Annotated in this window: 20 protein-coding genes; all 20 read left to right on the forward strand. The window is 47.1% G+C overall.

Going from position 1 to position 42,090, the window contains the following annotated elements; all coding sequences use genetic code 11:
• Positions 1 to 2,419, forward strand: a 2,419-nt coding sequence (locus VLX91_04730) for a prolyl oligopeptidase family serine peptidase (protein ID HUI29501.1), incomplete at its 5' end; no start/stop codon positions are given.
• An 80-nt stretch (positions 2,420 to 2,499) separates the two neighbouring features.
• The gene (locus VLX91_04735) at positions 2,500 to 3,621 is read left to right on the forward strand and encodes a carbohydrate-binding family 9-like protein (GenBank protein HUI29502.1); all 1,122 of its coding nucleotides are present in this window, start codon (positions 2,500 to 2,502) and stop codon (positions 3,619 to 3,621) included.
• Positions 3,618 to 5,855 (forward strand): family 20 glycosylhydrolase, encoded by a 2,238-nt coding sequence (locus tag VLX91_04740; GenBank protein ID HUI29503.1) that lies wholly within the window; start codon positions 3,618 to 3,620, stop codon positions 5,853 to 5,855. The genes VLX91_04735 and VLX91_04740 overlap by 4 nt, the downstream gene beginning before the upstream one ends.
• Before the next feature lie 41 nt (positions 5,856 to 5,896).
• Positions 5,897 to 7,366, forward strand: coding sequence for an alpha-L-fucosidase (locus VLX91_04745; protein ID HUI29504.1), 1,470 nt, complete (start codon positions 5,897 to 5,899; stop codon positions 7,364 to 7,366).
• A gap of 29 nt (positions 7,367 to 7,395) precedes the next feature.
• Positions 7,396 to 9,213, forward strand: coding sequence for a beta-galactosidase family protein (locus tag VLX91_04750; protein HUI29505.1), 1,818 nt, complete (start codon positions 7,396 to 7,398; stop codon positions 9,211 to 9,213).
• 215 nt (positions 9,214 to 9,428) lie between these two features.
• On the forward strand, positions 9,429 to 10,448 hold the full coding sequence (locus VLX91_04755) for a LacI family DNA-binding transcriptional regulator (protein HUI29506.1): 1,020 nt from the start codon (positions 9,429 to 9,431) through the stop codon (positions 10,446 to 10,448).
• Between the two features lie 193 nt (positions 10,449 to 10,641).
• Positions 10,642 to 11,847 carry an ROK family protein gene (locus tag VLX91_04760; protein HUI29507.1) on the forward strand — a complete coding sequence of 402 codons (1,206 nt, stop codon included), beginning with the start codon at positions 10,642 to 10,644 and terminating at the stop codon, positions 11,845 to 11,847.
• Between the two features lie 288 nt (positions 11,848 to 12,135).
• A complete protein-coding gene (locus VLX91_04765) occupies positions 12,136 to 15,096 on the forward strand; it encodes a TonB-dependent receptor (GenBank protein ID HUI29508.1) in 2,961 nt (986 codons plus the stop codon).
• A 202-nt stretch (positions 15,097 to 15,298) separates the two neighbouring features.
• Complete coding sequence (locus tag VLX91_04770) at positions 15,299 to 17,050, forward strand: T9SS type A sorting domain-containing protein (GenBank protein HUI29509.1); 1,752 nt, start codon at positions 15,299 to 15,301, stop codon at positions 17,048 to 17,050.
• Between the two features lie 115 nt (positions 17,051 to 17,165).
• On the forward strand, positions 17,166 to 18,557 hold the full coding sequence (locus VLX91_04775; protein ID HUI29510.1) for a glycosyl hydrolase family 18 protein: 1,392 nt from the start codon (positions 17,166 to 17,168) through the stop codon (positions 18,555 to 18,557).
• 73 nt (positions 18,558 to 18,630) lie between these two features.
• On the forward strand, positions 18,631 to 19,935 hold the full coding sequence (locus VLX91_04780; protein ID HUI29511.1) for an MFS transporter: 1,305 nt from the start codon (positions 18,631 to 18,633) through the stop codon (positions 19,933 to 19,935).
• 53 nt (positions 19,936 to 19,988) lie between these two features.
• Entirely contained in the window at positions 19,989 to 22,445 is a 2,457-nt protein-coding gene (locus VLX91_04785; protein ID HUI29512.1) for a hypothetical protein, read from the forward strand.
• A complete protein-coding gene (locus VLX91_04790) occupies positions 22,442 to 24,037 on the forward strand; it encodes a glycosyl hydrolase family 18 protein (GenBank protein HUI29513.1) in 1,596 nt (531 codons plus the stop codon). The genes VLX91_04785 and VLX91_04790 overlap by 4 nt, the downstream gene beginning before the upstream one ends.
• A 75-nt stretch (positions 24,038 to 24,112) precedes the next feature.
• On the forward strand, positions 24,113 to 26,455 hold the full coding sequence (locus tag VLX91_04795; protein ID HUI29514.1) for a hypothetical protein: 2,343 nt from the start codon (positions 24,113 to 24,115) through the stop codon (positions 26,453 to 26,455).
• Positions 26,456 to 26,885: 430 nt separating this feature from the next.
• Complete coding sequence (locus VLX91_04800; protein ID HUI29515.1) at positions 26,886 to 29,924, forward strand: TonB-dependent receptor; 3,039 nt, start codon at positions 26,886 to 26,888, stop codon at positions 29,922 to 29,924.
• Between the two features lie 151 nt (positions 29,925 to 30,075).
• Positions 30,076 to 31,908: a T9SS type A sorting domain-containing protein gene (locus tag VLX91_04805; protein HUI29516.1), complete on the forward strand. Its 1,833-nt coding sequence runs from the start codon at positions 30,076 to 30,078 to the stop codon at positions 31,906 to 31,908.
• A gap of 102 nt (positions 31,909 to 32,010) precedes the next feature.
• On the forward strand, positions 32,011 to 34,980 hold the full coding sequence (locus VLX91_04810; GenBank protein HUI29517.1) for a TonB-dependent receptor: 2,970 nt from the start codon (positions 32,011 to 32,013) through the stop codon (positions 34,978 to 34,980).
• Positions 34,981 to 35,169: 189 nt separating this feature from the next.
• Positions 35,170 to 36,837 carry a T9SS type A sorting domain-containing protein gene (locus VLX91_04815; GenBank protein ID HUI29518.1) on the forward strand — a complete coding sequence of 556 codons (1,668 nt, stop codon included), beginning with the start codon at positions 35,170 to 35,172 and terminating at the stop codon, positions 36,835 to 36,837.
• Positions 36,838 to 37,037: 200 nt separating this feature from the next.
• Positions 37,038 to 39,515 carry a hypothetical protein gene (locus VLX91_04820; protein HUI29519.1) on the forward strand — a complete coding sequence of 826 codons (2,478 nt, stop codon included), beginning with the start codon at positions 37,038 to 37,040 and terminating at the stop codon, positions 39,513 to 39,515.
• 286 nt (positions 39,516 to 39,801) lie between these two features.
• On the forward strand, positions 39,802 to 42,090 hold a 2,289-nt coding region (locus tag VLX91_04825; GenBank protein HUI29520.1), incomplete at its 3' end, for a hypothetical protein.

The following is a 42,090-nucleotide window of genomic DNA, read 5'->3' on the forward strand; positions in this document are numbered from 1 at the left end:
GGAAAAAATTCAGGCGACTCCCGGAGAGATAGTAACTTCTCCGTCCGGACAAGCCGAAGCATGGGCTTCTCACACTGCGGATTCGGCGGGGTGGTTCCGGGGCGATTACCTTCATAATGGTTATGGCTTGTTTGATGTTGCCTCAAAACAGGATAGGACAGTGTTGCTGGAGGCCATGGGAAATTATCTCGTGTATGTAAATGGGGTGCCGAGAGAGGGGAACATGTATGGCTACAAGGACACATGGGATCCATGGGAGCCGGCATTCGATTACTCCATGATTCCAGTTCAACTCAGGAAAGGAGACAACCAGCTCCTTTTTTTCTGCGTTCGTGGAATGTTGAAGGTCAAGATCGAAGACGTTAAACCAGGTGTGTTGTTCAATGCGAAGGATGTTACTCTACCAAATTTTCTTGTTGGGGAAAAAGTAAACTATTATGCCGCTGTAACAGTGATAAACGCAACAGACCGACCGCTTCAGAGTGCTTACTTAGAAGCATATAACGACAGCGGATATTCGTCGGAGACGGAAGTGCCAATCATACAACCGATGAGTATCAGGAAAGTTGGATTCAAACTTGTCGGTCCTGCACCTTCATCGGCCGGAACGATGTCAGTCAACCTGAGAATTTTGGACGGCATAACTGCGGATGCACAAGAACTTGCCAGGACCGAAGTTTCCGTAAAAATCGTTCCGCCAACATCTACTCATAATGTGACCTTCATAAGCGATATTGACCACAGCGTTCAGTATTACAGCATCGTTCCGCCGCGAAATCTGGATTCGACGAACAACAGTAAACTAAAAGCGTTGTTCCTGTCGCTTCATGGCGCCGACGTCATCACGACCAACATGGCGAATTCATATTCACCAAAGACATGGGGGTACATCGTTTGTCCAACCAACGGCGGTCCGTATGGCTACGACTGGGAAGATTGGGGCAGATTGGATGCACTTCAAGTTCTTGGAATTGCAGAATCGACGCTCAACATCGATCCCGATCGCATTTACCTGACGGGCCATTCAATGGGAGGCCATGGAACGTGGATCATCGGGGCACAGTATCCCGATCAGTTCGCCGCAATCGGGCCGAGCTCAGGCTGGGTGAGCTGGTGGACTTATGTCTTTCATCATGATTCTGTAGCGACGGCGATGGACAAGATGCTGAGGAGATCGACGACACCCTCCAATACCTATCTCCTTGATCAGAATTACAAGCAGCTCGGGCTGTATATCCTTCATGGAAGCAAAGACGACAACGTGCCGGTGACTGAATCGGTTGACATGGCGGACACCCTGAGCAAATTCGATAAAGATTTTACATTTCATGAAGAAATGGGAGCGGGACATTGGTGGGGACTGAACGATCAGGCAAGTACCGACTGCGTAGATTGGCCGCCGATGTTCGATTTCTTTGCGAGACATGCAAGACCGGGTGAAGAAAGGGTTGAGGACATTGATTTTACCACAGCAAGTCCGGGCGTATCTGCAAAAGACTACTGGCTCACAATTTATGCTCAGGAGAAGCAATTAGAGATGAGCAGAGTAATTGTCAAATTTGTTCCTTTCCCGAAGGGGCAGGCAAGCAACCTTTTTGTGGGGACGACCAGCAATGTAAAGATCATGTCTTTCGATTTGAGCATGACGGATAGGAGCAAGCCGCTTGATGTCAGCCTCGATAGCACGAGGGTTGATGGAATCTCAGTACCGTCTAATGCGGACAGACTTTGGCTGGAGAATGAATCCGGGGAATGGAAGGTAACATCGGAGCCTTCGCCTAACGAAAAAGGGCCCTCAAGATACGGAACGCTCAAGGATGCATTTCGGCATGATGTCATTTTTGTATATGGCACACACGGGACTGAAGAAGAGAACAAATGGGCGTTTGACAAGGCGAGAGCCGATGCGGAATCTTTTTGGTATCATAGAGGGGGCTCCGTCGATATAGTGTCTGACAGAGAGTTCAAAGCCGACGTAGATCCCGACAGAAATGTAATTTTGTACGGGAACGAGTCGACCAATTCCGCGTGGGATGAAGTGTTGAGCAGCTCGCCAGTTAACGTTTCAGACGGGAAGCTGACTTTTGGCCACAAGGTAATGGATGGTAGAGATTATGCATGCTTCATGGTGAGGCCGAGAAAAGGAAGCGCGAGTGCTAGTGTCGGTGTCGTGGCTGGAACCGGCATAGTTGGTATGAGACTAACCTTCATTGTCCCATATCTTCAACCATGGTTTTCACTCCCCGACCTCACGATTCTGAATTCGAGTATTTTCTCGCGAGAGAAAATGAGTGCCGCCTTCACAGGTCAGAAAAATGGAGGCGGAATCGGTTTCGGTGGAGAGAGAGGAATAAAAGTTGCCGGTTTCTTCGGCCTCGACTGGTCGGTGGCATCAGGAGAATTTGTTGTTGAGAAATAAAATTTTTTCAGCGAGAACCTGAAAAGTTAAAAGAATCGATTCGTCTTATGACCGAATCAAAATGGATTCGGAGAAGATTTATGAAAAAATTTACGAACATCGTTGTCATACTTATGGTGAGCGGTACAGCTTACCCTCAAATCCCGCAGGGGCAAAAAATATTTCCGGTTCCGCAGATTCCATTTTCGCCGAAGGAATACGTTTGTTATCATACCGCCGGATCAATCGACGTGGACGGAAAACTTGATGAGGAATCCTGGAAGAACGCCGCATGGACCGAGTATTTTGTTGACATCCAAGGAAGTTCGAAGCCTGCTCCACTTTACCAAACCAGGCTGAAGATGCTATGGGACGACAGGTATCTCTATATTGGTGCAGAAATTCAAGAACCGAACCTGTGGGCTACGTTGAGGCAGAGAGACACGGTGATCTTTCGCGACAACGATTTCGAAGTGTTCATTGATCCCAACGGAGCAACACAGCCTTATTATGAGACGGAAGTGAACGCCCTGGGAACTGTTTGGGATTTGCTTCTTCGCGAACCTTATCGGGACGTTGACAGGGCGGCGGTAAATGCATGGGACATAAAAGGCTTGAAGATCGGCGTTGTTTTCCACGGCACTCTGAACAACCCATCCGACGTAGACACCGGGTGGACCGTCGAGCTGGCATTCCCGTGGTCTGTGCTCGGCGAGTGTGCGATAGGAAGTGCTCCGCCGAAAGAAGGATCGCAGTGGCGGATAAATTTCTCGCGTGTCGAATGGCGAAGCGAAGTCGAGAACGGTGCATATGTGAAGGAGACCGATCCAGTTTCCGGGGAGACCTTGCCCGAATATAATTGGGTCTGGTCGCCACAGGGATTAATAAATATGCATTATCCTGAGATGTGGGGCTTCGTCCAATTTTCTACCCAGACTGCCGGCCAGGGTATTGAACAATTCAAATGGAATCCGGTTGAAGATGCAAAGTGGGCGTTGAGAAAAATATATTATGCTGAAAAGGAATACTTCCTGAACCATGGAGTCTTTGCCGACGAGATCTCAAACTTAAATGTCAAAGTCGATTCCCTAAAAGGATACTCGTCGCAGATGAAAATTTTCACAACGCCGAGTTTGTTTGAGGCAATCTTGACAAGCGATGATGGGAACATGCTTGTCCATATCAACCAAGATGGAAAAACCTGGGAAACTAAAGCTAGATGAGATGGCACTTCGCAGTCATTTGCCCGATAATTTTCTTTTCCATTTCTGTTTCCGATGCTCAGACGATGGTTAATGTCGTTCCTAAGCCGGATTCGGTTACGATGGAGATTGGGTCGTTTTCGCTCTCTCGTTCTACCGGTGTAGCTTTTTCGGACAGTCTCGATAGTCTCGGTTCTTACTTACTTCAACAGTTGAAAGAGTTTACTTATCTCGATCTTTCTCGTGTTCGCTCAAAAGACCGTAATGTCATTTCTATCAAGATCGATTCAAACTTTGCAGGCTCTGATTTAGAATCATATCAACTCGACGTCTCTTCAAACAAGATCGTCTTGAAAAGCAGCTCGGAGGTTGGCTTATTCAGGGGAATACAGACTCTGCTGCAGTTGATACCACTCCCGAGCTCAAGGAGCACGAAGAGTTATCGTATTGCGTGCTGCCGCATTGAAGATCATCCAAGATTTGGTTGGCGCGGACTGAATCTTGATTGCGTACGCCATTTCATGACTAAGGATTTTATCAAGAGGTACATCGATCTCCTGGCTTATTACAAGTTCAACGTGTTTCACTGGCATCTGACCGATGATCAGGGATGGAGAATCGAGATCAAGAAATATCCGAGGCTGACTCGAATCGGTGCATGGCGGAAAGAACCTGACGGCGCAATATACGGAGGGTATTATACGCAGGATGACATAAAGGAGATCGTTGCGTACGCGAAAAGCCGGTTCATAACAGTCGTTCCCGAGATCGAGATGCCCGGACACTGTGAAGCTTCGCTCGCATCCTACCCCGAGAACGCTTGTGTTGCCGGCCCGTTCGAGGTTGGCATCCGTTGGGGAGTGTACGAAGACATTTATTGCCCGGGGAAAGAATCGACCTTCACTTTTCTAGAGGATGTTCTAAAAGAGGTTATGGATCTGTTCCCGTCCCATTATATCCATATAGGCGGTGATGAAGTACCGAAGAACGAGTGGAAAGAAAATGATTCCTGCCAGGAGTTGATGAAGCATGAAGTGCTGAAGAATGAAGACGAGCTTCAGAGCTATTTCATAAGGAAGATCCAGAATTTTCTGGAGTCAAACGGGAGAGAAATTATCGGATGGGATGAGATACTTGAGGGGAACGGCCCCGACAGTGGCGCAGTCGTTGAATCCTGGCGCGGAGTTGACGGTGCCATCATGGCGACAAATGAAGGACTTGAGACGATAGTGTCGCCCGGGGATTATACATATCTGAGTCAGGGCCCCGAGGGCTTGAGCCTCGACTCTGTCTATTCGTTCGATCCGATCCCTGGTGCATTGAACCCGGGCGAGCGAAAACTAGTGTTGGGAACGGAGGCGAGCATGTGGACAGAACGAGCACCGCAGGAGACGGTGGACAGCAAAATGTTTCCAAGGCTCCTGGCGATATCCGAAGATGGGTGGACGCTTCCCGCAAACAAAGATCTTGCTGACTTCCACAAACGATTGAAAATTCAGTACGATCGTCTCGCATTTATCGGTGTCGATTACGGGTTGGAGAAAAAAGCCATAACCTTTCAGACACGATTTGACAAACGAATGAACCGGTTTTTTGTAACATTGAAGCGAGCGCAGAAAAATATCCGGATTCGATATACAATTGGCGATACGCTCACTCTGTCTAATTCAAAAATTTATAACAGTCCAGTGAAAATCAAAGGAAGTTCGACGTTCATTGCTCAGGCCGAAATGAAGGAAAGTCTCGTGGGAAATCCGGAGATATTGTCTTTTATCGTTGACAAAGCGTTGAGCTCTGCAGTGACGGTGAAACAAACTTGTGCCCCGCAATATTCCGCCGGCGGGATGAATTCTCTTGTAGATGGCGTCCGTGGCACGATGAATTTCAGGGATGGCTTATGGCAAGGTTATCAGGGGGTGGATATCGATGCGACGATCGATCTCGGGATGGTGAAGAGTATTTCTGAGATAGGTGCAGGATTTTACCAGGACTCCGGTTCGTGGATTTTTATGCCCGACACGGTTGAATATTATGTCTCCAAAGATGGAAAGAATTTTGAAAAGATCGGTATTGTCAAGAATAGTATAACTCAAAAGGATCCGGATCCGATCAAAACAGATTTCGCGCTAAAGTTTGAAGAGAGAAACGCTCGCTATTTTAGAATCGTCGCGAGGAACATAGGTGTCTGTCCGCCGTGGCATCCGGGTGCCGGAGGGAAAGCGTGGCTGTTTATAGATGAAATTTTTGCTGACTAAAGTATGAAGACAGTTCTGGCCTTAAGTATCGAGAGATTAAAATGAGAAAGTCAATTTTGTTCCTTCTTTTGTTTACGGCCACTCCCATTTTCGCCAAGGAGTATTCGCAGCAATATTATCCTGAAACAGACACCATGGTGCTCGACAAGCTGCACAAATGGCATGACGATAAGTTCGGGCTTTTGATGCACTGGGGGACCTATAGTCAATGGGGGGTGGTTGAATCGTGGTCGATCTGCTCTGAGGATGAAGGTTGGGAGCGAAGACAGGATTCTAACTACACAGACTACAAACAGAAATATGAAAACCTGATCAAGACTTTTAATCCTGTTAAGTTCGATCCCGATAGGTGGGCCGCCGCCGCAAAAGAGGCTGGGATGAGATACGTGGTCTTCACAACGAAACATCATGATGGTTTCTGCATGTTCGACACAAAGACGACCGATTACAAAATAACCGGCCCGGAATGTCCGTTTCACACTGATCCGCACGCAAACACTGCCAAGTTCATCTTCGATTCGTTCAGGAAGGACGGATTCATGATCGGTGCATACTTTTCCAAGCCCGACTGGCATTGCCCGTATTACTGGTGGCCAAACTTCGCGACTCCGGACCGCAATCCGAACTATAGCATCAAACGTTATCCTGAAAGATGGAACCGGTTTGTCAAATATACTCAGACCCAAATCGATGAGTTGATGACTGACTATGGCAGGATCGATATCCTCTGGCTCGATGGAGGTTGGGTTCGTAAGAAAACAGATCAGGAGATAATCCGTGAGAAGCTGAGTGCCGACTATGCGACATTTCCGCAAAACCAGGATATCGACATGCCGTTGATTGCCGAGAATGCCCGCAAGAAACAGCCGGGACTGATCGTGGTGGATCGCGCTGTGCCAGGCCCCTACCAGGATTACCTTACTCCGGAAAATACTGTGCCCGACAAACCTCTTTCGTATCCGTGGGAGACTTGCATGCCGATGGCCACGAGCTGGTCTTACGTCCCGCATGACCACTATAAATCCGTCGGCGAGCTCATCCATTTACTTGTTGATATTGTGTCCAAGGGAGGAAACTTCCTTCTGAATATCGGGCCTAACCCGCAGGGCGATTGGTCGCCGACCGCGTATGAACGTCTCAAAGGAATCGGCGACTGGATGAAAGTGAACGGCGAAGCGATTTACAGCACTCACCCAGTTGCTCCATACAAACGAGGAAAAGTCTGCCTGACACAACTGGACGATGGCACGACCTTCGCGATCTATCTTGCCGATGAAGGGGAAAGCATTCCTCCATCAAAAATCCGGATGGATAATATTTGCCCCGCGAAAGATGCAAAGGTGACACTCCTCGGATTCGGTGATACGGCGATCAAGTGGAGTAAAGTCGGTGAAGGATTCGAAGCTGATATACCGAAAGAATTTCAGGATCATCCCCCGTGCGAGCACGCCTGGGTATTGAAGCTCTCGCAGGCCGTCGGGTCTCCTCAAGCGGAGGGCCTGGAAAGGTGAAGAGCTGAAATGTGAAGACGGAACGGTCGATGAAGAACCTCGCGCTTTCTTTTCTATTGGCTGTGGGCGTTATTGTGCCTTGCGCCGATGGACACACATTCAATTTGTCAGGAAATCAATTCCTCCTGGACGACAAGCCTTTTCAAATAATCAGCGGAGAGATGCACTTTGCGAGGATACCGGAAGAATATTGGCGGGCCAGGCTGAAGATGGCGAAAGCGATGGGATTGAACACTGTTTGCACCTATGTTTTTTGGAACATCGAGGAGCCGGAAAAGGGAAAATTCAACTTCAAAGGAAATGCCGACGTTGCGGAGTTTGTTCGAGTTGCTCAGCAGGAGGGCCTTTGGGTTCTCATACGACCAAGCGCTTATGCGTGTGCCGAATGGGAATTCGGCGGATATCCATACTGGCTGCTGAAGGAGAGAAATCTAAAGGTGAGAAGCCGTGACCCTCAATTTCTGAAAATGATGAAAGTGTACTACGAACAACTTGGCAAGCAGCTTGCGCCACTTCAGGTAACCCATGGTGGTCCCATATTGATGGTGCAGATTGAGAATGAATATGGCTCCTACGGGGATGACAAAGATTATCTTAAGACTAATGAACGGATGATGAGAGAGGCAGGATTTGATGTCCCATTTTACACACTGGATGGAATTGATATGGTTTCCAGAGGCTGCGTGGATGGTGCCCTTCCTGCAGTTGACGGGTCAATAAACATCGAGCAGATTAAGGACGTGGTTGAAAGGAATGATCACGGACATGGACCGTTTTTTATTGGAGAGTGGTACCCGGGTTGGTTCGATGACTGGGGAAAACCATTCAGAACAGTTCCGGCGAAAGTCTGCGCGGAACAGCTCGATACAATACTCGCACACGGCCTCTCGGTGAACATGTACATGGCACATGGCGGCACGACGCGCGGGTTCATGAATGGCGCCAATTATTCGGACAATAATCCATACTCTCCACAGATCAGCAGCTACGATTATGATGCACCTATAGATGAGGCCGGTAATCCCACACCAAAATTTTACGCATTGCGGGAGGTCATAAACAAATTTCTTCCGGAAGGTGTTGTGATCCCGAGCGTTCCACCAAAAGAGTCAACTATTGCTATCCCGAAATTAAACTTACAATACGCAGCGGACATAACGCATCTTTTGCCGAAGCCTGTTCACTCGATTGATCCGCTCACATTTGAGGATATTAACCAGCCCTATGGGTACATATTATACAGGGCAAAGGTCAAAGGACCGACGAATGGAACACTTGACATAGTCCATGTGCGGGACTACGCTATCGTTTTCATCAACGGCAAGCGAACGGCCGTGCTGGATAGGAGGCTTAACCAGGAAACGTGTGAAGCGGATATGCCTGATTCTGAAAATACACTTGATATTTTTGTTGAGAACCTTGGACGCATCAACTACGGTAAATTCATAAATGACAATCACAAAGGAATTACCAAGAGTGTCCTTCTGGACGGTCACAGGATTTTGGGATGGCTTGTCTATGGATTTCCTTTTGAAAAGCAACCGGATGTTACTACGCGTCCAGCATATGGAGGACAATATCCTGTAATAAAAGAGGGAAGCTTTGAGTTATCTGAAGTCGGTGACACATATCTTGACATGAGAGAGTGGGGAAAGGGGCACGTCTGGATCAACGGGCACAATCTCGGAAGGTACTGGTATATCGGACCACAGCAGACAATTTACGTTCCGTCGCCATGGCTGATGAGGGGATTGAACACGATCGTAGTCTTCGAAGAATTGAAGACGGAACAAGATGAGGTTGGAGCGATTGAAACGGCGATTCTTAATGATGTACGGAATAGATAGTACGCCGGACATTTCTTTTATAAGGGGGCGCATTTTATATTTTACCAAATTAATAAGTAAGAGATTCAATCGCTGTTGTATCGTTATCGTCGAGTGGATATGTTTTCTCTGAAAAGTTTTACACAAAACACTTTTTGGCAGGCGACGATTGATTTTAGTGAATTCGATTCATTTTGCCAGGACTGTTTTAAAACCTTGATTCTGAGTGCACGCTGATGACAAAGATGGATGGAACGCCGACGATTCACGACGTGGCTCGAGAGGCGAATGTTTCTGTTATGACGGTCTCGAGGTCGCTTAACGAGCCGGAAAAAGTTGCCTCGAAAACTCTCAAGAGAATCAAACAAGTAATAGATGAACTCGGTTACCAACCGAGCCATGTGGCACGTTCGCTCGTCAAGAGGAAAACCAATACCATCGGCATAGTCATGCCGGACATAAGGAATACTTTTTTTAACAGTTGGTTCCGTTCAGTCGAGGATTATGCGAACAAGCTGGGCTATGCCACAATTCTTTTATGCAACACCGACGAAAATTCAGATAGCGAGATTAAGTTTATCAAGTCGTTCCAATCTCACAGGGTGGATGGAATTATAATTGTACCTCACTCAGATGAGTCTATCAGATATCTGGCCGGTAGCGGAATGAATTTCGTCCTCGTTGACAGGATGTGCCCTGAGATCGAATCGGATTTCGTGGTAACCGACCATTATGATGGGGCTTTTAGATTGACGAACTATCTTATCAGACTCGGCCACAAAAGAATCGGAGTACTAAGAGGAGCGGGGGTTCTCTTTCCCGACATGGAAAGGTACGCCGGATTTTACGACGCCATGAGAGCGAACAAGATTGCAGTTCCTCGCGATCTCATTCGCAATTGTGAATTCCATGAAGCAGAAGCTTATGATGTCGTTTTGGAAATGCTGGGCAGGAAGCATCGTCCGACTGCTCTTTTTTCATTCAACTGTCTGATGACTTCGGGTGCGATCAGAGCCATACAAAAAATGAAGATAACAATCCCTGATGATATTTCATTGGCGGGTTATGACGAGATTTCAGGGTACGATATTTTTGAACCGAAAATCACTCACGTTTTGCAGCCGATTGAGAAATTAGGACAGATCGCCGTAAAAGTGCTCGTAAGTAGGATCGAGTTCCCGGATCACGATAGAAAATGCAAGACATTTTTGAAACCGAAATTAATCATAGGTAACTCATGCGGGAGAATAGTGTAGATCTCCATGACACATGTTAGGTTTCTCAATCCGAATCGGGGGAATTGAATCATGATCCGAATTTTTTTGTTGAAACTATACTTATTCCCGGTTATTATTGTTTGAGCAAATATGCGTTATAATGAATATTCCTTCAAACGGTTCAATTTGGAAATCATATTCGTCATCATAATTCAGGTAGCAGGGGGGAAAAATGCAGACTGGTGATCATAGGCTGCTCAAAAGCATAAACGTGCGTCTCGTTCTTAATCTGGTAAGATTGAATAAGGTTATATCGAGTTCAGACCTCGCCCGCATTACAGGCATGCAGCCTTCCACGATATTCAATATCTTGAGAGAGCTAACGGCAAATTCCCACGTGCTGAATCTAGGAAAAGGAGATTCGACAGACAGGGGAGGGAAAAGGCCCTACCTATGGAGCTTAAATAAAGAAGCGGCCTATGCAATCGGTATCGATATCGAAATCGGGCAGCTTACCACAGTCGTACTTGACTTTAGCTCGGAAATTGTTCACAAGAAGGTCAAGAAAATCGAAACTTCGGAGACCCTCACTGAGCTGGTGCGTCAGATAGTCGAAGCAGTCGATGAGATCATTGTGGAGTCGCACATCGATTCGCACAAAATTCTTGGAGTGGGCGTTGCAGTTGCCGGCATAGTGGACAGCGATGCCGGTGTAGTTGTTATGACCGACGTGCTGCCGGAAGTAAATGTCCCCATGCTTGAGGCTATGAAGGAAGTCTTCAAATTCCCTGTGTTCGTCGAAAACAACGCGAATGCTTCGGTAGTAGGTGAAAAGTGGATTGGTGTTGCGAGAGATAGCAAGAATTGCCTGAATGTATTAGTAGAATTTGATAAAGGTGTCAGCGGTCTCGGCATTGGACTTTTACTGAATGAGGAATTGTATCGTGGCTCATCATACTCTGCGGGCGAGATAAATATTGCGATGCCGGATTTGCATGAGGTTCTCCTGAACGTGAGGCCCCATCTTGCTGAGGGACAGGTGTTGAAGAAGTATGACGCTTCTCCGCAGGAACTTGAAATAAGTACGATGATCGATGCTGCAAAACGAGACGATGAAGTTGCGATTTCTTTTTTTCAAAGGCTTGGCTACCAGATAGGAAAGAACATTAGCCGGGTAGTGGCCGCATTCAACCCCGATATGCTTATCCTATCGGGTGACGTAGCTGAAGTGGGGGATCTGATGATTGCTCCAGTGAAAAGCGTCATAGATATGGATTTACTCTCAGTATCGAGCGAAGCATTAAAGACAGTCACGAGTTCGCAGGGGCATTACTCGGTTGCTATTGGAGCCGCGTCTTTAGTCTTAAGCGATTACTTTAAGGTTCCCAATGTCCGTCTGGTAAACGGCCGGGAAGACCTGGATGAAGTAGGCTCTTAGGTATATTCTGATTTTTTTCTTTGTCATTCACCCCTGAATTAACCCAGCCTTCATTTGGAATAAAGATGGTATATTTTTGTTCCGAAAAAAGTCACGCCTGTTACCGCTAACATGCGCCGTGTCGTTGGGCCATGCCTCGTGTTGGCATCAAAATGCGCGTTTTTTTGCGGGGTAATACCGGAAGAATATTTTGGCGATAGTATATTTTTCTTGACAATAAACAAACTACGCATTAACTTGCATGAGTGATTACGACAGCAGGCAATCATAAGTAGGAGGTTCCATCTCATGACAATGATACAGCATCTAAGGTTGTTTCTCACTGTTCTCTTGAACGTTGTCTTAGTCTCATCTGCGATTTGTCAGACGGCAGGCAAGATTACTGGCAAAGTTCAAGACGCCGCCTCTGGTGATCCGCTGCCAGGTGCTAATGTCCTCCTTTTAGGAACGAGCATGGGGGCGTCAACAGATCTGAACGGAAATTATCAGATACGTAATATTCCAGCGGGATCTTACTCCGTACGTGTGACATATATAGGCTACGACCCATTGAATATTACCGTACAGATGGAGGGTGGATTGGACCTAGCTCAAAACTTCAAGCTGCAGGCAGTGGCGCTTAAAGGCCAAGAGGTCGTAGTCACGGCTCAGGCGAGCGGACAAAACGCAGCAATCAATCAGCAACTGTCCTCAATGCAGATTACGAACGTGGTTTCTGCTGCTCGGATTCAGGAACTCCCGGACGCCAACGCCGCCGAGTCAGTCGCAAGGCTCCCGGGTGTATCTGTCCTTAGAACAGGCGGAGAAGCGGATCAGGTGGTCATACGCGGGCTCGCGCCGAAGTATAATCAGATTACAATTAATGGTGTCCAGATGGCTGGCTCAGACCCTAATGATAGAAGCGTGGATTTGAGCATGATATCTTCCTCGTCTCTTAACGGGGAAGAGGTAACCAAAACAATTACGCCCGATGTGGACGCAAATGTCCTTGGAGGTGTCGTGAACTTTGACCTGCGGGAGGCTAGCACCGATAATCAAGGAATTCCAAAGTTTGGGCTCACCCTGCAGGGAGGTTATAATGGATTATCAGACGTGTATAACAGGCTGAACAATTACGTGTATGTTGGATCTGCGGACGACAGATTTCTTGACGGCCGGCTGGGTGTCTTCGCACAAGCATCGTATGAGAGAAGGAACCTCTCCGACAACGAATTGGGAGCAGCATATGGCAAGGGCGGCACAGACCCCAATCCTTATCTGGATACCGATATCTTTATGACACAGAGTGTGACCATCGATGATGTTACTAGAGACAGGCGTCGGGGAAACGGCGTCCTGACTGTCGACTACGATCTCCCTGAAGGGAAGATAATTCTCTCCAACTTCGTCAGCAGTGGCGTCACAGTTACGGATAATCGTCAACAATTTTATAATGTGGAAGTCGGGCCCGTCCAGGATTTCAATGCTATTAGAACGAATAGTACTTTGAATACAGTCACCAATCTTCTCACCGTCGAACATCAGGCAGGGCTTTTCCACGTGAAGGCTACTCTCTCTCACGCTTATTCAGAAACGCGAGATCCTGGTGATTGGCAGGTCAACTTCATTAATGGTACTGATGGCACGCCCAGTTCACTTCTGCTTGGAACTAACGTCGATCCAAAAGACATAGTAAAATCTGCCAACAACGCTCTTGGAGGCGATACCACTAGATTGTACACCGTCCAAACTCAATACACTTTTACACGGGAGCGGAACTACACGGCCGCTCTAGATCTAGACACGCATGTGAGGTTCTCTGACGATATCACGTCGGTTTTTAAGGTCGGCGGCAAGTTCCAGTATCAGGCGCGCTCTTACAACACTGATTACATCGACGGGGAGTCATTCACTTACGCGAGCGGAGCGGGTATAGTGGATTCCCTGAAATCATCGTTCCCCTCACTGCAAACAACTTCCGACGGCAACTCCATTCGGATGGCGGGGCCTGTCTTAGATCCAAATTACAATTACGGGACGTTCCTTGGCGGCGATTACCAGATGGTTCACTCCCTCAACTTCAACTTCCTGCAATCTATGGTTAATTACTTGAACGGCCATCTGAAACAAATCGGCCAAAACATCAATTACAACTATGATATCGGTAATTCTGAACAAAGTGATTATTCAGGACAGGAGGAGATAAGTGCAGCCTACGCAATGGCAACCGTGAACCTAGGGCCAACCCTTTCTGTCATACCAGGCGTTCGATGGCAGCAACTCAGAACAGATTACGTGGCGCTACAGGGAGCAAGAGGCCCGAATCCCTATAGCCAGTACACCAGCAGGCCGGACACTGTTATCGCTTACCACCCTTATTGGCTCCCCGATGCGCTTCTTCGATATAGGCCGTTCGATTGGCTGGATGTGCGCCTTGCTTACACAAACACCGTGTCATACCCGGACTATGCAGCCCTTGCTCCCATCATAGTTGTTAACCAGACGGCAAACACTATCCAATGGAACGGATTTAATCTTAATCCCCAGCGATCCACGAATTACGATGTCGAACTTTCCTTGTATAATAATACAATCGGACTATTTACTGCGGGAGGATTCCTGAAGCAGATAACAGACTTGATCTATCAGTACCAATTTAAACCTAATACAGTGGCCATGCTGGCCCAGTATTACCCCGCGTGGCTTCCCCGTCCGACAGCAATAGGTCCCACCGTTTCGGAGTACGTGAACAACCCATACAGGGTCAACGATTACGGGATGGAGCTTGAGTGGCAAACGCATTTCTGGTATTTGCCCGGCCCCCTTACGGGACTTGTGTTGAATGTAAATTTCACTCACATCTTCTCAAAAGCCTCATATCCGGCATCCTATACCACAAACATCCGGACCGGAGCTTTTGTGGATACGTCATACTATGCACCTCTTCTCTATCAGCCCGATGATATTCTCAACCTGACGATTGGGTACGACTTCATGGGATTCTCCATCCGTGTATCTTCTATCTATTCATCCAAAATTTTTACTCAACCTGAACTTGAACCGGTCCTGAGGGCGTACACTTCTGCGTACAGCCGGTGGGATATCGCAGCGAAGCAGGATTTGCCTTTTCCGGGACTGCAAATGTATTGCAGTCTAGATAATGTCAATGGTGCGAACGATGTCAGTGAGATTTCTTCCCCGATAGCTGTGCCACAAAGTGAACAAAGCTACGGCTACAGGGCGGAACTGGGACTTCGCTACAAATTTTAAACAAGATGCGAAAGCAGATCTATGTTTTTATTTGGAGTGTTCAATGTAAGCTTAGTGGGATCACAAAATCACCGTTCGGCGATCGAAAGGAGGCGGTACGAGGCACGAATGATTTTTTTCCGAAGTATTACCATTTTCGAAAATGGCATGAACGAAAATGGGAACTTAACAATAAAACCTAATCCATTAAAGGAGAAACAGGATGAAACGATTTACCTACTTAGCACTCTTCTTGGTGCTGGGAGTTCTATTTACCTTGCGGGGTCAGTCCTTCGCGCAGGGTAATGATACGCTCGTCATTTATGCGACGCCGATAACAATCTCACTTGACAGTGTCATCAACCATGATCAAGCTCAGGCCACCCATCATCACGTGTATGTTCTGGCCTCAGCGGACACTCCGTACGCATTTGTAAGCGGCGTAGTTGTGAATGATAACGTCACAATTGTCGGCAAGTTGGGAACAAACGGAAGGCCTCCATGTGTTGAACCTGATCCGTCGACGTCCCTCCCCACTGCGCACGACCATCTGTTTACCTTCACCAAGAACGGATCGGTAGTGATCCTCAAGAACCTTTACCTTCTCGGCATCGCCACCGACGGCTCGATCAATGAGGGCGACGGTTTTGGAGTTACTGTGAATGGAGATAGCATACACCTTATCGTGAACAACGTTGTGTTTGAACAGTGGAGCCAGTTTGCAATCAACTACTCCGGAAACTGGGATAAGCTCACCATCACCAATACTGAATTCAGAAATCTGGTCAATCCCGGGAGCGATTACACCGGCGAGGCGATCAGGTTTAGAAATGACCTCAACCGCGACCCGCAAGACTCTGTCGTCATTAAAGACTGCACCTTCTTGGGGATCAACGGATATGTGGCTTGCGTCGGAGTCACCGGGTACATCCGCCTTATCGACTTCGAACATAACACTGTCGTCGGTGTTTATAAGAACCCGTTCTTTTCGATGAACGCCACAAACTGGATCAACCAGCACAATATATACTATGCTGCTTATGCTGGTGGCATGGCAAATGGCGAATATCCCTGGTGGGATCGCATTTGGGCACCTGGCGCAGGCGCGGTCATAGATCTCGATACACTGAACAAACCGATAGCGGGCGCATTTGGAATAGACACCTCGGCCTCAAATTGGGTCTCAGTTGCCGAGGCGGCCAGAAACATCCAGATTAGTGACAATATCTACTTCATGCCGGCATCTATTACCAGCTACGTTACGGCGTGGGATGACACTGCTCATGGATTGGACAGCATCTACACCTGCGGATGGATTAATGCCTACACAGAAGCGATGTTTGCCAACCACTCTAATTTCCATGCAAATGGGAACCTCGTCGGAACCGACCCGGGTTATGGCGCGGGAATCATCGCGATGATAGGCGCGACCGGAACGACGGTTCCATCAGGTGATGGCATCGGATTACTGCCGTGGCTGATGGAGTCGAGAACTAGCGGCGATGTGGCAACCCAATTCTGGGGATACCAGCAGGCGATACCGGACTTCTCTAGCGGAAATTGGGAACCGACATGGCCCTTGCCCGAGGCAACCTCGAATGATCTGAAGTACTCCGCCTCGCTTACGGCAACCGACGGGCAGTACTATGGTGATACGAGATGGTTTGGTGTACCGCTTGGAGTTAAGCCGCTGCCACAATCTGTCCCTGCCGAGTTCCAATTGAGCAATAACTATCCGAACCCGTTCAACCCATCTACGAACATCAGCTTCACAGTTGACAATAATGGGCCGGCCAGTCTGAAGATTTACAATCTGCTTGGTCAGCTGGTGATGACGGTGTACGAGGGGAATGCTCAAGTGCATCAAGCATACAGTTTCAATGTAAACATGGATCGCTTTGCGAGCGGAGTGTATTTCTACACGCTACAGCAGGCAAGCAATTCAATCACTAAGAAGTTGCTTCTCCTTAAGTGATAAATCATTTGGGGACTGCATTTCCGATCTTATCGGGATGCAGTCTCCAAAGAGTTTTACATTTTATCATACGCTGAATGACAGAACTTTTAATTTGAAAACTATTCTTGTGCCGATGAGACAATTTTTGCAGAAAATCATCACTTGCTCATCAGTTTACGCCGCCATAACCGTTTGCATTTTTGGAAGTGCAACGTACGCCAGCGTAAAGGTTGTCGGATATTACACATCATGGAACGCTTCTACTCTACCATTTGACAAAATTGAATATTCAAATCTTACACACATTATAATTGCTTTTGGAACTCCCAATGCGGATGGTTCCATCAGCTTAGACACCGGGATACCATTTCCGCAATTAGTTAGCGCTGCTCATTCAGCCGGCACAAAAGTTCTTATCTCTCTCGGGGGCGCGGGCAGCGGGACGAGTTTTTCTTCAGCCACCAAGGATTCGGCCTTGCGGGCATCTCTTATCAAGAATGTCGTGAGTTTTCTGCAAGAAAATAATTATGACGGTGTAGACATCGATTGGGAAACTCCATCGGATTCAGCCGAAACCGCGCAACTAACTTCACTTATCAAGGAAATGCGGGCTGAGTTTACCCAGGTAGATTCTTCCTGGTTGATCACAATGGCAATCCCCGCCGGAAGTTACGGCGGCCAGTATATCGACATCAGAGGCCTTGTTGGTCTAGTCGATTGGTTCAACGTAATGTGCTATGACTTTGTAGGATCATGGTCGACATACGCCGGACATAACTCGCCCCTTTACCAAGCGCAAAATGATCCAAACCAGGCTGGCTCTGATTCAACCGCTGTGGTGTACTGGGTTTCAAGAGGATCGAGACAAATAAGTATACCGAGAAATAAATTGATACTAGGAATTCCTTTCTACTCTGTTCAGTTCAATGCCGCTGATTTGTATCAAAAGTTGACGAACACGACGACTTCAAATCCGTACTACGCGGATGTAATGAATGATCTCATCTCAGGATGGACTTACCATTGGGATAACATTTGCCAGGTACCCTATTTGACTAATATCGGTTCTGGTCAGTTTATTACCTTCGAAGATACGAATTCAGTTAAGCTGAAAGTTGAATATGCGCTGAGGCAGCAACTGGGTGGAATAATGATTTGGGAGCTTAGTCAAGATTTATATAATGGCAGCCAGTCTTTGCTTGAGACGATCGGCGGCACCGTAAGAGAGCTCACTTCGATTTCGCCAAGATCAACAGTCGCTTCCGATTACAGATTGTATGAAAACTATCCGAATCCCTTCAACCCAACGACGTCAATTATCTATCAGCTTTCCTCAAGCAGCTCCGTGACGCTGAAAGTCTACGATGTTCTTGGACGGGAAGTTAAAATTTTGGTAAATGAGGTTGAAGAGCCCGGAAGATATCGAGTTGAGTTTGATGCGAGCAATCTTTCCGGCGGGACATACTTTTATCGTTTGATGGCGGGAGATTTTTCGCAAACAAAAAAAATGTTACTGCTTAAGTAGTATTAAAAAATAGTTGGAGAAAAAATGCCAGGAGAACAAAATATTATGACCTTCGATTTCTTTGGCGCATATCATGGCTGATACCCGTGCAAACAAAATCACCCCTGCCTTTTGGGTGCCGACATTGTATTTTGCCGAAGGTCTTCCGTTTGTCACCATCAACGTGGTATCGGTCTTGATGTACAAGTCGATGAAAGTGCCCGATGCACAGATTGCCTTTTTCACGACGCTGGTAATTTTACCATGGACACTCAAGCCTTTCTGGGGACCGCTCCTCGAGATGTTTAAGACAAAAAAATATTTTGTTCTGGCAACGCAATTCATAGGAGGGGTCGGATTCGGATTACTCGCTCTTACTCTGAGACTTCCAAATTTTTTTCAATGGTCTCTTGTGCTCCTTGCCATAATTGCATTCAACGGATCGACCCATGATATTGCTGCAGACGGAGTGTATATAAATTCCCTCACTGAAAAAGAACAGGCCAAATACGTCGGTTGGCAGGGGGCGTTTTATAATGTGGCTAAAGTATTGTCTCAAGGCGCATTCGTGTATATCGCGGGAAGACTTGAAATTACCATCGGGGTTGTTCAGGCATGGATGCTTGTCATGGCTGTTTTCGGAGGAATCCTGATTTTGCTAAGTCTATATCACTCAAGGATGCTTCCTATTGGAGGAGAGGCGGGACAAGTCAAGACCGCACGGGAGACATTCGCAACCTTCTGGGATGTCGTGAAGACATTTTTTGGAAAAAGATACATCGCGTGGGGGATCGCATTCATTATTCTTTACCGGTTTGCCGAAGGACAGGCGATGAAAATTGTCCCGCTTTTCATGAGAGCAGATCGTGTCGCAGGCGGGCTCGGACTCTCAACTTCACAGATCGGAATCATCTATGGTTTTTTCCCGCCGGCGGCATTCATTCTCGGTTCGATGCTGGCAGGTTATTTTATATCAAAGAGAGGATTGAAGAAGTCGCTCGTTGTTCTGTGCACGTTCTTCAATATTCCGTTTGTTGTTTACTGTTTTTTATCCTTTATGCAGCCGACAGATCTGTTTACGGTCGGGACGGCTGTCGTGTTTGAATATTTTGGATACGGATTTGGCTTCGTCGGGCTTACACTTTATATGATGCAGCAAATTGCACCGGGAAAATACAAGATGGCACATTATGCTTTTGCAACAGGTGTGATGAATTTAGGTCTAATGATTCCTTCTGCTCTGAGCGGTTTTATCAGCGATTTTTTGGGTTATAAAAATTTTTTCTTATGGGTCATGGTTGCAACGATTCCATCTTTTCTCGTAGCGTGGCGCGTACCGTTCAGGGAGGTAGGGGCTGAAGCGTCAGCGGAGATTGCGACGGAACAGGTTTGCAGTTGAATTGAAAACTAAAATTGAGGACACAAGCTTTTGTGTCATTTCAGGAACTCTAAATGCGTTACGGCTATTTTGACGATAAAAATAGAGAATATGTCATCGAACGTCCGGATGTCCCCGTCTCATGGACGAATTATCTCGGCGTTAAAGATTACTGCACTGTAATTTCTCACAATGCCGGCGGTTATTCTTTTTATAAATCCACCGAGCATCATCGGATAACACGGTTTAGACAGAACGGGATCCCTCTAGACAGGCCGGGGCATTATGTTTATCTGCGTGATGATGAGACCGGAGAATACTGGTCGCTTTCATGGCAGCCCGTCGGCAAGGATCTAACCAAGGCGAAATATGTTTGCCGTCATGGATTATCGTACTCGAAATTCCAATGCGAATATCGGGATATTGAAGCGCACCAGCTTCTTTTTATTCCGCTGAAGGATGACGTGGAAATTTGGGATGTTAAAATAAGAAACATTGGCAAGAAACCGCGCAAGCTTAGTGTGTTTTCGTATCTTGAGTTCTCGTTCCATCATGTCGAGTTAGACAATCAAAATCTACAGATGAGTCTCTATGCGGCCGGCTCAAATTGCAGAGACGGTATTATCGAGTACGATTTCTTCTACGAACCATGGACTTATCATTTTTTCGCTTCGAATTTTGATCCCGATAGTTATGACTGCGTCAGAGATAAATTCATCGGCGATTACAGGACTGAAACAAATCCTCTTGCAGTCGAACGTGGTTCATGCGGGAATAGCAGCGAGCTTGGGGGGAACCACTGTGGATCACTTCATAAGAGATTGATCCTGGAACCCGGAGAAGACGCGCGATTAATATTTATGCTGGGTGTCGGATCGCGCGAAGAAAAAGGCCGGGAAATAAAAAGGAAATATTCTGATTTACAAAATGTCGACGCTGCTTTTGATGACCTGAAAAAATATTGGGATAAGAAAACTAAAGTTTTCCAGTGTAAAACACCGAATCAAGGCCTGAGCACGATGATCAACACCTGGACATTATATCAGGCGGAGACCTGCGTCGTATGGTCACGCTTCGCGTCGTTCATCGAAGTCGGTGGAAGAGTCGGGCTTGGTTATAGAGATACTTCACAGGATGTCATGGCTGTTCCACATACAAATCCTGATGAAGTCAAAAAGCGCATTATTGAACTTCTCTACGGTCAGGTGAGTTTAGGATATGGTCTGCACCTTTTCGACCCTGACGTCTTCAAACCGCAGGAAGATAAATTGCCCGGTGTCAAGCTGCCAACGGTGGTTCCGACTCCGAGCCCGGCATCGATCATACACGGAATGGAAGATGTTTGTTCCGATGATGCATTGTGGATCATAGCTTCTGTCTGCGAATATGTCATGGAGACCGGAGATATTGGATTCTTTGACAAAGTGATTCCATTTGCCGACAACGAGGAAGCAACCGTATATGAGCATCTTAAGCGCTCCTTGGATTTTACGGCGCAGCACACCGCACCGAATGGAATTTGTCTCGGCTTGCGTGCTGATTGGAACGATTGCCTGAATCTTGGCGGAGGTCAGAGCGCCATGGTGTCGTTTATGCATTTTTGGGCGATTAAATATTTTGTGGATGCTGCCAAATACCTTGGACGGGAAGATGACGTCAAGAAATATTCTAAGATGGCTGAGAATGTGCGTACGGCGATTGAACGTGAACTCTGGGATGGTGAATGGTACGCTCGCGGCGTCACAAAGGCAGGAATCAAGATCGGTGTGAAAGAAAATAAAGAGGGGAAAATCTTTCTCGAGAGCAATAGCTGGGCTGGACTATCGGGGGCCGCATCACCAGACCGTGCTCAAAGTGCCATGGATGCGGTCCATAAGTATCTTGCATCTCCGTATGGCATTCATCTTAATTGGCCCGTCTTCACGAAGCCGGATGATGATATCGGTTATATAACCCGCGTTTACCCGGGTATAAAAGAGAACGGATCCATTTTCAGTCATCCCAATCCATGGGCGATAATAGCCGAATGCAAATTAGGACGCGGCAATCTTGCAATGAGGTTATATGATGCATTGTTACCGTATAACCAGAACGATATCATAGAGATTCGAGAATCCGAGCCATATTCTTATTGCCAATTTGTGATTGGAAAGGATCACACGGCATACGGTAGAGCTCGCCATCCCTGGCTGACAGGAAGCGGCGGATGGAACTATACCGCCGTTACAAAATACATACTCGGGATTCGCCCTTCGTATGACGGGCTGATTGTCGATCCATGTGTTCCGTCAGATTGGAAAGAATTTGAAGTGCATCGTCAATGGCGCGGCGCCACCTACAATGTCAGAGTAAAAAATCCGGACGGGGTTCAAAAAGGGGTAAAGTCGTTAGAGTTAAATGGAAAAATTGTCAGCGGGCCGGTCCCTCAACAAAAAGCAGGTTCGGTAAATAAAGTGGAAGTTGTGATGGGGAAAGCAGCTCAAGTGAAGCCGCTGAAAAAAGATCTTGCATTTTCCGAAAAGAAACTGTGATAAGAACGGGAACGGGAATTATCATCGGACTCGTGGCGATGTTCTACGCCGCGAATGCTCAGACAAAAGAAATCGTTGCATATTATCCCGAATGGGGAGCGAAATATAACCGGTATTATGCGAAGGATATTGAAAAGAGAGGAGCCGCAAATAAGCTCACGGTTTTGATATACGCTTTCGCTGAGCCTGGTCCTGATTCCGCAGGAATCATAATCCCTCAATTCATGAACCCTTTTGAAGCGTACCAACGAACTTATTCTGCCGGCATGAGTATCGATGGTGAGGCTGATGACTCGACGCAACAGCTCCGGGGTCAATTTAACCAATTGAAAAAATTGAAAACTCGGCATCCGAATCTAAAGGTATTGATTTCCATTGGCGGCTGGGATGGATCTAAATATTTTTCAGATGCCATGGTAACTTCAAAGTCACGAGACGAATTTGCTGACGCGATAATTGATAGATACATTGTCGGAAATCTCCCGGTCGTGAACACTGCAGGTGGAAAAGGTGCGGCTTCAAATATTTTCGACGGCGTCGATATTGACTGGGAATATCCAATTGACGGAGGACTTCCTGACAACCATTGTAATCCTAATGACAAAGACAATCTTACCGCGTTCTATGCGTTGCTGCGGAAGAAATTTGATTCGATCGATCCCCATCTCATTATTACCGGCGCAGTTCCGTCATCGGAGAAATACGCCAGGCATTACAACATTAAAGATGACCAAAAGTACCTTAACTGGTACAACCTTATGACTTACGACTACGCCGGCGAATGGACGCAGACGACAAATCATCACGCTAATCTGCTTACCTCCATAAGAGATTATTCAGCAATTCCATCATCGATGGATAAGTCTGTTCACTTGTTTATTGATTCATTCGACGTGAATAGTCGAAAGATTGTCCCTGGTGCTGCTTTTTACGGTCATGGATGGAAGAATGTTGATCCGGCAAACGACGGCTTATATCAACATGGAGAAGGAATTACGCTGAGTGACAGCGAAGCCAACTCGCGAGACTATTCATACCGGCGTTCGTCGTTTCTCAGAGGGTTCGAATATCAATGGGACACGCTTGCAATGGCGCCATGGGTTTACAGTAAGAAAGACCGTGTGTTCTGGACTTTTGATGACGCGAAATCGATCGCGTTGAAATCCCGGTACGTTGATGCGTACCACCTTGGTGGAATCATGTGCTGGGAAATTAGCGGCGATGACTCCTCTGGTACTCTTATCGATGCGATGTATTCTGGTGAGATGGCCGACGTTAATATCGAGCACACCCACCTCTGCAAAGGTTTTCCATCAGTTGAATTATACTTAATGTCGAAGCACGATCAGTTTACCGAAGGTGCCAATATCGTCTTGAATACAAAAGTGATAGATCGGAAGGCACCGGTAGTTAAGGTGGAATTTTTCGTCGACGATAAATCTATCGGGTACGATGATGAAGCTCCATTTGATTGGGTCTGGTTTAAAGCCGGCCGTGGAAGACACAAAATCAAAGCTGTCGCAACGGATACTGCCGGGAACGAGCAGATGTCTAATGAAATTACTGTTATGATTAAGGATACTCAACGTTAAGATCGATGCTCGAACGATAACAACGGGTAAAAGACGTTTTGAGATGTTCCACAATTTAAATTTCGAAAAAGGATAATGAATAAAACTGTCTCCGAAGTCGAACAAAAAGCGTTAACCTTGTCGGGCGAAAAACTCTGCTATTCTCCAACCGAGAAAGTAGGGGTGATAGTTGTCGAAAATTTTCCGATGCTCGGCAAACTTACCGCCCTTAGGTTCATAGAATGGGTTCAACATAATCCGGGCGGCGTCGTTTCTCTTCCGACCGGGAAGACCCCAGAGCATTTCATAAAATGGGTGACGCAGTTTTTGGAGAATTGGACTGATCGCAAAGCCACAAAAGGACTTGAAGAAAATGGAATTGATCCCACACTTAAGCCGGATATTTCTTCCCTTCACTTTGTTCAGATAGACGAGTTTTACCCGATCAATCCTGAACAAGAAAACAGTTTTTTCCATTATGTGAACAAATTTTATATAAAAGGGTTCGGCTTTGATGAGAAAAAGGCGATGCTAATTGATTGCCGGGAAATTGGTTTGTTCAATGGAAAAAGGATGGAAGACGTTTGGCCCGATGACAAGGTAGATCTTACTTTGAGGTTTAGGCAGGCAAAAACAGGGCAGGAACGTGTTCAGCAAAAGGTGCTTGGAAACATCGATCAATGGTGCGCCGAGTATGAGGAAAAAATCCGCGGTCTTGGAGGCGTTGGATTTTTTTTGGGGGGAATTGGTCCGGACGGCCACATCGGCTTCAACATTCGCGGCTCAGACCTGAACTCAACGACACGGTTAACTCCGACAAATTATGAAACTCAAGCGGCGGCCGCGACCGACCTTGGAGGAATCGAAACCTCACGGAGCAGGCATGTCATTACAATCGGACTGAGTACGATAACATATAACCGTGAATGCACTGCGATAGTGATGGCGGCAGGCGAAGCTAAGGCACAGGTGGTAGCGGACGCGGTTCAGCACAGTAAACATGTCCGATATCCCGCAACTATTCTTCAATCTCTCCCGAATGCGAGGTTCTATTTGACGAGAGGCGCTGCGAAGTTACTACTTGAACGCCGGTATGAAAGAATCAGGTCGAAGGCGACACTATCAGACCAAGAACTTGAAGAAATCGTCATAGACCTCGCTGTCGAGAAAAGGAAACGCATTCATGACTTGAACAAGGACGACTTCGACGGGAACAGATTCGCGGCCGAGGCATTGCGGAGAAGATCCGAGGGAGTCGAAGCGATCGTCAATACCGTCGAGAGAAAGCTCGTACAAAGAATCGAGAGCGGAAGCAAATCTGAACTTAACACAGTATTCCTTCACACTGAGCCGCACCATGATGATATAATGCTAGGATACCTTGCTTATGTAGTCCGCCGTGCGCGAGACGCTTCTAATAAGCATACCTTTCTGACTTTAACAAGTGGATTTAATTCAGTCACGAATCATCACATGTTGGATCAGTTGAAGAATTTGAAGCACTTCCTCGATCATGGAACATTCGACAGACTTATCGAAGATAACTACTTTGAACCGGATGGTGATCACAAGAGGAACCGTGACGTGTGGCAGTACTTGGATGGCGTCGCCGAGGGCAGCTCGAGAACAAAACGGGAGGGCGAGGCAAGACGTCTTCTTAGGAACCTTGTTTCTCTGTTTGAAAACGAAAGTCTCAACAAAGTGATAAGCAGGATAGATGAGCTGATTAATTATTTCGCAGATCAATATCCAGGAGCAAAAGATCCTCCAAATATTCAGCAGCTAAAAGGAATGACACGCGAATGGGAGGCGGAATGTCTTTGGGGATATTTCGGTTTCAATTCTCCATCGATTTTACATGCGAGACTAGGTTTTTACAAAGGGGAAATGTTTACGGAGGAGCCTAAGATTGAAAGGGATGTGCTCCCGGTTTTGGAGATACTGCGGCAGGTGAAACCCGACATCGTAGGAGTCGCTTTAGACCCGGAGGCAAGCGGTCCCGACACACATTACAAGGTGCTTCAAATCCTGGCAGAAGCTCTTAAGATGCATGAAAAGGAATCCGGAAGAGATGATATAAAAGTGATCGGATATAGAAACATATGGTACAAGTTCCATCCCGCGGAGGCAAACGTTTACGTTCCTGTATCATTGAATATGTTTGCCGTGATGAGCAACTCGTTCATGAACGCCTTCGCATCTCAACGCGATGCATCGTTTCCAAGCTACGAGCTTGATGGCCCTTTCTCCGAACTCGCCCAGAAGATACAAGTTGAGCAGTATCAAAAGTTGAAGGTCTGTCTCGGTCGAGAATTCTTCAATGAGCATCCGAGTCCATTGATCAGGGCGACCCGCGGGTTCGTGTTCGTACGTTCCATGACCCTCCATGAATTTTATCAGACATGCATGGAATTGAGGAAGACGACGGAAAATCTCTAGTGAAATTATATGTTAATGTTTGTTCTCTGCAATTGATCGATGATTCATGAAAAATAATGTTATTCGTCAACCTATTCAATTTTACGCACCCCACTATCCTCAAGAGGTTTTCAGATACTGAATTCGAGTCTTTTCGGGTATGCTGATCCAAAATTCAATTCAAATCTGACAGGCTGAGGGCTCCTTAAGGCTTAAGAAACACAAATCTCGTCACCCACATATATTTCCACTTAACAAAAACATTCTAAATAACTCCGCAAACTTCTCATAATTAAAAGTGCTCTCCAGCCGGCGTTGGCCAATTTGGGCGAATTTCGTTGGGTAAAGAGAAAAAATTTTGACTTGCTTTTATCGAAACTTTTTGTTAAAAACAAACACCTGCGTGGAGAGGCTAAATGGGGCACATAGATGTTGAGAATTCGGGAGGAGTATGAGAGAATTAGTGATACTGGTTAGGTCAAGAACTCTGGAGGGGTTTCTTTCTTTTGTAGTTCTTTTGTTCGTTGCCTCTCCATTGTATTCTCAGACGACAAGCAAGATTTCCGGCAAAATCACCGACGCCGTGACTGGCGAACCCCTGCCTGGCGCCAACATACTTTTGGTGGGTACTAGTCTTGGGGCAGCAACGGATCTAGGCGGCAACTTCACAATCCAAGGAGTACCCGTTGGTTCTTACACGATCCGGACCACCTACATCGGATACAATCCCAGGGAAACTCAGATCCAATTGGATAGTGGTACACCTCTAAACATTACCATTAGATTGCAGCCAGTAGCGGTTCAGGGAAAAGAAGTCGTAGTAACCGCGCAAGCAAGCGGGCAGAACGCCGCGATTAATCAGCAATTGTCATCTATGCAGATTACAAATGTTGTCTCGGCAGCCAAGATTCAGGAGCTGCCTGACGCAAATGCCGCGGAATCGGTCGGGAGATTGCCTGGCGTTTCGCTGATCAGAGAGGGTGGTGAAGGTTCGCAGGTCGTGATTCGCGGCCTCTCTCCTCAGTACAATCAAGTGACCATCGATGGTGTGGAAATGGCAAGTGATGTCGCATCCAATAATAATATAGTTTCCACCGATCCAAGTCAGCAGGATGCGACAGAATCCATCATGGGTGATAGAGGGATCGACTTAAGCATGATCTCATCGAATAGCCTTGGAGGAATTGAGGTAATAAAAGCTATCACCCCCGACATGGATGCTGCAGTACTGGGAGGGGTTGTGAATTTTGACATGAGGAAGGCTTCCTTGAGTTCACATGATCTGCTGCCGAATTTCAACGTCCTTGCGCAAGGTGCTTACGACCAGTTAAAGGATACGCGGAACGACTACAAGTTTGTTGCTTCGGCCGAGAATCGTTATCTCGATAACAGCTTTGGTATTTTCCTCGAGGGATCTGCTGAGAGACGCAACCTCAGTGACAATGAACTGGGTACGAGCTATCAATTGTTAGATAAGAGTCATGGAGATGCGGGAATACCGGAGCTGACCACATTGACGCTCCAGGATGCATTCAGGATCCGCAATCGCTATAACGGTACTCTGGTTATGGATTACCAGAGCGGCGGCACGAGCATAGGGCTGATGAACTTCCTCAGCTCAAGTGATACCAAGGCCACTTACCGAAGTGAGTCAGCGTACCCTCTCGCTGCATCTGGGGTGGGACAACTCTACTATGGTCTGGAGGAGACTGATACGAAGTTGAACGTTATGACCAATCTGCTCAGTGTGAAGACATCAATCCCGTTCTTCCAAATGGACCTGAGATTGTCTCATTCATATTCGCAAACGGAGGATCCCAATGATGCGACCTTTAGTTTTTATCAGGATCAGGCCGGGTTCTCGGGAGGAGTTGGGCAAGCCATATCTAAGAATCCCCCTGATGTGATTGCGTCCTACATCCAACCTAACGACACCACTGCGATACTGGACAATATTAACAACGGTTACTCGCTAACAAAAGAACGCGTTTATCAGGCAAAACTCGACTTAGATCATGATTTCAATCTCTCTGACTTCGTTTCTGCCAAGCTGAAATTCGGCGGTATGTACCAATACAGGATCCGCTCGTACGATTACAATCAAAGAAACGGGTCGACCAGATTCGATGGTGGGCAGGCTGTGCTCACTGATTTCACGAGGAAGTATCCCAGTCTGTCTATGAATGGAGGTCTGAACCTGAGCAATTTTGTTTATAATGGATATAGCTACGGGAATTTTCTGAACGGTCAGTACACCTTGGCGTACCCCCTAAACGACCAGCTGATGTCAGACCTGGTTTCCATCGCAATGATCAGCGAGCACCCCGGCACCGTGTACCAGGGCGGCTACATGGAGAACAAACTGGAGTCAATGATAAATGATTATTCAGGTAACGAAAAAAGAAGTGCGGCATACGGAATGCTAACTATAAATCTCGGTGACCAGATCACAGTTCTGCCAGGTGTTCGGTATCAGAATCTCTCGACGGACTATACGGCACCACAAGCGCTGTTCAGCAGTAGCGACCCGGGATACACGATCGCGAAAGGTCGCACTGCTATTGATACTGCCGTGACCGAATCTCACGGCTATGTTCTTCCTATGGGGCATCTCATTTATAAGCCGCTTGACTGGCTACAGGTCCATTTTGCATACACTAACACCATTAACTACCCCGATTATAGCACGATCACTCCTCGATTTTATGTCGGGACGAATTTCATCTCCTATAATAATTCTCGTCTTAGCCCGGCCACTTCCGAGAACTTCGACCTTGTTCTGTCTGTATTCAACAACGATATCGGACTGTTGTCTGTGGACGGATTCACAAAGCGTATCCAGGATTTGATTTTCTACTTGCACGGATACGTCAAGTACGCTGATCTAAATAACTTCCCTGATGTTCAGCGAAGCGCCAACCCGAGTGTCGTTTACGAATTTACTACTTACACAAATAGTCCTATCCCCGTCAACGTGAAGGGAATCGAGACCGACTGGCAGACACATTTCTGGTATCTGCCCGGACCGCTGTCGGGACTTATTCTCAGCGTGAACTATACGCATATATTCTCCAACGCTACTTATCCCAAAGACACGTTGGCAGTCGTTTACGATGAGAATGGACTAGCCCAGAAGACTGTAGTCAATACTCCTTACACTGCACGTCTTCTCAACCAGCCCGACGATATCCTCAATCTAGCAGTTGGTTATGATTACAGAGGGTTCTCGGCGAGAGTATCCGTGATTTATCAAAACAACGTTTTCAAGCAGCCTGCCTTCTGGCTCCAGGAGAGGGTGATTTCAGCCGCATTCACGCGCTGGGACGTTTCGTTAAAACAGGACCTTCCATGGTCTGGACTCCAACTCTACTTGAATCTCAACAACGTTACAAGTGCCAACGACGTCAGCATTAATGAAAAGACAAGTTACCCGGCGTCGGAGCAACGATACGGCTCCGAAGCAGAGCTGGGGTTTCGTCTTAAGTTGTAGATAGAGAGTAAATCGATGATCGAATTTGGATCCCAATCTCGTCGAGGAGGTGATGGAAAGATATCAGACTCTGCTTTGCTGCGCACAGCAATTGTGCATATGGATTTTTCCAAAGAATTCGTTTTTATCTAATAACCTAAAGGAGAAACACATGAAGAGACTGTCATGGTTTGTTATTTCAGTAGTTATGGCATTCATTGCCGTAGCGACACAGGTGTATGCCCAGACGCCAGACACCCTTGTCATCGCGCCGCTTCCCCCTGGAAATATCAACACTGTAATCAACAGTGACACTCTTGCCGGAGGAGTGAGAGCACATCCGAAGCGCGTTTACGTGCTGCGACATGGTGTCGTCTATCAGGTAAGTGAACCGATGGTGATCAACGGTTCGATCACGATCGTTGGAAATGACACGACGGCGGGACTTCGTCCCCCTGTCCTTGCACCGACGATCCTGCCCGATAACTCATCGGTGGATCATTACTTTGATCTGAACGGTAAGGGCGGCGTCGTTACCATCGAGGACGTATACATGACCAACTTCCGCGCGGACACGCTTGTGACCGGATGGAATGATTGTATTCGCCAGAACGCGGATAGCGTCAAACTCACATTAATCGGCGACGTGTTCGAAGGATGGAATCACACTGCGCTATCGATTGGCGCCCAATGGAATAAGATGCTTGTGGAGGATTGTGTTTTCAGAAATGAAATACATCCCTCTGCGTATTTTGGCGGCGGAGCGATGCTTTCGGCCTATACGAACAACTTCGACACGGTCATATTTGTGAACAACACCTTCTTCTGCAATAATTCGTATCTCTGGTCCATCCGTGGGTATTGTCCCAACCCCATTTTCTCACATAACACGGTCGTTTATGGAACAGTAAATCCATTCCTCACCCGACAGATGCAGAACATGCGGTGCGACAATAACGTTTTCTACTCATTGAACGCCTACGGTGGAGTTCCTGAAGACGTGATAAATGGAACATTCCTGAATTTCCCCGACACTACATCAAGCGGTATCATCATGTTGAGGCAACAAGACAGCACGAGTTCGTGGCATACGATGTGGAGTAGTGCCTTGGGCGGCGGCCCCATAACAGGACCTCAGTATTTCATTGGTACCGGCGGTACAGGCAATGCAACTGTCACTGCGGCGATGGTCGATCCTACAAAGAGCTTCATTGATATTCGGAATAATGACTATTTCTTGCCCCAGAACTACCTTGATTACTTAACACACTACAATGATACCGTAACGACGAAAGACAGCGTCGACATGCCGGATGGCAGCAAGGTGTTCAGGCCGAGGACACTTGCCAAACCAACATGGATAACTGATTATACGAAGTATACGTTGGGCGTATTGATTGGTGAGGGCGCTCACGTGGATACATCGGGTACCATGTATGTGGATCCGGGATTTGGCACCACGGTCCAGAACCAGCTAGGAAGCCTCATTAATTACTTAAACAAGATCGCTCTCAACTTCGGTCCTGATACCTCCTGGTACTTCTACCCGACGAGCGGAGCCCTTTATCCTCCCACTTGGCCGCTGCCGGAAAATCTTGCTTACACCAACACTAGCTTGCAGCATGCTGGTACAGATGACTATGCCCTGGGTGATCTGAATTGGTTCCCGACTCAAAAGGCGGCATGGTTGGCTGCAGGTGGACTTGCACTCGGAGTACACAAGACGCCAGATGTATTGCCCGTCAAGTTTGACCTGAGCAACAACTATCCGAATCCATTCAATCCGTCGACAAACATCAGAGTTAGTCTGGTCAAGAATGGCTTGATGAGTCTGAAGATATATAATGTCCTTGGTCAACTTGTGAAAGTTGTAGACGAAGGCTATAAGCAGGCTGGCACGTATGATTACAACGTCAGCATGGATCAATTTGCGAGCGGACTCTACTTCTACACATTGCAGCAAGGTGGAAACTCGTTGACGAAGAAAATGATTCTTCTCAAATAGTCTAGCTCTCCTTCTGTTTGGTTCCGGGACTGCTGGCCACGGGTCGGCAGTCCCGGTTAATTTATCTTGTAGGAGTCTTATAGCTGTAGTCATGATTTCGAAATGTCAAACCTAATTGCATTACGCGGTTTCAGCCGGAGAAAAGTTCGCGGAAGAATTGCCATGAGTCTCGGCATTGCGGCTCTAGTTGTTCCCTCATTCATTGTCACTCCAACGATCGCAGCGGCGAACTCGAACATAGGTGGTAACGTGAGGGATGCCCAAACTCACGAACCGCTTCCCGGGGCAAACGTTATATTGGTAGGCACCAGCATTGGCGCCTCGAGTGATTTGAATGGTCGATATGTGATCCGGGACGTACCGTCAGGGACGTATCTGCTTCGTGCGACTTATATCGGCTATCGCTCGCTCGAGCAACGTGTCGAAGTGAATGAAAATGCGAATGTTCCTCTGGATTTTGCACTTGAACCTGTGGGTGTACAGGGGCAGACTGTGGTGGTCACCGCACAGGCGAGCGGTCAGAACGCCGCAATTAACCAGCAGCTTTCCTCGACACGAATCACCAACGTCGTATCGGCGGCCAAGATTCAAGAGCTGCCTGATGCCAATGCCGCAGAGTCAGTCGGAAGACTGCCGGGCATCTTCCTCGTCAGGGAAGGGGGAGAAGCAACCCAAGTTATCATTCGTGGTCTCGCTCCCAAATATAACCAGATCATGATTGACGGAGTCGAAATGGCTCCAACTGATGCGGGAGATCGTGGTACAGACTTGAGCATGATCTCTTCAAGCATGGTTGAAGGCATCGAAGTCACTAAAGCTATTACGCCGGATATGGATGCGGCGGTGCTTGGCGGCATAGTGAACTTCGATTTGAGAGAGGCACAGCCGAACGAATCGGGGCACTGGCTCAATTTACTGGCGCAAGACAGTTACGACAACCTCGAGAATACCTATGGAGATTACAAGGTTGTCGGAAGTATAGAGCATCGGTTTCTTGAACAGCGATTGGGTGTTTTCGCAGAAGTGGACATAGAGAAACGAAATTTGACATCTAATGAATTGGGAGCAGGTTATTCGCATAATGCCCCGTCCCTCGATAAGCCGTTTCCAATATATCTCAGCAGTCTGAATCTTAACGACGTGTTGAGAGATAGAAATCGCTATGGTGGCACAGTCACATTAGACTACAAACTGCCCGACGGAAAAATCGACCTGATGAATTTTTTCAGTTCCAGCGAAACAAAAATTCAAAATCGTGGCGAATCTTACGGATTATACACCAGCGACTACCATTCTTATTCGATTACTGATTCAAGAAATTTGTTGGGCGTGATCACGAATCTTGTTGAATTCGAAAATTCGTTTCCGCTGTTCACCGTTGATGCAAAACTCTCCCATTCATATTCAGAAAACAGAGACCCGGATGATTTGTCCGCAAACTTCTTTCAAAACAATGTTGGATTGAATCACCAGAACTATTGGACTTTAAATCCACAGCTGATTCCGCCTTTGTCTAAAGACAGTCTTGCTGCTACCTTTTTTCAGGGGTTCAGTAATTCCGACAATTTTGCCAGGGATAGAGCAATCACAGGCTCTCTTGATTTTCAATCGAACATCAACTTCAGCAATGAGATTACAAGTACATTAAAGTTTGGGGGAAAATTTCAGTATAGGGAAAGATCATATTACTATCACGAAGCAGACGGGGCATTGATAGTCAGCGGTTCCGATATCGGGAAAGCAATTCTTGCTGCATTCCCGTGGATGGCACCGAGTGTGTCAAATCCGGAATACTTGCCGATAACTCTCTTCGAAGACTCAAGTTTCAAGTATGGGAAATTTCTTGGCGGAGATTATCCGATGAAAGTCCCGGTGAATATAAATCTGATGCGTCAGGTTCTCAGTCTTGTTGAGAATTACGCCCTGACTCACAATATTTCTGATTCGTGGGCCCCGAACGCCGTCCAGTCTGCCACGAACAACTACTCTGGACATGAGGACGAGAGTGCGGCCTACGTGATGGTCACGACGAATTTCGGTCAGCAGTTTTCACTTGTACCAGGCGTTCGGTATCAGGTGCTGCAAACAACCTACACTGCCCCGAGGGGAGTTGAACAGGGCGTTTCGAGCAGGACTTATGCATACACCGATACAACCATGGTTGAATCACATGGTTTCTGGCTTCCCATGGTTCACCTTATTTACAGACCCCTTACCTGGCTTCAAGCGCATCTAGCTTATACGAATACATTAACATATCCCGACTACAACACAATTACACCGAGAATCGATGTGCCGACCGGAGGCGGCACAATAGTCTGGAACAACTACGCTTTGAAACCCGCAAGCTCTGCAAACTACGATGCTGTCTTGTCGTTTTATGATAACAGCATTGGACTGTTCAGCGTGGATGGCTTTTTGAAGCATATTGATAACCTGATATTCCCGACAGGGACTCGATATGTTATTGACCCGGCACAGTATCCGGGAATTCCGAGCAGCTCAGCCGGTGCTGCGATAAGTACCTACATAAACAATCCCTATCCTGTAAACTTGTGGGGGGTGGAAGTCGATTGGCAAACTCATTTTTGGTACCTCCCGGATCCCCTTTCCGGATTGGTGTTCAGTTTCAACTACACGCATATCTTCTCCGGTGCCAAATACCCGAGGACAGTGGTCAACACTCAGTATTTGAATGTTCCACCTTACGTCATAACCACTTACGATAACACGTTTTATTCTGACCGACTCATTGACCAGCCAAATGACGTAGTCAACGTGGAAGCGGGATATGATTACAAAGGTTTTTCGACTCGTGTCTCCGTGATATCTCAGTCTAACGATTTTGTGGGACAGAGTTTCTATCCACCGGAAAATGTAAATACAACCGAGTATTTGAGATGGGACCTTTCTATGAAACAGGATTTGCCTTGGTTTGGGACTCAGATATTCTTTGATCTTAACAATATCAATAGTGCGCGCGAAGTGAGTGTTCTTCAAGGCACCGGGTTCCCGGAGGCCGAACAGCATTATGGCATGACTGCCGACATCGGCGTCAGGTGGAAATTATGATATGGAACCTCGAAAGACGGGGAAATTATTTCCCCGGGCAGAATTATTCAACCGAGAATTTCAAAAGAAGATAGAGGAGAGAACAAAGGACAGATTCAAGGTTTTAACAAGATGCACTATGATTTCTAGTGCGTATTGTTAATTGAAGATTCACAAATTTATTCACAATTAATCGAATGGAGGATCTTTATGAAAGCTATTCGTACCATCTTGCTGGTTGCACTGGTGGTAAGTTTCGGCGGTGCCTTTGGCCGGGCCTTTGCTCAAGCGCCGGACACTATATGGGTTGCCGCCTCGCCGGCAGGCAACATTAATGACTTTATACAAGGTGACACGCTGGGAAACGGCAGCAGAGCTCATCCAAACGCCGTGTATAAATTGTATATGGATTCCATTTACTATTACACCGGCACGATAAACGTGAGTTTTCCCTTGGCAATCATTGCCGACACCGGATCATCGCACCGGCCCCCCATAATTGCGCCGGCTATTCTTCAGGACAACTCCTCACCGAGTACCCTTTTTAATGTTCTGTCCGGCGCACGAAGCTTCACATTCAAGAATATTTATTCGACCGGCGTTCGGCCGGATCAGAAGGTCAACAATAATTACAGTAACTTCGTAAATATTGTTGGCGATAGCACGAGGTTCGTATTTGACAATTGTGTATTTGACAATCTGGTCGGCGCAGCGATCGTCGTGGGAAGCGGCAATTACAACAAATTCTTCATGACGAATTGTGTCTTCAGGAATATGATACCGTATACACAATATTTTTACGGGCAGGCTTTCCTTTCCGGAGGAGGTGCGCCGACTGATACGGTGGAAATGATTAACAATACCTTTTTCTGCATTAACGCCTACGCCGATGCGAACGTGTACTACAATACCTATACTCGTTTTGAGCATAACACGGTATTTCTGACTGCGGTAAATCCGTTGAACGACTTTGTGATGACAAATGCAGTTTACAAGAACAATATCTTTTATGGTACAGCCGAGGAAGCTCAGACACAAAATGAAATACTCGGTGACTATCAAGACGATACTCCGTACGGGACTTCAACATTCAGCTTCGATTCGTTGAATGTATATTTGCCGGTTGCCACTCTGGGTCTGAGTGAAGGAGCGCGAAAGATCCTCGTCGAGAACAACAGCGTCTTCTGGTCTCAGACGGTAAGGAATTTCTGGGCAACTCCGCTCATGGATACTCTGGTGCCGCCTTATGTTTTCAACGGGAGAACCCAGCGTATGTTCAATAACAAGACGGCTTGGCCGGGACTCTATCAGGCAGGTAATGACAGCGTCGCTGATCCCGGGTTTTTGTCAGCGGTCACTACACAGGAGGACAGCTTGATCAAGTACGTGCAGCTGACCCGAACCAACGCGTTAGGCACCTATTTGTGGGATTATGATCCTGGCAATGCCCCGTTATTTCCGCCGGCATGGCCCCTCCCCGAGAATCTCAGATATACTAATTCGACTTTCATACACGGCGGAACCGACGGTTATGCTCTGGGTGACCTCAGATGGTTCCCTGAGCAGAAAGCAACATGGGTGCTGGGTGTTAAGTCGCAGCCGAATGATATCCCGACAAAGTTTGATTTGAGCAGCAACTATCCAAATCCGTTCAACCCGTCCACGAATATAAAAGTGGATCTGAAGCAACCTGGATTGATGAGCTTGAAAGTCTACAACATCCTGGGTCAGCTTGTGAAGGTCGTAGACGAAGGATACAAGCAGGCTGGAACTTACGTGTACAACGTGAGTATGGATCAGTATTCCAGCGGAGTCTACTTCTACACGTTGCAACAAGGTGCAAATTCGATGACGAAGAAAATGATGCTTCTCAAGTAGTTTGCTTCTCCTTAAGTGAAAGATCAGTCCCGCGAAAGCGGGGTGCCGCACCAACGAGAATAGGATGACATTGGCGCGGCAACGGGGATTGTTGAAAAAAAGCAGCAGTCCCCGCTGAGCTTTTCATTTTTGACTATTCACAAGAAAGACCAATAGCTTCAGAGATCAGATATGTGAACGAGCAAAGACTGGGGTCTAGAATGCGTTACGGTTATTTTGATGACATAAATAGAGAATACGTGATCGAGCGGCCGGATATTCCCGTATCGTGGACGAACTACCTGGGGGTGAAGGATTTCTGTACGGTAATCTCCCATAATGCAGGCGGCTATTCTTTTTGCAGGTCCACGGAGCATCATCGTATAACGCGATTCAGACAAAACGGAGTTCCTTTAGATAGGCCAGGGCATTACGTTTATCTGCGCGATGACGAGACCGGCGAATACTGGTCTCTGTCATGGCAGCCGGTCGGCAAAGATTTCACGAAGGCAAAGTACATTTGTCGCCATGGTTTGTCATACTCGAGGTTTCAATGCAATTATCAGCAGATTGAGGCGGAACAGCTTCTGTTTGTTCCATTAGAAGATGATGTGGAGCTTTGGGATGTAAGAATAAGAAATCGCGGTACGAAGCCGCGCAAGTTGAGTGTATTTTCATATCTCGAATTTTCGTTCCATCATGTCGAGATAGATAATCAGAATCTGCAAATGAGTCTCTATGCCGCTGGTTCGAACTACAGCGACGGAATTATTGAGTATGATTTTTTTTATGAACCGTGGTCTTATCATTTCTTCGCCTCAAATTTCCAGCCTGATAGCTACGATTGCGTAAGAGATAAGTTTATAGGGAATTATCGGACTGAAACAAATCCGATCGCCGTGGAGCGCGGGACATGCGGGAACAGCACTGACCTTGGCGGTAATCACTGCGGCTCGCTTCACAAGAAGTTGGAATTGAAACCCGGCGAAGAGATGCGGATGATTTTTATGTTAGGTGTCGGATCGCGCGAGGAAAAAGGCTTGGACGTAAGACTAAAGTTCTCAAATCTGAATAACGTTGACTCCGCTTTTGATGATTTAAAAAAATACTGGGATAAGAAGGAATCTGTTCTCCAATGCAAGACGCCGAACCAGGGTTTTAACTCGATGGTCAATACGTGGAATTTATATCAGGCGGAGACTTGCGTGGTATGGTCTCGATTTGCGTCATTCATAGAAGTAGGTGGCAGGGTGGGGCTTGGTTATCGTGATACGTCCCAGGATGTGATGGCAGTTCCTCACACAAGTCCGGACAAAGTCAAAGAACGTATGATCGAACTTCTTCATGGTCAGGTCAGTCGAGGCTATGGTCTGCATCTTTTTGACCCCGAGGTTTTTAAGCCGGTCGAGGACAAGTTGCCGGGCGTAAAGCTCCCGACGGTCGTTCCGTCGCCAAATCCTTCCGACATTATTCATGGGATGGACAGCGTTTGTTCGGATGACGCGCTGTGGATTGTTGCGTCTGTTTGCGAGTACGTCATGGAGACAGGGAATGCCGAGTTTTTCGACCAGGTAATTCCTTTTGCGGATGCTGGGGAAGGAAGCGTTTACGAACATCTTAAGCGCTCTTTGGATTTCACAGCAGAGCAGACTGCTGCCAACGGCATTTGTTTCGGCCTGCGCGCCGATTGGAACGATTGCTTGAATCTTGGAGGAGGACAGAGTGCCATGGTGTCGTTTATGCACTTTTGGGCGCTCAGGTATTTTGTGGATGCGGCTAAGTTTCTCGGACGGGAGAACGATTTCAAAAAGTATTCGGAAATGGCTGAGAAAGTACGCACTGCGATCGAACGGGAATTGTGGGACGGCGAGTGGTACGCCCGTGGTGTCACCAAAGCCGGAATTAAGATCGGCGTCAAAGCAAATGAGGAAGGAAAAATTTTCCTCGAGAGTAATAGCTGGGCCGGACTTTCCGGTGCTGCTTCGCCTGAACGGGCCTGCAGTGCCATGGATGCTGTTCATAAATATCTTGCCTCCCCTTACGGTATTCATCTCAACTGGCCCGTGTTTACAAAGCCGAACGACGATATAGGCTATGTCACCCGCGTTTATCCGGGTCTGAAAGAGAATGGATCAATTTTCAATCATCCCAATCCATGGGCAGTAATTGCGGAGTGTAAATTGGGACGCGGGGCATTAGCAATGAAGCTGCATGATGCATTGCTGCCATATAATCAGAACGACATGATTGAGATTCGAGAAGCCGAACCGTATTCGTACTGTCAATTCGTCATAGGGCGGGACCACCCTTCTTACGGGCGAGCGCGGCATCCGTGGCTGACCGGAAGCGCAGGTTGGAGTTACACGGCTGCGACGAAATATATTCTCGGTATTCGTCCGTCGTACACCGGATTGGTTATCGATCCATGTATCCCGGCCGGCTGGAAAGAATTCGAGGTGCAGCGCCGGTGGCGAGGTGCTACTTACAACGTCAAAGTAAAAAACCCAGATGGAGTTGAAAAAGGTGTTAGGATTTTGAAACTGAATGGAGAAATTATTAATGGACAGATCCCCGTGCAAGGAGTGGGTTCGGTCAACGAAGTCGAAGTAACGATGGGAAAAGTAACGCAGTCGAAAACGGGCAAGAAGCCCGTCACTGCGAAGGGAGTATCCGAGGGTGCCACTTCAGGACACACATGAACTAGACCGGCACTGATGACTCTAAGCTGTCAAAGTGACATGCGCCCGGAAATGAACTCATAGTAATTTTCTCCGTTGATTTCTATCCTTATCGTCCATGTCAAGAACTGGACCGCGCATATTCTGCTGAAGAGAAAGGGAGTGAATCATTACTCCCTTTTCTCCACAAGAAGAGGGGTGACGAAGAATTCATATCATGGAAAACGGTACGACGCATTTTCAGCGCGATTGCGGCATCGACGGTTCGTTAGGATTCCACAGCGGGTTCTGAATCAAAATGAAAATGATGAATAGTACAACGTCAAAGATTGAACAAAGAGCATTAGCTCGTTCCAGCGAAAAACTCTGTTATTCTCCCGTTGAGAAAGTAGGTGTAATCGTCGTCGATAATTTCCCCATGCTCGGTAAACTTACGGCTCTCAGATTTCTTGAATGGGTCCAGCAAAATCCAGGCGGAGTAGTTTCTCTTCCCACCGGAAAGACCCCGGAGCATTTCATAAAATGGGTGACATATTATCTTCGGAATTGGAAGAACGGCAAGGTCGCAGAAGAACTCGAGGGAAATGGGATCGAAACTTCAATCAAACCCGATATTCCTTCGATGCACTTTGCCCAGATAGACGAGTTCTACCCAATAAATCCCGGACAGGAGAACAGCTTCTTCCACTATGTAAACAAATTCTATATAAAGGGGTTTGGTTTCGACGAGAAGATGGCAATGCTGATAGATTGCCGTGAAATAGGTCTGCCTGACGGCAAGATGATCGAAGATGTGTGGCCCGATTACAAAGTCGATCTGACATTAAGATTTCGACATGCCAAGACCGCGCAAGAACGTTTACAACAAAGGGTTCTGGAAAATATCGACCAATGGTGCGCCGAGTATGAAGAGAAAATCCGCAGTCTTGGTGGAATAGGATTTTTTTTGGGTGGAATTGGTCCGGACGGCCACATCGGCTTCAACATTCGCGGCTCAGACCTGAACTCAACGACACGGTTAACTCCGATAAACTACGAAACACAAGCAGGAGCGGCAACAGACCTCGGCGGCATTGAGACTTCAAGGAACAGGCATGTCATAACGATAGGTCTGAGCACGATTACCTGCAATGACGATTGCGTTGCTATTGTGATGGCGGCAGGTGAAGCGAAAGCACTCGTCGTTGCCGACGCAGTCCAGCACGGTAAGCACGTCCGCTATCCGGCAACAATTCTGCAATCTCTTCCAAATGCAAGATTTTATTTGACAAAAGGTGCGGCAAAACTTCTGTCTGAACGCCGGTATGAACGGATCAAAGCAAAGTCGGCGCTTTCTGAACAGGAGATAGAAGAAATCGTCATAGACTTGGCGATTGAGAAAAGGAAACGCATTCGTGACTTGAATAAATCTGATTTTGAGGCGAGCAAACTTGCAGGTGAAATTCTGAAGAAGAAATCCGACGGGATAGAGTCCATAACCGGCGAGGTCGAACGAAGGCTCATACAAAGGATCGAGAGCGGAAGCAAATCGGAGCTTAACACCGTATTTCTTCATACTGAGCCGCACCATGATGACATAATGTTAGGATACCTTGCTTATGTGGTCCGCCGTGCACGAGACGCTTCTAATAAGCATACCTTTCTGACTTTGACAAGCGGGTTTAATTCCGTGACGAACCATCACATGCTAGATCAGCTGAGAAATTTGAAATACTTCTTGCGTAATGGAGCATTCGTTAAACTATTTGAGGAAAACTACTTTGAGCCGGATAGTGATCTTAAGAAAAACCGTGACGTGTGGCAGTACTTGGATGGCGTCGCCGAGAACAACACGAGGACCAAACGTGAAGGTGAAGCAAGGCGTCTTCTTAGAAATATTTTTGGCCTCTTCGGCGGTAATAGTGCAGACCAAGTCGTGGCTAAGATAGAAGAGCTAATCAATTATTTTGAGACTCAATATCCGGGTGCGAAGGACCCTCCGCATATTCAGCAGCTGAAGGGAATGGCCCGCGAGTGGGAGGCTGAGTGTCTTTGGGGATATTTCGGTTTTAATTCACCGGCGATTTTACATGCCAGGTTGGGTTTTTACAAAGGGGATATTTTTACGGAGGAGCCCAAAATTGACAGAGATGTGTTGCCGGTTCTGGAAATATTGCGGCAGGTGAAGCCGGACATCATAGGAGTCGCTTTGGATCCGGAGGCAAGCGGTCCCGACACGCATTACAAAGTGCTTCAAGTTATGGCCGAGGCGCTAAAGATGTATGAGAAAGAAACAGGGAAGAGTAATGCAATAAGAGTGATCGGGTATAGAAATATTTGGTACAGATTTCATCCGGCGGAGTCAAACGTTTATGTCCCCGTATCGCTGAACATGTTTGCTGTGATGAATAACTCGTTCATGAACGCCTTTGCGTCTCAACGTGATGCTTCTTTCCCAAGCTACGAACTCGACGGTCCTTTCTCGGACCTTGCTCAGAAAATACAGGTGGAACAATACCAGAAGCTGAAAGTCTGTCTCGGCCGCCAATTCTTCAACGAGCATCCAAGTCCGCTTCTCAGGGCAACTCGAGGATTTGTGTTCGTGCGTTCCATGACA

The sequence above is a fragment of the Candidatus Acidiferrales bacterium genome (genome assembly GCA_035515795.1).
In the GTDB taxonomy this organism is placed as follows: Bacteria; Bacteroidota; Ignavibacteria; order Kryptoniales; family JAKASW01; genus JAKASW01.

Excerpts from the sequence above, each read along its gene's own strand:
- VLX91_04800 (HUI29515.1), top strand. The coding sequence starts at position 26,886 with ATGAGAGAATTAGTGATACTGGTTAGGTCAAGAACTCTGGAGGGGTTT.
- VLX91_04785 (HUI29512.1), top strand. The coding sequence starts at position 19,989 with ATGCGTTACGGCTATTTTGACGATAAAAATAGAGAATATGTCATCGAA.
- VLX91_04745 (HUI29504.1), top strand. The coding sequence starts at position 5,897 with ATGAGAAAGTCAATTTTGTTCCTTCTTTTGTTTACGGCCACTCCCATT.
- VLX91_04765 (HUI29508.1), top strand. The coding sequence starts at position 12,136 with ATGACAATGATACAGCATCTAAGGTTGTTTCTCACTGTTCTCTTGAAC.
- VLX91_04820 (HUI29519.1), top strand. The coding sequence starts at position 37,038 with ATGCGTTACGGTTATTTTGATGACATAAATAGAGAATACGTGATCGAG.
- VLX91_04780 (HUI29511.1), top strand. The coding sequence starts at position 18,631 with ATGGCTGATACCCGTGCAAACAAAATCACCCCTGCCTTTTGGGTGCCG.
- VLX91_04760 (HUI29507.1), top strand. The coding sequence starts at position 10,642 with ATGCAGACTGGTGATCATAGGCTGCTCAAAAGCATAAACGTGCGTCTC.
- VLX91_04775 (HUI29510.1), top strand. The coding sequence starts at position 17,166 with ATGAGACAATTTTTGCAGAAAATCATCACTTGCTCATCAGTTTACGCC.
- VLX91_04815 (HUI29518.1), top strand. The coding sequence starts at position 35,170 with ATGAAAGCTATTCGTACCATCTTGCTGGTTGCACTGGTGGTAAGTTTC.
- VLX91_04755 (HUI29506.1), top strand. The coding sequence starts at position 9,429 with ATGACAAAGATGGATGGAACGCCGACGATTCACGACGTGGCTCGAGAG.
- VLX91_04740 (HUI29503.1), top strand. The coding sequence starts at position 3,618 with ATGAGATGGCACTTCGCAGTCATTTGCCCGATAATTTTCTTTTCCATT.
- VLX91_04805 (HUI29516.1), top strand. The coding sequence starts at position 30,076 with ATGAAGAGACTGTCATGGTTTGTTATTTCAGTAGTTATGGCATTCATT.
- VLX91_04735 (HUI29502.1), top strand. The coding sequence starts at position 2,500 with ATGAAAAAATTTACGAACATCGTTGTCATACTTATGGTGAGCGGTACA.
- VLX91_04810 (HUI29517.1), top strand. The coding sequence starts at position 32,011 with ATGTCAAACCTAATTGCATTACGCGGTTTCAGCCGGAGAAAAGTTCGC.
- VLX91_04770 (HUI29509.1), top strand. The coding sequence starts at position 15,299 with ATGAAACGATTTACCTACTTAGCACTCTTCTTGGTGCTGGGAGTTCTA.
- VLX91_04750 (HUI29505.1), top strand. The coding sequence starts at position 7,396 with ATGAAGAACCTCGCGCTTTCTTTTCTATTGGCTGTGGGCGTTATTGTG.
- VLX91_04795 (HUI29514.1), top strand. The coding sequence starts at position 24,113 with ATGAATAAAACTGTCTCCGAAGTCGAACAAAAAGCGTTAACCTTGTCG.